The sequence below is a fragment of the Pusillimonas sp. genome, assembly GCF_029263785.1.
In the GTDB taxonomy this organism is placed as follows: Bacteria; Pseudomonadota; Gammaproteobacteria; order Burkholderiales; family Burkholderiaceae_B; genus Pusillimonas.
On the sequence record NZ_JAJUFE010000008.1, the window covers coordinates 1 to 57,671 of the forward strand.

At 57.9% G+C, this 57,671-nt stretch carries 45 protein-coding genes (1 of these 45 running past the window's edge); 14 read left to right on the forward strand and 31 right to left on the reverse strand.

All coding sequences use genetic code 11. The features are described from left to right. The 8 genes from Q1J88_RS03960 to aceE form a co-directional block, all read right to left on the reverse strand. A partial coding sequence (locus Q1J88_RS03960) for an NAD(P)-binding protein (RefSeq protein WP_301116302.1) occupies positions 1-162 on the reverse strand: 162 nt, incomplete at its 3' end. 153 nt (positions 163-315) lie between these two features. After that, entirely contained in the window at positions 316-1,803 is a 1,488-nt protein-coding gene (gene purF / locus Q1J88_RS03965; RefSeq protein ID WP_301116222.1) for an amidophosphoribosyltransferase, read from the reverse strand. A gap of 31 nt (positions 1,804-1,834) precedes the next feature. Further along, positions 1,835-2,323, reverse strand: a complete 489-nt coding sequence (locus tag Q1J88_RS03970; RefSeq protein WP_301116224.1) for a CvpA family protein — start codon at positions 2,321-2,323, stop codon at positions 1,835-1,837. Continuing rightward, positions 2,320-3,144 (reverse strand): SPOR domain-containing protein, encoded by an 825-nt coding sequence (locus Q1J88_RS03975; protein WP_301116226.1) that lies wholly within the window; start codon positions 3,142-3,144, stop codon positions 2,320-2,322. The genes Q1J88_RS03970 and Q1J88_RS03975 overlap by 4 nt, the downstream gene beginning before the upstream one ends. 48 nt (positions 3,145-3,192) lie before the next feature. Then, on the reverse strand, positions 3,193-4,494 hold the full coding sequence (folC, locus tag Q1J88_RS03980) for a bifunctional tetrahydrofolate synthase/dihydrofolate synthase (protein WP_301116228.1): 1,302 nt from the start codon (positions 4,492-4,494) through the stop codon (positions 3,193-3,195). A 136-nt stretch (positions 4,495-4,630) separates the two neighbouring features. After that, a complete protein-coding gene (lpdA, locus tag Q1J88_RS03985; protein WP_301116230.1) occupies positions 4,631-6,439 on the reverse strand; it encodes a dihydrolipoyl dehydrogenase in 1,809 nt (602 codons plus the stop codon). Between the two features lie 9 nt (positions 6,440-6,448). Further along, positions 6,449-8,161, reverse strand: coding sequence for a dihydrolipoyllysine-residue acetyltransferase (aceF, locus tag Q1J88_RS03990; protein WP_301116232.1), 1,713 nt, complete (start codon positions 8,159-8,161; stop codon positions 6,449-6,451). Between the two features lie 15 nt (positions 8,162-8,176). Continuing rightward, on the reverse strand, positions 8,177-10,888 hold the full coding sequence (gene aceE / locus Q1J88_RS03995) for a pyruvate dehydrogenase (acetyl-transferring), homodimeric type (RefSeq protein ID WP_301116234.1): 2,712 nt from the start codon (positions 10,886-10,888) through the stop codon (positions 8,177-8,179). A 300-nt stretch (positions 10,889-11,188) separates the two neighbouring features. On the opposite strand from aceE, the gene Q1J88_RS04000 reads away from it, so the two are divergent. From Q1J88_RS04000 to Q1J88_RS04020, 5 genes are all read left to right on the forward strand, one after another. After that, complete coding sequence (locus Q1J88_RS04000) at positions 11,189-12,946, forward strand: PAS domain-containing sensor histidine kinase (protein ID WP_301116236.1); 1,758 nt, start codon at positions 11,189-11,191, stop codon at positions 12,944-12,946. After that, entirely contained in the window at positions 12,943-13,569 is a 627-nt protein-coding gene (locus Q1J88_RS04005; RefSeq protein WP_301116238.1) for a response regulator transcription factor, read from the forward strand. Before Q1J88_RS04000 ends, Q1J88_RS04005 begins: the two co-directional genes overlap by 4 nt. Further along, positions 13,566-14,435, forward strand: coding sequence for a bifunctional methylenetetrahydrofolate dehydrogenase/methenyltetrahydrofolate cyclohydrolase FolD (gene folD / locus Q1J88_RS04010; protein WP_301116240.1), 870 nt, complete (start codon positions 13,566-13,568; stop codon positions 14,433-14,435). The genes Q1J88_RS04005 and folD overlap by 4 nt, the downstream gene beginning before the upstream one ends. Before the next feature lie 6 nt (positions 14,436-14,441). After that, positions 14,442-16,505, forward strand: coding sequence for a M3 family metallopeptidase (locus Q1J88_RS04015; protein ID WP_301116242.1), 2,064 nt, complete (start codon positions 14,442-14,444; stop codon positions 16,503-16,505). Between the two features lie 105 nt (positions 16,506-16,610). Further along, a complete protein-coding gene (locus Q1J88_RS04020; RefSeq protein ID WP_301116244.1) occupies positions 16,611-17,297 on the forward strand; it encodes an SCO family protein in 687 nt (228 codons plus the stop codon). Here Q1J88_RS04020 and Q1J88_RS04025 read toward each other — a convergent pair. The 11 genes from Q1J88_RS04025 to xth all read right to left on the reverse strand — a co-directional run bounded on the left by Q1J88_RS04025 (position 17,294) and on the right by xth (position 30,800). Continuing rightward, the gene (locus tag Q1J88_RS04025) at positions 17,294-18,676 is read right to left on the reverse strand and encodes a dihydrolipoyl dehydrogenase (RefSeq protein ID WP_301116247.1); all 1,383 of its coding nucleotides are present in this window, start codon (positions 18,674-18,676) and stop codon (positions 17,294-17,296) included. The genes Q1J88_RS04020 and Q1J88_RS04025 overlap by 4 nt on opposite strands. Before the next feature lie 93 nt (positions 18,677-18,769). Beyond that, positions 18,770-19,345, reverse strand: coding sequence for a nitroreductase (locus Q1J88_RS04030; protein WP_301116249.1), 576 nt, complete (start codon positions 19,343-19,345; stop codon positions 18,770-18,772). 115 nt (positions 19,346-19,460) lie between these two features. Continuing rightward, positions 19,461-20,189: a pyridoxine 5'-phosphate synthase gene (gene pdxJ / locus Q1J88_RS04035; protein WP_301116251.1), complete on the reverse strand. Its 729-nt coding sequence runs from the start codon at positions 20,187-20,189 to the stop codon at positions 19,461-19,463. Then, positions 20,186-21,673 carry an efflux transporter outer membrane subunit gene (locus Q1J88_RS04040; protein ID WP_301116253.1) on the reverse strand — a complete coding sequence of 496 codons (1,488 nt, stop codon included), beginning with the start codon at positions 21,671-21,673 and terminating at the stop codon, positions 20,186-20,188. Before Q1J88_RS04040 ends, pdxJ begins: the two co-directional genes overlap by 4 nt. Continuing rightward, positions 21,670-24,870, reverse strand: coding sequence for an efflux RND transporter permease subunit (locus Q1J88_RS04045; RefSeq protein WP_301116255.1), 3,201 nt, complete (start codon positions 24,868-24,870; stop codon positions 21,670-21,672). The genes Q1J88_RS04040 and Q1J88_RS04045 overlap by 4 nt, the downstream gene beginning before the upstream one ends. A 76-nt stretch (positions 24,871-24,946) precedes the next feature. Then, positions 24,947-26,230 carry an efflux RND transporter periplasmic adaptor subunit gene (locus Q1J88_RS04050; protein WP_301116257.1) on the reverse strand — a complete coding sequence of 428 codons (1,284 nt, stop codon included), beginning with the start codon at positions 26,228-26,230 and terminating at the stop codon, positions 24,947-24,949. 207 nt (positions 26,231-26,437) lie between these two features. After that, positions 26,438-27,232, reverse strand: coding sequence for an ABC transporter ATP-binding protein (locus tag Q1J88_RS04055; protein ID WP_301116303.1), 795 nt, complete (start codon positions 27,230-27,232; stop codon positions 26,438-26,440). Then, positions 27,232-28,122, reverse strand: a complete 891-nt coding sequence (locus Q1J88_RS04060; RefSeq protein WP_301116260.1) for an ABC transporter permease — start codon at positions 28,120-28,122, stop codon at positions 27,232-27,234. Before Q1J88_RS04060 ends, Q1J88_RS04055 begins: the two co-directional genes overlap by 1 nt. 13 nt (positions 28,123-28,135) lie before the next feature. Beyond that, entirely contained in the window at positions 28,136-29,146 is a 1,011-nt protein-coding gene (locus Q1J88_RS04065; RefSeq protein WP_301116263.1) for an ABC transporter substrate-binding protein, read from the reverse strand. 77 nt (positions 29,147-29,223) lie between these two features. Beyond that, positions 29,224-30,012: a spermidine synthase gene (locus Q1J88_RS04070; protein WP_301116266.1), complete on the reverse strand. Its 789-nt coding sequence runs from the start codon at positions 30,010-30,012 to the stop codon at positions 29,224-29,226. Next, a complete protein-coding gene (gene xth, locus Q1J88_RS04075) occupies positions 30,009-30,800 on the reverse strand; it encodes an exodeoxyribonuclease III (protein ID WP_301116268.1) in 792 nt (263 codons plus the stop codon). The genes Q1J88_RS04070 and xth overlap by 4 nt, the downstream gene beginning before the upstream one ends. Positions 30,801-30,892: 92 nt before the next feature. Here xth and Q1J88_RS04080 point away from each other — a divergent pair, with 92 nt between their 5' ends. Genes Q1J88_RS04080 through Q1J88_RS04095 form a run of 4 tightly spaced genes read left to right on the forward strand, consistent with a single transcriptional unit; the run spans position 30,893 to position 34,445 of the window. Beyond that, on the forward strand, positions 30,893-31,216 hold the full coding sequence (locus Q1J88_RS04080) for a hypothetical protein (protein WP_301116270.1): 324 nt from the start codon (positions 30,893-30,895) through the stop codon (positions 31,214-31,216). A gap of 56 nt (positions 31,217-31,272) precedes the next feature. Continuing rightward, entirely contained in the window at positions 31,273-31,908 is a 636-nt protein-coding gene (gmk, locus tag Q1J88_RS04085; RefSeq protein WP_301116273.1) for a guanylate kinase, read from the forward strand. Positions 31,909-31,940: 32 nt separating this feature from the next. Further along, the gene (gene rpoZ, locus Q1J88_RS04090; protein ID WP_301116274.1) at positions 31,941-32,147 is read left to right on the forward strand and encodes a DNA-directed RNA polymerase subunit omega; all 207 of its coding nucleotides are present in this window, start codon (positions 31,941-31,943) and stop codon (positions 32,145-32,147) included. 21 nt (positions 32,148-32,168) lie between these two features. Then, on the forward strand, positions 32,169-34,445 hold the full coding sequence (locus tag Q1J88_RS04095; protein WP_301116275.1) for a bifunctional (p)ppGpp synthetase/guanosine-3',5'-bis(diphosphate) 3'-pyrophosphohydrolase: 2,277 nt from the start codon (positions 32,169-32,171) through the stop codon (positions 34,443-34,445). A 9-nt stretch (positions 34,446-34,454) separates the two neighbouring features. On the opposite strand, the gene Q1J88_RS04100 is transcribed toward Q1J88_RS04095, so the two are convergent. Together Q1J88_RS04100 and Q1J88_RS04105 are read right to left on the reverse strand one after the other, a co-directional pair. Next, complete coding sequence (locus Q1J88_RS04100) at positions 34,455-35,312, reverse strand: peptidoglycan DD-metalloendopeptidase family protein (protein WP_301116276.1); 858 nt, start codon at positions 35,310-35,312, stop codon at positions 34,455-34,457. Continuing rightward, a complete protein-coding gene (locus Q1J88_RS04105; RefSeq protein ID WP_301116277.1) occupies positions 35,309-35,986 on the reverse strand; it encodes an ABC transporter ATP-binding protein in 678 nt (225 codons plus the stop codon). The genes Q1J88_RS04100 and Q1J88_RS04105 overlap by 4 nt, the downstream gene beginning before the upstream one ends. A 19-nt stretch (positions 35,987-36,005) precedes the next feature. Between Q1J88_RS04105 and Q1J88_RS04110 the strand changes: the two genes are divergently transcribed. Further along, positions 36,006-36,623, forward strand: coding sequence for an arylesterase (locus Q1J88_RS04110; RefSeq protein ID WP_301116278.1), 618 nt, complete (start codon positions 36,006-36,008; stop codon positions 36,621-36,623). Positions 36,624-36,683: 60 nt separating this feature from the next. Here the strand turns inward: Q1J88_RS04110 and Q1J88_RS04115 are convergent, their stop codons facing one another. Beyond that, entirely contained in the window at positions 36,684-38,651 is a 1,968-nt protein-coding gene (locus tag Q1J88_RS04115) for a SurA N-terminal domain-containing protein (protein ID WP_301116279.1), read from the reverse strand. Between the two features lie 152 nt (positions 38,652-38,803). Between Q1J88_RS04115 and ugpQ the strand changes: the two genes are divergently transcribed. Together ugpQ and rlmJ are read left to right on the forward strand one after the other, a co-directional pair. Next, a complete protein-coding gene (gene ugpQ, locus Q1J88_RS04120) occupies positions 38,804-39,544 on the forward strand; it encodes a glycerophosphodiester phosphodiesterase (protein ID WP_301116304.1) in 741 nt (246 codons plus the stop codon). Between the two features lie 8 nt (positions 39,545-39,552). Further along, positions 39,553-40,404 (forward strand): 23S rRNA (adenine(2030)-N(6))-methyltransferase RlmJ, encoded by an 852-nt coding sequence (rlmJ, locus tag Q1J88_RS04125; RefSeq protein WP_301116280.1) that lies wholly within the window; start codon positions 39,553-39,555, stop codon positions 40,402-40,404. Positions 40,405-40,443: 39 nt separating this feature from the next. Here rlmJ and Q1J88_RS04130 read toward each other — a convergent pair whose 3' ends face one another. From Q1J88_RS04130 to Q1J88_RS04150, 5 genes are all read right to left on the reverse strand, one after another. Continuing rightward, a complete protein-coding gene (locus Q1J88_RS04130) occupies positions 40,444-41,178 on the reverse strand; it encodes a pseudouridine synthase (RefSeq protein ID WP_301116281.1) in 735 nt (244 codons plus the stop codon). 21 nt (positions 41,179-41,199) lie between these two features. Next, positions 41,200-42,093, reverse strand: a complete 894-nt coding sequence (locus Q1J88_RS04135) for an amino acid ABC transporter substrate-binding protein (protein WP_301116282.1) — start codon at positions 42,091-42,093, stop codon at positions 41,200-41,202. Between the two features lie 34 nt (positions 42,094-42,127). After that, complete coding sequence (locus tag Q1J88_RS04140; RefSeq protein ID WP_301116283.1) at positions 42,128-42,466, reverse strand: P-II family nitrogen regulator; 339 nt, start codon at positions 42,464-42,466, stop codon at positions 42,128-42,130. 74 nt (positions 42,467-42,540) lie between these two features. Next, positions 42,541-44,190, reverse strand: coding sequence for an NAD+ synthase (locus tag Q1J88_RS04145; RefSeq protein WP_301116284.1), 1,650 nt, complete (start codon positions 44,188-44,190; stop codon positions 42,541-42,543). Between the two features lie 157 nt (positions 44,191-44,347). Continuing rightward, positions 44,348-45,640, reverse strand: coding sequence for a mechanosensitive ion channel domain-containing protein (locus tag Q1J88_RS04150; protein WP_301116305.1), 1,293 nt, complete (start codon positions 45,638-45,640; stop codon positions 44,348-44,350). 173 nt (positions 45,641-45,813) lie between these two features. Here Q1J88_RS04150 and argH point away from each other — a divergent pair, with 173 nt between their 5' ends. Beyond that, positions 45,814-47,241: an argininosuccinate lyase gene (gene argH / locus Q1J88_RS04155; RefSeq protein ID WP_301116285.1), complete on the forward strand. Its 1,428-nt coding sequence runs from the start codon at positions 45,814-45,816 to the stop codon at positions 47,239-47,241. Positions 47,242-47,258: 17 nt separating this feature from the next. On the opposite strand, the gene Q1J88_RS04160 is transcribed toward argH, so the two are convergent. The 3 genes from Q1J88_RS04160 to Q1J88_RS04170 form a co-directional block, all read right to left on the reverse strand. Continuing rightward, entirely contained in the window at positions 47,259-48,935 is a 1,677-nt protein-coding gene (locus Q1J88_RS04160; protein ID WP_301116286.1) for a ShlB/FhaC/HecB family hemolysin secretion/activation protein, read from the reverse strand. 1 nt (position 48,936) lies between these two features. Next, positions 48,937-52,818 carry a filamentous hemagglutinin N-terminal domain-containing protein gene (locus Q1J88_RS04165; RefSeq protein ID WP_301116287.1) on the reverse strand — a complete coding sequence of 1,294 codons (3,882 nt, stop codon included), beginning with the start codon at positions 52,816-52,818 and terminating at the stop codon, positions 48,937-48,939. 219 nt (positions 52,819-53,037) lie between these two features. Beyond that, a complete protein-coding gene (locus Q1J88_RS04170) occupies positions 53,038-53,247 on the reverse strand; it encodes a hypothetical protein (protein WP_301116288.1) in 210 nt (69 codons plus the stop codon). Between the two features lie 158 nt (positions 53,248-53,405). Here Q1J88_RS04170 and Q1J88_RS04175 point away from each other — a divergent pair, with 158 nt between their 5' ends. Next, a complete protein-coding gene (locus Q1J88_RS04175) occupies positions 53,406-57,044 on the forward strand; it encodes an AAA family ATPase (protein ID WP_301116289.1) in 3,639 nt (1,212 codons plus the stop codon). Here the strand turns inward: Q1J88_RS04175 and rlmD are convergent. After that, on the reverse strand, positions 56,986-57,671 hold the 3' portion of the coding sequence (gene rlmD / locus Q1J88_RS04180; protein ID WP_301116290.1) for a 23S rRNA (uracil(1939)-C(5))-methyltransferase RlmD. 661 nt of this gene lie beyond the right edge of the window; the window shows 686 of its 1,347 coding nt (coding positions 662-1,347); its start codon lies off the right edge, out of view; its stop codon occupies positions 56,986-56,988. The genes Q1J88_RS04175 and rlmD overlap by 59 nt on opposite strands.

A 57,671-nucleotide genomic window follows, 5' to 3' on the forward strand; every position in this document is an offset into this window, starting at 1 on the left:
CGCACGCACGGCGTTGGGAGTAAGGTTGATGTCGGCACCGACCCGCGCAAACTGGGGCGCCTGTTCAAACACGACGACGCGCTGTCCCAGCTTGTTCAGGGCAATAGCCGCCGCCAGCCCGCCAATTCCACCGCCACAGATACCAATCAAAGGTGTGCTCATCATTGTTTCCTTATGAGGATATCGCTGATATGTTTCGTTCAAATTTTAACATTAAGAACAATATTGAACATCAATGAGCGAACGGTGTCAACGAAAATCGGACAATGCACTGGAATTTCTGGCGGACGCGAGACTGCACGCCCGCCTTGAAGACTAGTCTTCGTTGGTGGCCGCGACGGTGGCGGCTGCACCCCTGGTCTGGCTCAGTCGAGCCAGGTACGCGGCGTCAATGTCGCCCGTCACGTACTCTCCATTAAAGCAAGAGGATTCGAACTGGGTCATTGCGGGATTGAGATCCCGGATGGACTGCTCGAGATCTGCCAGGCGCTGATACACCAATCCGTCGGCACCGATCTCCTGGGCCACCTGTTCGGTACTGCGGCCCGTCGCGATCAACTCGGATTGTGTCGGCATGTCGATACCGTACACATTGGGGAACCTTACCGGCGGTGCCGCCGACGCAAAATAGACCTTGTTGGCTCCTGCCTCGCGCGCCATGTCTACAATCTGCCGGCTGGTGGTGCCGCGAACGATGGAGTCGTCCACCAGCAGCACATTCTTGCCCCGAAACTCCATGTCGATTGCACTGAGCTTCTGACGCACCGACTTCTTGCGTACGGCTTGGCCGGGCATAATGAATGTGCGGCCGACATAACGATTCTTGATGAAGCCTTCTCGATAATTCAGACCCAGGTGAGCCGCGAGCTGCATCGCTGAGGGCCGCGAGGAATCAGGGATCGGCATGACAACGTCGATATCGCCAAGCCGAAGCGATTTGGCCACGTTATTGGCCAGATACTCACCCATGTTGAGCCGCGCAGAATAAATGGATACACCATCCATCAGCGAATCCGGCCGCGCAAAATACACGTACTCGAAGACGCAAGGTGTAAAAAGCGTGGATTGGGCACATTGGCGGCTGCTTACATTGCCATCAAGGTCGATCAGCAGCGCCTCACCGGGTTCGATGTCGCGCACAAACGAGTAGCCGCAGCCGGTCAAGGCCACAGACTCGGAGGCAACCATCCATTCCGTGCCCTGAGGGGTATCCAGCTTGCCCAGACACAGTGGCCTGATCCCATGCGGGTCTCGAAACGCCACCATGCCGAAGCTGGAAATCTGCGCTATGACCGCGTATGCACCACGCGCCCGTTTATGGACAGCGGCGATCGCCTGAAAGATGGAGTTTTCGTCCAGTGACACACCGCTGGCCGCCTGCTGCAGCTCATGCGCAAAAATATTGAGCAGAACTTCAGAGTCGGAGTTGGTGTTGATATGGCGGCGGTCAATCCGGAAGAGCTCTTCGCGCAGTTCGCGCCAATTGGTGAGATTCCCGTTGTGCACAAAGGTGATGCCAAACGGGGCGTTGACATAGAAGGGCTGTGCCTCGTCGACACTGTCGCTGGATCCGGCTGTAGGGTAGCGTACCTGCCCCAATCCACTGTTGCCCACCAGGCTGCGCATATTGCGTGTCCGGAAGACGTCGCGCACCAATCCGTGCGCCTTGTACATGCTAAAGAGCAGGTCGTGTTCGGTTGCGATCCCGGCAGCGTCCTGGCCGCGATGCTGCAAAAGCAGCAGACTGTCGTAAATGACCTGATTAACGGGATTGCGGCCAGCTATCCCAACGATTCCACACATTTTCAGCTTCCTGTTAAAGCTATTAAGGCAATCAGTACGGCAACCACGAGGCAAGTGAGGGAGGCAGCAGTTGCTTGATCTGCTGTATGCCTTGCTCGGCAGCACCCGACAGGCGCGCCTCACGCCACCATGGTTCTTGCGGCAGATCGGTATAGCCGGCCAGGGCAACCAGAACCAGCACGATCAACATGCCGCGCAAGAATCCGAAGATCGCTCCCATCCCGTGATCGGCAGGCGTCAGACCGGTTTTGTCGATGAGCGTGCCCAAGGTGATGTTAAGCAGCCCCACCAGAAGAAGAATGACTATGAACACGGCCGCATAAGCGGCAGCTGTACGCAGCAGGTCGTTCTCGATAAAAACATTCAGCCAGATGGAAACCCTGGGTCCCCACCAGATGGCCGCGACAAATGCGGCGGCATAGGCCACAAGTGAAAGCAGCTCTTTGACGAAACCCCGCAACAGGCCAAGAAGTGCGGATGCTCCCACAATGGCCAGCACGATGTAATCGAAGCTTGTCACTGGGTAGCAATGAAACTTGAAGTGTAGTCAAGCGAGCGCAAGCGGGTCTGGGCCGCTTGGGCGGCTTCACGCGTGGGGAACGGGCCCACCCGCAGACGATAGGTCGTTTTGCCGTCGGGATTGGCCGTCTCTACATAGGCGTTGGTAACGCCTGCAGAGACCAGGCTATCGCGACGGGCTTCTGCGTCCTTGCGCGAGGTATACGCCGCAATCTGCACGACGAAATTGCCACGCGCTGCGGCGGGTGGCGGCGAGGCAGGCTGACGCCCTTCCAGCAAGGCAATCGCAACCGAACCATCATCTGTGCGGTCATTCGACGAGCTCTTGGTTTCGCCGGAGCCAGGCTTTGGGTCGGGCTTGGGTTCGGGTTTGGGTTCGGGTTTGGGTTCGGGCTTGGTTTCGGGCCTGGGCGATTCAGTTGGCGTAGCCGCTGAAGCGTCAGAAGATGCCAGCGGAGTTGACTCGGCTGGCGTGTTTTCGGTTACAGGCAGGGCTGGAGTGTCGACGCTAAGCGTGCCGCTGGTGGCGGAAGACCCCGTGGAGTCGGCAGGCACCGGCTCGGTGATGGCGATCGAGGGATCGGGAATGGGCGGAACCGCCGGCACCACAATGGGTGTTTCGGCGGGCTGGTCTGGTTCGGAATCGATAAGTGCCGGTACGACGATGACGGCAGCCACCACCAACGCCAATGCGCCAATGAGGCGGCGCCTGGCTCGACCCCGAAGATCGTCCGCGTACGCTTCACTTGGTGACGCTGATCGACGTGTGCCGGATGTACGCGATTTGCCTGAATCAGCCTCTTTGCGAGAGAACAATCCCATTTTGAAAAGACCCTTGGCCATCACCGCGAGAGGGTGACGACAACATGGTTAGACCGTGCGCCCGAGCTTCTGAAGGATGGGCCCCACCGTCGAGAACGAGCCGAACACAAGAATTCTATCATCCTCGGATGCCCTCTCTTGTGCCTTTTCGAAGGCTTGAACCGGATTGTCAAAAGTTGTCACGGTTATGGGCTCGATTGGATTGGCCGGAAGAACTTCTCTTACGATTTCGGCTATTTCGTGGGCCGGCGCCCCGCGTGGGCCGTCGAGGGTCGCGCAATACCAATGATCAACGCGCGGTGCCAGCTTGGCCAGCACTTCTTTCGCATCCTTGTCTTTCAGCAGCCCCACCACGGCGTGAGTGTACGGGTAGTAGGCCATGCCATTCAGGTTTTGGGCCAACGCCGCCGCCGCGTGCGGATTGTGTGCGACGTCCAGCACGATGGCCGGTTTGCCGGGCAGGATCTGCATACGACCGGGCAACGACACCTGAAGCAATCCCAGCCTTACCGCCTGCTGTGGCACGACGAGCTTGTCACGCAAGGCTTCAAGTACTGCCAGCGCCGCGCTGGCATTAATGAGTTGGTTGGCGCCCCGCAAGGCCGGGTACGCCAGACCTGTGCGGCGCTGCCCTCTTCCCCCATATGCCCACTGTTGCCGATCACCCGAATAATTGAAATCTTTACCGAAACACCACAGATCGGCGCCGATGTCTTGCGCATATTGCTTGACCGACTCCGGGGGAACGGGATCGGCACAGATTGCCGGACATCCAGGACGAAATACGTGGGCCTTTTCGAAACCGATCTTTTCGCGGGTGTCACCCAGCCATTCAGTGTGATCAATGTCGATACTCGTGACAACGGAGGCATCAGCATCGACAATATTGACGGCGTCCAGACGCCCGCCAAGACCGACTTCAAGTATCGCTACGTCCAGGCGTGACGCATCGAACAGCAACAAAGCCGCCAAGGTTGCGAACTCGAAATAGCTGAGGCTGATTTCGCCACGCGTTGCCTCGATTCGCTCGAACTGCTCGATGATCTGTGCATCGTGAGCCGCCTCGCCATTGACCCGGATGCGTTCGTTGAAGTGAACCAGATGTGGCGACGTATACAGGCCGACCCGGTAGCCGGCCGACAACAAAATGGCTTCAAGCATTGCACATGTCGAGCCCTTTCCGTTAGTACCTGCCACAACGACCCGGACAAATGGAAGCTTCAAATCCAGGCGCCTGGCGACTTCACGGATTCGCTCCAGCCCCATGTCGATGGCTTTGGGATGCAAGGTTTCAAGATGAGCGAGCCATTGGTCAAGGTTGTCGCGATCGCCGGAGAATGAAGTAGCCATGATACAAACAGAGAATTGGAACAAGGTCTTGAAACGTCAAGACGGCAAAAAGCCGGCGCCCAATGGGCCGGCTGCCTGCACAAGCGGCAAACGACCCATTGTAGACGCCGGCGGCAAAGCAGCGGCGTAAGGGAAGCTATTTGCGTCGCACGGGGGGAAGATCGGTACAGACCCCTTCGAACGCCTCCGCAGCCATTCCTATGGATTCGCCCAGGGTAGGATGCGGATGGATAGTCTTGCCGATATCCACCGCGTCGGCGCACATTTCGATTGCCAGGGCGATTTCGCCAACGAGATCGCCGGCATGGGTTCCTACGATACCACCTCCGACGATGCGGTGCGTTTCAGCATCGAACAGCAGCTTGGTAAAGCCTTCGTCGCGTCCATTGGCAATAGCCCGGCCAGAAGCAGCCCAGGGGAACAAGCCTTTCTCGACCTTTATTCCCTCTGCCTTGGCTTGTTCTTCGGTCAGGCCAACCCAGGCGACTTCCGGATCGGTGTACGCCACCGAAGGAATGACACGCGCGTCGAAAAAGCTTTTCTGGCCAGCGATTACTTCGGCAGCAACATGGCCTTCGTGTACTGCCTTGTGTGCAAGCATCGGCTGGCCGACGATATCACCAATGGCGTAAATATGAGGGATGTTCGTACGCATCTGCGAGTCGACCTCGATGAAGCCCCGGTCACTGACGTGGACGCCGGCCTTGTCGGCATCAATGTTCTTGCCGTTGGGTGAGCGCCCGACCGCCTGTAGAACAAGGTCGTAGCGCTGCGGCTCTGATGGAGCGTTGTCGCCTTCGAAGCTGACCCAGATACCGTCATCCCTGGCTTCGGCTGAAACGGTTTTGGTATTGACCATGATGCGATCAAACCGCTTTTCGTTCATTTTCTGCCAGACCTTGACCAGATCACGATCGGCACCCAGCATCAGACCGCCCTGCATTTCCACGACGTCAAGGCGGGCACCCAGGGCCGAGTACACGGTTCCCATTTCAAGGCCGATGATGCCACCGCCAATAATCAGCATCTTCGACGGAATGGACTTGAGTTCAAGCGCACCGGTCGAATCGACAATGCGGTCGTCATCGGGCAGGAACGGAAGCTTTACCGACTGGCTGCCCGCGGCGATGATGGCCGACGCAAACTTTATGCTGCGGGTCGATCCGTCGTCACCCGTAACCGTGATGTGATGGGGGTCCGCGAAACGGCCTACTCCCGTCACCACGGCCACCTTGCGCATTTTTGCCATGCCCGCCAGACCGGTCGTCAGCTTGCCGATGACACTGTCCTTGTAGCCGCGCAATGCATCCAGATCAATAGAAGGAGCGCCGAACGAAATACCGTGTGCGGCCAGCGATTGCGCCGCTTCGGCAACGCCCACTGTGTGCAGCAACGCCTTCGACGGGATGCATCCGACGTTAAGGCACACACCACCCAGTGTGGAATAGCGCTCGATCAGCGCCACCTTCAGCCCAAGGTCGGCAGCCCGGAACGCGGCCGAATACCCGCCCGGCCCGGCGCCCAGCACTACGACATCCACTTCGTCGTCCGCCGGGCCAGAGTAGCTTGCCGCCTGGGCAGCCACGGCACCATCAGCCGCTGACTCGCGTTCTGGAGCGGATGTGTCTTGCTGAGCCGAAGAAGCCGACGCCGCTGCCGCCTGTGGCGCTGCGCCGTCAGTGGACGACGCTTCCGCCGCTTCGGCCTCGGAAGCCTCGATCCGTACCAAGGCGTCGCCCTGCGCGACCTTGTCTCCCACCTTGACCAAAACCTCGGCCACGACGCCGCCCTGCTCCGCCGGAATTTCCATGGAAGCCTTATCAGACTCGACGGTGACCAGGCTTTGCTCTGCCTTGATGGTGTCTCCGACTGCTACCAGCACCTCGATGACATCGACCTTGTCGAAATCGCCAATATCGGGCACTTTGAGTTCAGTTGTGCTCATGCGTGTCCCTTATAAAGCAATGCGACGAAAATCGGCCAGCAAGGAAGCCAGATATGCGTTGAACCGCGCTGCCGCCGCACCATCAATGACACGATGGTCGTACGACAACGACAGGGGAAGCATCAGACGAGGTTGAAATGCCTGGCCATCCCACACTGGCACATGAGCTGAGCGGGAAACACCCAGGATCGCCACTTCGGGAGCATTGATGATCGGTGTAAATGACGTGCCGCCAATGCCGCCCAAAGACGAAATCGAGAAGCAACCTCCCTGCATCTGCGCGGGAGAAAGCTTGCCCTCACGCGCCTTGGCCGCGAGCTCGGAGGTTTCCTTTGCCAGTTCAAGCACGCCTTTCTTGTCGGCGTCACGGATTACCGGCACCACAAGACCGTTGGGCGTGTCGGCGGCAAAACCGATGTGGTAGTACTGCTTGTAGATCAGTTCGTCACCGTCCAACGACGCATTGAACTCGGGGAACTTCTTGAGCGCGGCCACCACGGCCTTGATCAGGAAGGCCAGCATGGTGACCTTGATGCCCGACTTCTGGTTCTCGGTGTTGAGCTGCACGCGCAAGGCTTCAAGCTCGGTGATGTCCGCCTGATCGTTATTCGTAACGTGGGGAATCATTACCCAGTTGCGATGCAGATTGGCACCCGAAATCTTTTTGATGCGCGACAGCGGCTTGGCTTCGACAGGGCCAAACCTGGAGAAATCGACCTTCGGCCAGTCGATGACAGAAAGTCCACCGCCGGCTGCCGTTGCAGTAGCGCCGGACGGCGCAGCAGACAGAGCTTGCTTGACGAAGCTGCGTACATCGTCAAAGGTAATGCGGCCCTTTGGAGCGCTACCTTTGACGCGCGTCAGGTCAACGCCCAATTCGCGCGCGAATTTGCGCACCGAGGGCGATGCATAAGGCAGCTTGTTCAGCGGCAGATCCTTACCGTAATCTTGGGTTGGTGAAGTGCGCTCGACGGGCCGAGAAGCCATCTCGCCGGCTTCGCCGCTCGTGAAAGAAGCTGCAGCCGCCGCGGGTTGCGACGCCGCCGGCTCGTGGGCCTTCGGCTGTTCGGCCGATTCAGCAGGCGATTCAGTGTCTTGCCTACCAGCGGCTTCAAGAACAAGAATCTCGCTACCCTGACCCACCTTGTCGCCCACCTTGACCGACAAGCGTTTGACGACGCCGGCATGCGAGGACGGGATCTCCATGGAAGCCTTGTCGGACTCAACCGTGATCAGGCTTTGCTCTGCTTTGACGGCATCACCTTCGGACACCAGAATTTCAATGACTTCGACGTCCTTGAAATCGCCAATGTCCGGAACGACAACAGAAACAGCTTCGGCTGCTGCCGCGGCCTTTTTGCCTTCGGACGTTGCGGCCTCTGCTTTTGGCGATGAATCTGGTGTCGCGGGCCCGGACGCTGATTCGGTCTTGCCCTGTTCAGCTGCATCCTCGGGCTGTTCTGCTGTAGCGGCCGGCGCACCCGCGGCCTCTTCGAGCTCAAGTATGACAGAGCCTTCGCGCACCTTGTCTCCCACCTTTACCTTCAGGGCCTTGACGGTACCTGATGCCGGCGACGGAATTTCCATGGAGGCCTTATCGGATTCAACCGTGATCAGGCTTTGCTCGGCCTTCACGGAGTCTCCTTCAGCGACCAGCACCTCGATGACATCGACCTCGGAGAAATCGCCGATATCGGGAATCTTGATTTCTAGTTGACTCATTGCGACTGTCTCCGATCAGGCGTGATGGGGATTGGCTTTATTGGGGTTGATGCCGTACTTCTTGATCGCATCTGCCACCTTGGAGACCGGTATTGCACCCTCGTCCGCCAGCGAGCGCAGCGCGGCCAGAACAACGAAATGACGGTCTATCTCGAAGTGTTCGCGCAAGCGATAGCGGAAGTCAGAGCGGCCAAAGCCATCTGTGCCCAGTACCGCCAGACGTCTGCCTTCGGGCAGGAACGGACGGATCTGGTCACCGAACAGCTTGACATAGTCGGTGGAGACAACAATTGGACCAGCCGTGTCTTTCAGCATGCGCTTGACATAAGGCTCGGGAGCCTTGGTGTCGCCCGGATTCAACAAGCGGTAACGTTCGCAATCGAGGCCGTCACGACGCAGCTCGGTAAAGCTGGTGACGCTCCACAGGTCGGAGGAGACGCCCCAGTCTTTCTCGAGCAGGTCTTGTGCCGCCTGGACTTCGCGCAAAATGGTGCCCGATCCCATCAATTGAACATGCAGCTTGTTCTTGGCCTTGCCGGTAGAACTCAGCTTGTACATGCCCTTGAGAATGCCTTCTTCGTCACCCTTCGTCAGGCCGGGATGAGCGTAATTTTCGTTCATCACCGTGATGTAGTAGAAGACGTTTTCCTGATTCTGGATCATGCGCCGCAAGCCATCCTGAATGATCACGGCCAACTCGTGCGCGTATGTGGGATCGTAGGAAATGCAGTTGGGAATGAGCGCCGACATGATATGGCTATGGCCGTCGCCGTGCTGCAGCCCTTCGCCATTCAGTGTTGTGCGCCCGGCAGTGCCGCCCAGCAAGAAGCCGCGTGCCTGCATGTCGCCGGCGGCCCAGGCCAGATCGCCAATCCGCTGGAATCCGAACATCGAGTAATAGATGTAAAACGGAATCATGATGCGGTTGTTACTGGAGTACGACGTAGCCGCAGCAATCCAGGAGCTGAACGCACCGGCCTCGTTGATGCCCTCTTGCAGCAATTGACCGTCGCGCGACTCTTTGTAGTACATGACCTGGTCCTTGTCGACCGGTACGTACTTCTGACCTTCGGGTGCGTAAATGCCGATCTGGCGGAACAGGCCCTCCATCCCGAACGTACGGGACTCGTCAGCCAGTATCGGAACCACACGCGGGCCCAACTCTTTATCGCGCAGTATCTGGTTGATGATGCGGACGAATGCCTGTGTGGTCGAGATTTCTCGCCCCTCGGGCGTCGGCTCAAGTACCGCCTTGAATACCTCGAGATCGGGCGCCTTGAACTGTTCGTCGGACTTCGCACGACGCGAAGGCAGGTAACCACCCAGTGCTTTACGACGTTCATGCAAATACTTCATTTCCAACGAGTCGTCGGCAGGCTTGAAGTAAGGCAGCTCTTCGAGCTTGTCGTCGGGAATGGGAATATTGAAGCGGTCGCGGAACTCTCGCACCGCCTCCATGTCCAGTTTTTTCTGCTGGTGGGTGGGGTTCTTGGCCTGGCCGACATGGCCCATGCCGTAACCCTTGATGGTCTTGGCCAGAATGACCGTGGGCTGACCCTTGTGATTGACTGCCTCGTGGAAGGCAGCATAAACCTTGTGAGGGTCATGGCCGCCGCGGTTCAGGCGCCAGATGGCCTCGTCGCTCATCTTGCTGACCATTTCCAGCAACTTGGGATGCTTGCCGAAAAAGTGCTTGCGTACGTAGGCGCCGTCGTGTGCTTTGTATGCCTGGTACTCGCCGTCGACGGATTCCTCCATGATTTTACGAAGGATGCCTTCTTTGTCGCGCGCCAGAAGCGGATCCCAGTAACCCCCCCAGATCAGCTTGATGACGTTCCAGCCACTGCCACGGAAATCGCCCTCGAGCTCCTGGATGATTTTGCCGTTGCCGCGAACCGGGCCATCAAGGCGTTGCAGGTTGCAATTGACGACGAAAATCAGGTTGTCGAGCTTTTCGCGGGCGGCAAGACTGATGGCGCCCATTGATTCGGGCTCATCCATCTCGCCGTCGCCACAGAACACCCAGACCTTGCGGTTGCTGGTGTCGGCAATGCCGCGCGCATGCAGGTATTTAAGGAAACGAGCCTGATAAATGGCCATGATCGGACCCAGACCCATCGACACCGTCGGGAACTGCCAGAAGTCGGGCATCAGCTTGGGATGCGGGTAAGACGACAAGCCATTGCCGCCAACTTCCTGACGGAAATTGTCGAGCTGCTCTTCGGTAAGGCGCCCTTCAAGGTAGGCGCGTCCGTACATACCGGGAGAAGTATGACCCTGGAAGTAGACGAGGTCGCCGCCGTGGTCTTCGGTCTCGGCATGCCAGAAGTGATTCTGTCCGCAACCGATCATGGTTGCCAGGGACGCGAACGAGGCGATGTGGCCGCCCAGATCCCCACCGTCAGGCGGATTGTGCTTATTGGCCTTGACCACCATGGCCATGGCGTTCCAGCGAATATACGAGCGGATACGCTCTTCGAGCGCCAGGTTACCGGGATGAGGTGCTTCCAGGCCGGGCGGAATCGTATTGACATACGCCGTGTTGGCCGAAAATGGAATTCGTGCGCCTGACCGGCGAGCCAGGTCAATCAGCCGCTCCAGCAGAAAGTGGGCGCGCTCGGGTCCCTCGTTTTCGAGTACGGCCTCGAGCGCCTCGAGCCACTCCTGGACTTCGGGATCATCGTTGGCAACTGTTGCCAACGCACCGGCTTGATCAAGAGAGGACATGAATGTCTCCAATAAGATATTAAAAATCACGGACCAAACGGGTTGGCGCGTGGTAACACATTTGAGGCCAGCGCCGCTAAGCTGCGGCGGCCACTGTCTCGGAAACTCCTGAACACGGCGGCCGGATCAATTCATTCTAGGAAAGAGCCACAATAAGGGCAAGTAAAATTTCACTTTATGGCATTTGATTTTATAATGTGAAATATTGACGGAAAACTGAACGGTTGGAACTCGACGCAAGCAGCATAAAAAGGCTGCCGATGCCGCAGGATTCTCCTATTTGTTTAAAATAGACACACGATGGCCAGCCCTTCTCGAAAGTCTCTCATTCCGACTACGTTCTACGACCAGGCAAAAGGCGCGCGCCGCGGTCTGTACTGGTTGACGCCCGTCATCGTGCTTGTACTGTATTTGCTGGTCATGGGCGCCTTCATTTGGCTGCAACGCCTGCAAAGCGACAGCGTCATGTTCATCACCATCGATCAAGAAACGCGCCAGCAGCGTCTGATGATGGTGGTGGTTGCGCTTTCCTGCCTCATAATCCTCAGCTTACTCGCACTTTGGCGATACACGCGATTCCGTTCCCGCGCCGAGGCAGCCCTTATCGCGGAAACCGGATTCCGGCGTGCCATGGAAAACTCCATGTCTACTGGAATGCGGGTTTTCGACATGCAAGGACGCATTGCATATGTGAATCCGGCGTTCTGCCGCATGATAGGCTGGAACGAAGCCGACCTGATCGGTCGAACCACCCCATTCCCTTACTGGATACCCGGTCGCCACGCCTACCACCAGGAAACGCTCGACCTGCTGCTGTCCGGTCGCACACCCAGCAGCGGGCTGGAAGTCGAAGCGCAGCGGCGCGATGGATCCCGATTTACCGCCCGCATGTATGTGTCGCCTCTGCGCGACCCCAACGGCGAGCAGATCGGCTGGATGACCTCCATGACCGACATCACCGAGCCCAAGCGTATCCGCGAAGCCCTTACCGCCGCCCACGAACGTTTCATGACAGTGCTTGAAGGTCTGGACGACGCCATCTCGGTGGTGGCCGACACGCCCGAGGGACTCGAATTGCTGTTTGCCAACCGCACCTACCGGCGGTTCTTCGGCGCTCAATCCAATGGTCACGCCGAACTTCTGGGCGGTCGGCTTGGCCGCTTTACAGATGAAACCGTCGAAACGTTTTCGAATTCGGCTCAGCGCTGGTTCGAAGTGCATCACCGGATGCTCGCCTGGACCGACGGTCGCCGAGTTCGCCTTCAGGTTGCCCGCGACATTACAGAACGCCGTACACATGAAGAAGCCTCGCGCGTGCAGCAAGAAAAGATCCAGCTCACCAGCCGCCTCACCACCATGGGCGAGATGGCATCGTCGCTGGCGCATGAGCTCAATCAGCCACTGACTGCCATCAGCAACTACAGCATGGGCGCCGTGGCGATGCTAAAGGCCGGCAACCCCAAGCCCGAACAGTTGCTCGAGGCGCTTGAAAAAGCAGCGGCCCAGGCCGAGCGGGCAGGCAAGATCATCAGCCGGATCCGTGAGTTCGTCAAACGCAGCGAGCCGCGTCGCCAAAAGGTGCCCATTTCGCGCATATTGGACAACGCAATCGCATTTGCCGAAATTGACGCGCGCAAACGCCAGGTCGAGATCATCCGCGAACTGCCTCCCGACGACCCAACCGTCCTGGCAGACCCCATTCTGATTGAACAGGTATTGCTCAACCTTCTTAAGAACGGGGTTGAAGCGATGGAGCACAGCGATTACCGCAGCTTGCATGTTCGTGTTACCGAACAAGCACCGCTTGTCGAAATCGCCGTCATCGACCGCGGACACGGTCTGCGCGATCCGGAGCGCCTGTTCGAGCCTTTCTATAGCACCAAGTCCGAAGGTCTGGGCATGGGGCTAAACATCTGCCGGACCATCATCGAATCGCATCACGGTCGTTTATGGGCCTCAGCCAATCCGGAAGGTGGTACGATTTTTCGATTCACCCTGCCCTTCGCGGCACCGGAAGTCCCCAATCAATCAGAGAATCCCCAGGAGTTGCACGCATGACTACTACCGAAGAACCGAACACTGTTTTTATCGTTGACGACGATGAAGCGGTGCGCGATTCCTTGCGCTGGCTGCTCGAAGCCAACGGCTACCGCGTCAAGAGCTTCGGCAGTGCAGAAGACTTTCTCGAAGCCTACGACCCCGACCAGATTGGCATCCTGATCGTCGATGTGCGCATGCCCGGCATGAGCGGACTCGAGCTGCAAGAAGAGCTCATTGCCCGCAATGCACCACTGCCCATCGTGTTCATTACGGGACACGGCGATGTTCCCATGGCTGTCTCTACCATCAAGAAGGGCGCTATCGATTTTCTTGAGAAACCTTTCAACGAGACCGATCTGCGTGCCATCGTCGCACGCATGCTGCAAGAGGCCAACGAACGTGCGTCGCAAGCTCAGGCCAAACGGAACCAACAGGCAGTGCTGGGACGCCTGACCTCCCGCGAGCAGCAGGTGCTTGAACGCATTGTGGCCGGACGCCTCAACAAGCAAATCGCCGGCGACCTCAACATCAGCATAAAAACGGTAGAAGCGCACCGCGCCAACATCATGGAAAAACTCGAAGTCACTACCGTGGCCGACCTCATGAAGATCGCGCTGACGCACACCGAAGGACAAGCATGACCGCACGCATTATCGACGGCAAGGCGCTGTCTGATTCCATCAAGGCCGATGTCGCAAAACGCGCTCAGTCCCTTCGCGAACGTGGCATCGTACCTGGCCTTGCTGTCGTATTGGTCGGCGAAGATCCTGCATCGCAGGTATATGTTCGAAACAAGGCCGCCGCATGTGAAAAGGCGGGTCTTCACTCTCAGGTCATCCGGCTCGATGCCGGAATTACCCAGAAGCAATTGCTCGATGTGGTGCAGCAGCTCAATGAAGACGCTGCCGTGCACGGTATTCTGGTCCAGCTTCCGCTGCCGAAGCATCTGGACGCCGCCCAGGTCATCGAAGCAATCGCGGCCGAAAAAGACGTCGACGGATTCCATATCAGCAACGCCGGCCTGCTGATGACAGGCAGACCCCTGTTCCAGCCGTGTACTCCCTACGGCATCATGAAGATGCTGGAGTCCGAGAGTATCGACCTGTGGGGGGCAGAGGCCGTTGTGGTTGGTGCGAGCAATATCGTGGGCAAGCCCATGGCCTTGCTCATGCTTGCCAAGGGTGCAACGGTCACCCTGTGCAACTCCAAGACCCGCGACCTCGCTGCACACACGCGCAGGGCCGACGTACTGGTGGTGGCCACCGGCCGCCCCGACATGATTACCGGTGACATGATCAAGCCGGGAGCAGTTGTGATTGATGTTGGCATCAACCGCAAGGCTGATGGCAAGCTGACCGGCGATGTCGAATTCGACTCGGCTCGTAAAGTGGCGGGTGCCATCACGCCCGTACCCGGAGGCGTCGGCCCCATGACCATCGCCATGCTGCTGGTCAACACCGTAGAAGCGGCCGAGCGTGCCGCACAGGCGCATGACGCCGTTTCTTGAAGCACAATGACTCAAAACCCATTATTAGTACCCATCGATTCCCTTATTGACTACGCCGCGATCGAGCCATCGCACATCGAGCCGGCGATCAATACCCTTATTGAACAGGCGCGTGCGGCCGTCGAGCAGGCTGCCGACCCCGCACTGCCTGCCACCTGGGAGGCCATCATCGATCCCCTCGACGACGGCACAGAACCCCTGTGGCGAGCCTGGTCTGTTGCAGGTCACCTCAATGCGGTCGCAGACACTCCACCCCTGCGCGAAGCCTACAACAAATGCTTGCCCAAGGTAACCGAGTTCTCTACCTGGGTCGGGCTGCACAAGGGCCTGTACGCCCAGTACAAACGGCTGCACGGCGCACCCGGGTTCGCCCAGCTGCCACCAGTGCGCCAACGCATCATCGAACTTGCCCTGCGCGACTTCCGTCTTGGCGGTGTCGAGCTCGAAGGTCAGGCTCGCGAAGAATATGCCGAAATATCCGAGCAGCAGGCTCAGGCTTCACAACGCTTCTCGGAAAACGTTCTGGACTCGATGGACAAATGGACGCTCCACGTCGAAGATGAAGCCCGACTCGAAGGCCTGCCCGACGACGTGCGTGCTGCAGCGGCCCAACGAGCCAAAGACGCCGGTCTCGAAGGATGGGTACTCAATCTGAAGATGCCGTGTTATCTGCCGGTAATGCAGTATGCGCGCGATCGATCGCTTCGCGAAACCATGTACCGCGCCTATGGCACGTTGGCGTCAGAACACGGAGACCCGTCGCTCGACAACTCTCCGCTCATCGAGCAGTTGCTGGCACTGCGCGCACGAAAGGCCAAGCTGCTGGGCTACGCTGATTTTGCCGAGCTTCGCCTGCAGACACGCATGGCCAAAAGCGCCGGCGAAGTGCTTGAATTTCTGCGCCGGCTGGCCGCCAAGGCCAAGCCGTATGCAGAACGCGACCTTGAACAGTTGCGCGAGTTCGCACGAAACGAGTATGGCCTCGACGAGCTGCAACCTTGGGACATGCCTTTTTACTCGGAACGGCTGCGAGAATCGCGCTACGACTACTCAGAAGACGAGATCAAGCAGTATTTCACCGAGCCGCGCGTACTAAGCGGCCTGTTCCGGGTTGCCGAAAAACTGTTCGACGTACAGTTTCGCCCGGCCGGAGTATCCGCCTGGCATAAAGATGTGAAATGCTTTGAGGTTCTGGCAGACAATACCTCAATCGGGCATCTTCTTGTCGATCTTTACGCACGTCAGGGCAAGCAGGGCGGCGCCTGGGTAGATAGCGAGCGTAATCGGCGTCGCATAGGCATGCATCTGCAAAAGCCCATCGTCTATCTGACCTGCAACTTCACTGCGCCACAGAACGGCAAACCCGCACTGCTCACCCATGACGATGTAATCACACTGTTTCACGAAAGTGGGCATGCGCTACACGCCTTGCTGTCTCGCGTCGATGATCCGGGCGCTTCGGCCTTTTCCAGCGTTGAATGGGATGCCATCGAACTACCCTCGCAGTTCATGGAGAACTTTTGCTGGGAATGGTCTGTGGTGCAGTCCATGTCGGCCCATGTCGACACCGGCGAGCCACTACCTCGCAAGCTGTACGACAAGCTGGTGGCTGCACGCAACTTCCAGAGCGGCATGCAGATGGTGCGACAGATCGAATTTTCCTTGTTCGACATGGCCATTCATAACCAGGCTGGCGGTCTGTCCATCGCGCAGGTGCTGCACACACTGAACGAAGTTCGCAAAGAAGTTGCTGTGGTGTTTCCTCCCAGCTGGCATCGCTTTCCCCATAATTTCTCCCACCTGTTCGCAGGCGGATATGGAGCCGGCTACTACAGCTACAAATGGGCGGAAGTTCTTTCGGCGGATGCGTATAGCGCATTCGAGGAAGCGGCGGCTCAAAACCCCGATGGCGACACGCTGGATGCCGCCACCGGAAGGCGCTTCCGGGACGAGATTCTGGCCGTGGGCGGATCACGACCTGCAGCTGACTCATTCCGGGCGTTTCGAGGTCGTGACGCATCGTTGGACGCACTGCTGCGACATAGCGGCATGGTGGCCGAACCGGCCTGACCGCTTCCGGCGTCAATACCCGCGCTCAGGCTCGAAGGCTCCGTCTGGGGAACCTATCGAGCCTATAATCCGTCCAAGCAGGCATACCAGAAAAAGGTTTTTCGAATGTCCGGTTTTTCCATCCCAGCAGCGCTGGCCCTGGGCACTGTAATCGCTGCCCTGGCTCAGCCAGTGCTGGCCTCCCCTGCCGCCGCTACGCCAGATGCCATCCCTGCGCCGGGTGCCGCTGCGGTACAGGTCGCCACAGACACCCCGAGCACTGCAGGCAAGGCCACCACAACTTCCATTCACCGCATCCGCGGTTTCCTTCCAGATCTTCGCTTTTCCCTGATTGGCCCCAACGGCAAGACCGTCACTCACGAAACACTCAGGAACAAAGTCGTTCTTCTTTTCTTCGGCTACGCAAGCTGTCCTGACATTTGCCCGACCACGATGGCCCAACTTTCCATGGTGGTGGAAAGCCTTGGAGACCGGGCCGACGAGGTACAGATTGTCTTTATCAGCGTCGACCCTCATCGCGACACCCCGGAAATCCTTAACGCTTACGTCAGCGCCTTCAATGATCACGCTATCGGCCTGACCGGAAGCGAAAAGCAGATAGCCGACGTTGCTCGCCGATACCGTGTGGCCTATCAGATTGAAGCTCCCGCCACCGACGACCCAGATAACTACGAAGTCACCCACGCACGGGGAGTTTACATATTCGATCAAAAAGGCCGCGCCCGCTTCCTGGCTTCGGATTCCGAATCGATGGAATCCCTTGCCCAGAGCGTACGCGAACTGCTGGGTTAAAGCTGCTTCAGGGCATCGCCCAAGGCTGTGCGAACACCCTCTTCGATGGCCGGATGATAAAAAGGCATTTGTATCATCTGGCGTATCGTCAGCTCGGCCTGATGTGCCCAGGCCAGCAAATGGCCGATATGTTCAGCAGCCGGACCAACCATCTCAGCGCCCAGAAACTTGCCGCTGCCAGGTTCAGCGTACACGCGCAGCTTGCCACGATTCTGCAAGATGATGCGTGACCTTCCCTGGCTTTCAAAGTCCGCCTTTCCGATGACCACTTTTTTGGGAAGCTCTCGATAAAACGCCCCCACATGGGTAATCTGGGGCGAAGTAAACACGATTGACAATGGCGACCGACGTGTCTTGGCTTCGACGTCCGGAAACCGGGCTGCGTTCTCGCCGGCCACGTAACCATCGTCGGCCGCTTCATGCAGTAACGGACGAGTTCCGTCGACGTCCCCTGCCAGGAATATGGGGGCTCCCACCACCTGCTGCGTCGCAAAATCAAAGCGCGGTCTCCCCTTTTCATCCAGGCTTGCAGAAGTGGCATCCAGATGCAGGCCGTTCAGCGCGGGTGGCCTGCCGGCGGCCATCAGCACGTAATCGTATCTATCCGAACTTTCGACCCCCGATTTGTCCTTGAGTCGTGCTTCAACTTCGTCACCATGCCTGACCACTTCGACTACGTCGGTGCCAAGCCGCAGGTCAAACTCGGATTGGAACGCCGCCAGGGCACTGGCATTAACCACTGGGTCCGAGATGCCGCCAAGCAGTTCACTTCGCCCGACCACGACCACCCTTACACCCAGGCGAGACAAGGCCTGGCCCAGCTCCAGCCCTACGGGTCCGGAGCCCACCACCAGCACACGAGAAGGGAGGTCATCCCATGCAAAGACGTCGTCGTTGACGACAAGCCGGTCACCAAGAGACCGGTACATCTGGGGTATGAAAGGCGCTGAGCCGGTGGCTACGACCGTAGCCACGGTATTGATTCTGACGCTGTCGTTTACCTGCAGAACGGTGTCTGACGTGAATCGCGCCCATCCGCGTAACTTTTCGTCGGCTGGCATCGCGTTGACGGTCTCAAGTACAAACCCCACAAACCGGTCACGCTCGCGTTTGACGCGTTCCATGACCTGCTTTCCGTCCACCTTGATCGCGCCGTCAATACGAACTCCGAACGCTGCCGCCTGGCGTGCACCATGCGCAGCGTTAGCCGCAGCAATCAGGAGTTTGGAGGGCATGCAACCGACACGCGCGCACATGGTGCCATAAGGACCGCCTTCGATCAGCAGAACCCTGCGACCTGCGGCCTTGACTGCCCGGTAAGCAGTCAATCCAGCTGTACCTGCACCAATGATGACTACGTCAGTGTCGATTGTTTTCATTATGGCTCCGTGACATGGCCTGTTTCGCGACGTCAGCCTGGCCCATGAGCGATTCAGACTGACGTTAGCCTGGCAAGTCTCGGCGCCCGGACCTTACAGCCCCGTCCATTCCTTGACGAAGTCCCGGTAATCGGGCCGCTCGATTGGATCGGAAGGAGCAATGGGCGTGCCAATGGCAAGATAGCCCATGAAGCGGTACTCGAGGGCATCGTAATCCAGGGCGTCATGTACCTCATCGACATATGTGCCCAAGCCCGTGCTCCAGTATGCACCATAACCCAGCATATGTGCAGCATTCAGCATATTGGTTACTGCAGCACCGGTGGCAAGCAGCCGCTCGTCCTCGGGAATCTTGGTATTACTGCTGTCCATGCGACACGCCAGGGCAACCAGCAAGGGAACTTTCGAAAGCCAATCACGGGTGGACGCTTCTTTTTGTGTTGTCAGCGGCAAGCCGGCCCTTTTGATGGCTCCGATGGCAAAGTCGGCCCATCGCTGTACCGCGTCACCACGGATCAGCGTAAACCGCCATGGCCGCAGCCGCCCGTGATCCGGCGCCGACATGCCGGCTTGAAGAATCTGGGAAAGATGCTCGTCGGTGGGTCCTGGAGCCTGCACAAACTTGACTGAACGCCGGTTAAACAAATAGTCGATGGGTGGAACAGACATCGTGAATCCTTTAAGACGAGCCCAGGCGCAACGCCAGGGCGAATGAATAACTCCCCTTACGGGTAGAAATCACCCTGCCAACGCAGGATTTTGGTAATGCCTGCCAACGGCAGGATCAGTTTGGCGAGGAAGCTGCGACGAGCAGTGCCTTCATGTCCCGCACTGCTTTTTCCAGTCCGTCGAAAACCGCCTGGGAAATTATGGCATGTCCGATATTCAGCTCGGCAATTCCCGGCAAAGCCGCGATGGCAGACACGTTTTCGTAATGGAGCCCGTGACCGGCATTCACGCGCAAGCCGAGTCCTGCTCCCAGGGCGGCGCCCTGTCGTACGCGCTCGAGTTCTGTCTGCATGTCGGGGCCTGTCGCCTCTGCGTAAGCCCCGGTGTGCAGCTCGATGACGGTCGCACCCGCGCGGCCGGCCGCCTCGATCTGAGCTGGGTCGGGATCGATGAACAGGGACGCCCTGATCCCCGCATCGTGCAGGCGATTCACGGCATCGCGCACGCTGTCAAAGTGTCCCACAACATCCAGCCCGCCTTCTGTCGTCAACTCTTCGCGTCGTTCGGGAACCAGACAGACATCGTGGGGACGAGCCTTGCACGCAAGCTCCAGCATCTCGGGCGTGATTGCACACTCAAGGTTCATCCGGGTGCGCAACTTGGCTCGAATGGCCGGTACATCAGCGTCCTGAATGTGCCGCCTGTCTTCGCGCAAATGAAGTGTGATCAGGTCAGCACCCGCCTCTTCAGCAATGACTGCGGCGCGAACCGGATCGGGATACGCGGTGAGCCGTTGCTGGCGCAAGGTTGCAACGTGGTCGATATTGACGCCAAGCTCGATCATTTTTCGGCCTCGACAGACACACCGATCACGGGATTGCCCGAGACAGGTTCATCAGTATTTTCGACCCATCCCCCACCCAGTGCCTTGTACAGTTCGACACGGTTAAGCAGGGAGTTCAGGCCGGTCTGAAGAAATTGCCGCTGTGCCGAGTAAAGCCCTACTTCGGCTGTCTGCACCTGCAGGAAGCTATCGATCCCTTCCTGGTAGCGCAGCTTGGCGATCTCAAGCGTCTTGGCATTGGACTCTTCAAGCGAGCGCAGGGCATCCAGCTGGCTGGCGTAGGTAGCCTCACCCGCCAATGAATCCGCAACCTCACGGAACGCAACCTGGATGGCTTTCTCGTATTCGGCTACCGCGATGTTCTTGCGTGCCTCGGCCAGGTCCAGGTTCCCGCTTACTCCGCCGGAAAACAGCGGGATGGTGATTTGGGGTGAGTAGGTCCAGTATCTGTTGTCAGAGCTGAACAAACCGCCGAGTTGGCCACTGGCGAATCCTAGCAGTCCCGTAATGGAAATGTTCGGAAAGAATGCCGCACGCGCTGCGCCGATGTTTGCATTCGCAGCCACCAGCGCATGTTCAGCAGCAATGATGTCAGGTCGGCGGGCAAGCAGATCTGACGGCAGCCCGACCGGAATTGAGGTCAGGAGCTGATCCTTGCCAAAGGGTTGCGATGCCGGAAGGTCGACAGGAGGCTGCTCGCCCAGCAACAGAAGCAAGGCGTTCTGCGCCTGTGCTTCCAGGCGCGTGAGCTCTGCTATGTCGGCGCGAACCGTATCCAGTTGCCCCTGTGCCTGATTCAGGTCCAGTGCGCCGGCCACACCCGAATCAAAGCGGCGCTGAACGATATCAAACGAGGCCTGCCGCGCCGCCAGGGTGCGACGCGCAAGCTCAAGCTGCTGTTCGGTTGCTCGCAAGGTGAAGTACGCTTCGGCCACCTGGGCCACCAGGCTTATGTGTACCGTACGCCGGGCGGCTTCGGTTGCCAGGTACTGTTGGTATGCGGCTTCGGAAAGATTACGTATACGACCAAAGAAATCAAGTTCGAACGAGGTGATGCCCACCCCGGCCTGATACATACGTGTCACGCTTGGCGCATCGGGTCCGCCCATGCGCAGGCCTTCGGGGTTGCGAGTTACCTGGGAGAGGCCGCCGGCGCCGAATGTTGGCAATCTTTCACTTTGCTGAATGCCAAACTGGGCCCTCGCTTCCTGGACTCGCTCGATTGCAACCCGCAGGTCACGGTTATTCTCCAGCGCAATCCCGATCAGCGCCTGCAGCTGTGGGTCACGGAAAAACTCCCGCCATCCCAGGTCGGCAGACACTTCCGTGCCCTGTTGACCAGACGCCGTAGCATCTGTGTACGTTGGATACTGGCCCGGAACCGGAGCCGCCGGGCGCTCGTACTTGGGCGCCAGCGAGCATCCGGCCAGTATCAGCGCGGTCAGCGTCGGTAAGGCGGTATTACGAAAAACGCGTCGACTCATTCTTGATTCCCGTTCTTGGCAGACCCGGGCTCCGATTGGTTATCGTCAATATCATGGTGCACGGAAGTCAGTGGGCCGGCGTGCGCGCCGCTGACCTTGGGCCGGGTCTTGAACAAGCGAAGTATCACCACGAAAAAGGTTGGCACAAATACCATCGCCAAGGGGGTCGCGGCAAGCATGCCGCCCAACACGCCCAGGCCCACGGCATTCTGGCTGGCCGCACCTGCTCCGGTAGCCAGAGCCAGCGGTACCACGCCCATGATGAATGCGAAGGATGTCATGAGGATGGGGCGGAAACGCAGCCGTGCGGCCTCAACAGTTGCCTCGATGATGTTACCGCTATAGGCGTAACTGTCTTTGGCGAACTCGACAATCAGAATGGCGTTCTTGGCCGCCAGCCCGATCACTGTCACCATCCCCACCTGGAAATACACGTCGTTCGGCATTCCGAGCGCGGATATCAGCCCCACAGCGCCCAGCATGCCCAGAGGCACCATCAGCATCACCGAAAGCGGAATGGCCCAGCTTTCGTACAGTGCCGCCAACACCATGAACACTACCAGCATGGCCAGTGACAGCAGAATGACAGACTGCGCACCTGCTTGCTTCTCTTGGTATGACAGGCCGGTCCATTCATAGCCGAAGCCGTTGGGCAGCTGTGCGACCAAGGCCTCCATTTCGGCCATGGCCTCGCCAGTCGAGTAACCCGGTGCGGCGGTACCGCCAATACGGACGGATTCGTAGCTGTTGTAACGCACAACCTGGACCGGCCCTTGCGTCCACTCGGCGGTCACGAACGACGACAGGGGAACAGCTTCGCCGGCGGCATTGCGCGCCGTAAGCTTCATGAGGTCGTCAGGAGACATGCGGTGCTTCTGATCAGCCTGCACCCACACGTTCTGCATCCATCCCATATTGGGAAACTTGCCCACATAGGATGAGCCGACCGCTGTAGAGATCAGCGCAGAGGCTTCCGAGAAATCCACCCCGAGCGCAGCGGCTTTCTGCCGGTCGATCTTTACATTAAGCTGCGGACCCGGACCGAGGCCTGTCACGCGAGTATCCTGCAGCTTCGGATTCTGCATGGCTGCTTGCAACAATTGTTGCGTGGCTGCCTGCAGGGCGTCATGTCCGAGACCGCCCCGATCCTGCAATCGAAGATCGAAACCGGCGGCATTGCCCAGCGACGAAATAGCCGGAGGCACAATGGCAAAGACCATAGAGTCGGGCAAGCCGAACAACAGGTTCTGGTTCGCCTTGTCAGCTACGGCCTGGGCAGAGTTTTCGCGTCCCTTGCGCTCCGAGAAATCCTTGAGGGGTACAAAGGCAATCGCCGCGTTAAGGCCGCTACCGTTAAAACTGAAGCCCTGAACCGAGATGACGTTCTGCGTTTGCGGCTGGTTGAAGAAATATTGTTCAACCTTACGGATGGTCTCCTGCGTTCGGTTAGCGGTAGCACCCGACGGCAGTTCGATGTTCACAATTGCGTATCCCTGGTCCTCTTGGGGCAGGAACGAGGTGGGCATGCGGAAGTACAGGAAGCCCATCACCAACGCCAGCAACAGGTAGATGAACATCATGCGGCCCGTACGTTTCAGGCTCTTGCCCACCCAGCCTTCGTAGCGTCGGGTGATCCGATCGAATTTTCGGTTGAACCAGCCGAAGAAACCACGCTTTTCCTCGTGATGCCCTTTTGGAATAGGCTTGAGAATCGTGGCGCACAAGGCAGGGGTAAACGTCAATGCCAGGAACCCGGAAAACAGGATGGAAACCGCCATGGCCACCGAGAACTGGCGATAAATCACCCCGACCGAGCCGGACATGAATGCCAGCGGGAAAAACACCGTAGCCAACACCAGCGTCATGCCAACCACGGCCCCACTGATCTGGGGCATGGCCTTTTTCGTAGCCTCTTTGGGACTGATGCCCTCTTCGGCCATGATCCGTTCCACGTTCTCGACCACAACGATCGCATCGTCAACCAGGATACCAATGGCCAGCACCATGGCGAACATGGTCAGGACGTTGATCGAGAAACCGAACGCCAGCATCACGGCCAAGGCCCCCAGGATGGCGATAGGCACCACCAGCGCGGGAATCAGCGTGTACCGGACGTTCTGCAAGAACAGGAACATCACCAGGAACACCAGCACCATGGCCTCGACCAGGGTGTGCAGCACCTGTTCGATAGATGTTTCCACATACGGGGTGGTGTCATATGGAATGGAGTATTCCATATTGGGCGGGAAGAACTTCGAGAGTTCTTCCATTTGCCTCTTGACGCCCTCAGCGGTCGTCAGGGCGTTGGCGTTGGGCGTCAGGGAAATGGCAAAAGCGGCTGTCGTCTTGCCATTGAGCCATGCGCCAAACTGATAGGTGTCCGAGCCGACCTCAACTCGCGCTACGTCCTTGATTCGCACGGCCGAGCCGTCCACATTTGCCCGCAGGACAATGTTTTCGAAATCCTGAACGCTGGAAAGTTCGCCATTGAGCAGTATCGGCGCGGCGACGCGCTGATCGCTGGGATTGGGTGGCGATCCCAGGATACCGCCCGAGATCAGCTTGTTCTGATTGGCGATGGCGGCATTGACCTGCGCCATGCTCAGGTTGTAACCGGTGAGCTTGTCGGGGTCGACCCACACCCGCATCGCTCGTGGCGCGGCAAACAACTGGAACTTTCCGACCCCGGGAACCCGGGCGATGGTGTTCTGAACGTTGCGGGTAATGTAATCGGCCAGAGCCGTCTGATCCATCGACCCGTCAGTCGAAGTAATGGTGACGACCAGCAAGAAGTTCGGATTGGCCTGCTCTACCTTCAGACCCTGCTGCATCACGGCGGCCGGAAGGCTGGCGCTGACATTCGAGATACGATTTTGCACGTCCACCTGGGCCATGTCCGGGTCCGTGCCCGGCGCAAAGGTTGCCGTGATCTCGGCGCGTCCATACGAGTCACTGATCGACTCGTAATAAAGCAGACCCTTGGCACCGTTAAGTTCATTCTCGATCAGACTGGCGACCGACTGCGCCACGTCCTTAGCCGATGCGCCGGGATAGGTCGCATTGATCGTAATGGAAGGTGGAGCCACTTCGGGGTACTGCGACACCGGCATATTGGGGATTGCCAGCAGGCCGGCCAAAGTGATGGCCAATGCCACCACCCAGGCAAAAATCGGTCTCTCAATAAAAAACTGTGGCATGTGTGCTCACTTTAAAAGCTTGGATGTCGCGGGCCGGCCAGGGCCCGCATAGACAGTTTCTATCTGCGTTCCGGCATCACGAGCCAGAGCCCGGAGCCTGGCCGGGTTCGGCGGCGTCGCCTTGCCGCGCAGCACCCTGGCCCGATTGGCCCCCCTCAGCACCGCCAGCGCCTTGGGCGGGGGGCTGTTGCGGCTGTCCTTGGCCAGGTTTGGCGCCAGGCTGCCAGGGTATGGGCTGGACAGGTACGCCAGGTCGAATCTTCTGGAAGCCCTCGACAACAACAACATCACCCGCAGAGAGGCCCGAAGTGATCATCCACTTGCCGTCAATTGCCGGGCCAGTGGTAACCGGCGTGGCATGTACCTGGCCGTCCTTGACCAGCATGAGGGCACCTTTGCCGTCGGCGGTGCGCTGCAGCGCCTGCTGGGGCACCATCAAGGCTTTCTCGTCCACACCCTGCGCCAGCAGGACCCGAACGTACATGCCGGGAAGCAGGATTTCATCAGGGTTGGGAAATTCGGCCCGCATATTGACCTGACCGGTAGTCGGGTCGACGGAGACACCGGAAAACAGCAGTTTTCCGGAATGGTCGTACACGCTGCCGTCTTCGAGAATTACGGTGGCCTTTGCTGCCTCTTCACCGGCGCGTTCAAGGGTGCCATCGGCCAGCGCCTTGCGAAGCTGGGCCAGTTCAGCCGTTGGACGGGTAATGTCGACGTAGACCCGGTCGAGCTGCTGGACAGTGGCCATCTGGGTAGCGTTGGCACTGCTGACAAGAGCACCTTCCGTCACCATGGCGGCTCCGATACGTCCATCGATAGGCGAAGTGACCTTGGTGTAACCCAGGTTGATCTCCGCGGCCTGGAGCGCGGCCTTGGCTGCTGCGATTGCCGCTTCGCCCTGAGCCGCGGCAGCGACGGCGTTGTCATACTCCTGACGGCTTACCGCGTTGGCATCGATCAGCTTGCTGTAACGCCTTGCCAGGGTACGCGCAGCCTGCGCATCCGCTTCTGCCTGTTTCAGCTGTGCGGCCGCCTGGGCACGAGCAGCCTCGTAAGGAGCGGGATCAATCGTGAACAACAATTCACCGGCCTTGACATCACTGCCTTGAACAAAATTGATTTCTTCCACTATGCCCGTAACACGTGCACGGATCTGCGCATTCTTGATGGCATCGACACGCCCCGGCAAGTCGACGACGACTTCGGTACGTGCAGGTTCGACGGTAATCACGCTGACCGGCACTTTCATATCACCATGCGGACCCTGGGCTTCCTTACCGCAAGCCGCAAGCAGCACTAACGACGAAAGCAAAAACACTCGGGCCTGCTGCCGGGCGGGCAGACGAAAAATGCGCATCAATGGCTCCTGGGGAAACAGCGCCGGGGTGTAACGCCCGGCGACGGCTCTGTAATTTTTGGCAAACGACGAGTATAAAACGAAACTCGATCTCATTAAACGAAGAAATAATTTCAGATTTATGATTGCATACGCCGGATCTTATGGTTGTTGTTGATCCGACCTGTGCAGCCAGGCGGCGCAATCCTGCTGGCTGCCCGACTGGTCTCACCCTAACAGCAGGGCGTCATCCGAGACTGTTTCTCCACGTACGCGCTCAAACATCTTGAGCAAATGTGGCACGTCGAGCCTGCGCCGCTCTTCGCCTGACACATCAAGGACAACCTGTCCCTGATGCAGCATGATGGTCCTGTCGCCGGTTTCGAGCGCCTGCTGCATGCTATGTGTAACCATCAGGGTAGTCAATTGACGTTCTGCCACGATGCGTCGCGTGATATCTAGAACAAACGCGGCAATCCGCGGGTCGAGGGCCGCAGTGTGCTCATCGAGCAACAATATGCGGGACGGCCGCAGCGCTGCCATCAACAGGCTGACGGCTTGACGCTGTCCCCCCGAAAGCAGGCCAATGCGGTCGCCCAGACGACTCTCAAGTCCAAGTCCCAACTTGGCCAACCGCTCGGCACACTCGGTGCGAAGTTGAGGTGCCAGAGCCCGTTTCAGGCCCCGGCGCTCACCGCGATTGGCTGCCAGGGCAAGGTTCTCTTCAATGGTCAGGTCTTCGCACGTACCCAACAAAGGGTCCTGAAATACCCGCGCCACCATGCCGGCCCTATCCCAAACCGGCATCCGATTGAGTTCGACATCGTCAATGCGCAGGGAACCCCGGTCGAGCTGAACTTCTCCCGAGATGGCATTTAGCAGCGTGGATTTGCCTGCCCCGTTGGAACCGATGACGGTCACGAATTGCCCCGTAGGTATTTCGAGTGACAGCCCGCGTAACGCCCGGGTCTCGATCGGTGTCCCTGCATTGAACGTGATGTGCAGATCTTGTGCTATTAACATCATGGCCTCTTGCGGTCGCGAATGCGCTGGCGCAGCAAGGGCACGACCAGAAAGATGGTGACCAGCACCGCTGTAATGAGGTTCAGGTCTTGCGCGTGCAGTCCGATGAAATCGGCGTTCAGCGCAAGCGCCACAAAAATTCTGTACAGGACGGCGCCAACGATTGCTGCCGCTGTCATGAAGACCAGCCTGCGCGAATTCGTAAGACTTTCACCCACGATCACCGCGGCAAGGCCGATGACAATGGTTCCAATGCCCATGGAGATGTCCGCCACCCCCTGGGATTGAGCAAATAGTGCCCCACCCAGGGCACACAAGGCGTTTGAAAGAGCCAGACCGATCAGCACCATGGCACCTGTCGCGACACCCTGCGCCCGTGCCATTCTGGGATTGGAGCCAGTCGCGCGCAGTGCCAGCCCCGAATGCGTACCCAAATACCAGTCCAGTGCAAACTTTACGAGCGCCACCAGAGCGAGAATCAGCAGTGGCCGCAAAATATAGTCGGGCAGGTTGTCGCTCATGAACACCGAAAAAACGGTGGGTTCAGTTATGAGCGGGACGTTCGGCCGTCCCATGATGCGCAGGTTGATTGAATACAGCGCGATCATCATCAGGATGCTTGCAAGCAGATCCATGATCTTTAGCCGCACATTCAGCCAGCCGGTAATGGCGCCGGCAAGCGCGCCGGCAATTGTCGCCACAAGTGTGGCGGCGAACGCATTCCACCCCATCACGATCAGGGTAGCCGCCACCGCCGCCCCCAAGGGGAAACTTCCGTCCACGGTAAGGTCGGGGAAACGCAGGATGCGAAAAGAGATCAGCACGCCCAAGGCAACCAGCCCGTATATCAGGCCGATTTCAAGCGCACCCCACAACGCGTACCAGGACATGAGGGTTTCCGGCTTATTCGATGATGTGAGCGGCCGAATTGCGCAGCTCTTCAGACAACGTTACGCCCTGCTTGCGGGCCGCAACCGCATTAAGGTGCAGGGCAAGTTTGTCGCTTGTTTCGGAGGCGATTTCGCCCGGGTTTTCTCCCTTGAGGATTCGTATGACAATTCGCCCTGCCTGACGGCCCATTTCATAGTAATCGAGCCCGAGCGCTCCGATGGCCCCACGCTCGACACTGGCAGTGTCAGAGGCAATCAGCGGAATGCGTGCGTCGTTGCCGACTTTGGCCAGCGATTCGTATGCAGAGACCACATTGTTGTCGGTGCTGGTGTAAATGACATCAACCTTGCCCACCAGGCTGCGCGCGGCTGCTCCGACATCCACGGTGCGCGGCGCGCTTGCCTCGACCAATGTCATGCCCATGCCAGGAAGCAGGCTACGCAGTTGCTCGACCACAGAAACCGAATTGGCCTCACCCGGGTTGTAAACCATTCCCACTTTGCGGGCATCGGGAACAATCTGTTTGATGAGTTCGACCTGCCGCTCGAGCTCCAGGCTGTCTGAAACCCCTGTCACGTTGGTTCCCGAGGGCTCGAACGAAGGCACGAGCTGGGCGCCGACCGGATCAGTCACCGCGGCATACACCACCGGTATGCTCTTGGTGGCGGCCACCACCGCCTGTGCCGAGGGTGTTGCAATGGCAACGATGACGTCAGGCTTGTCGCCAACATATTTGCGTGCGATCTGTGTCGCAATGGCGGTGTTGCCCTGGGCCGTCTGAAACTGCCACTCAAGCCCTTTGTCTTCGGTGTAACCGGCTTCGGCCAGGGCATCCTTGACGCCATCCTTGATGGCATCCAGTGCGGGGTGCTCCACAATGCTTGTCACGGCAACCGACTGGGCATGTACGGGGGGCGACGTGACCGAGGCAAGCACCACTGCAGCCACCACTGCTGTCGCCACCTGGTGAACCCTGCTTTTTGCGCCAATACGGGCAATCAACGAAGGAAACGTCCACTTCATTACAAACCTCTGCTCATTGATTCTTGTTTGATATACAGGTGGAAACTCCGCGGCCGTTTCCGTCAGTTCCTGCAACTTTAACTCAGCCCGCCAGGGTTTTGCCATGCCTCGGTTCGCAGTTGTTCCAACACGTGACGTGCCCAGCGTATCGCCGGCAATCCCGTGTCCTTTTCGACCTGCGCCGCCCGATCCAGAAGCTCCGCAGTCGTGGACTGCAGGACCGGCCCCCGAAAGGCAAGGACGACCCGGTTGCCCGCATCACTTTCAGGCAATTCAATAACCGGCCCGCCAAACGCCTGCCTGATGCTGTCAAGATTGCGCGGAAAGCTTTCGTGATTGCCGAACAGATTTACGGTCATGACTCCGCCATCAGGGCTCAAGGCACGCTGGCAGCCCTGATAAAACTCTACCGATTCGCGCACCGGCCCTTGGGCCTGCGAATCGTAAAGGTCGACCATCAGTGCTACGTAACGTCCAATATTATGGGGTTTCTCTACCCACACGGCCGCATCAACATGGTCAATATACGAGCGGTCATTGCGTGGCAAGCGAAAATACGCGTGACACATGGCGGTAACGGCGGGGTTCCACTCGGCTGTCTCAACATTGACCGGCGTGTGCTTCAGGGTAAACCGCAGCAAGGCACCCGCGCCCAGGCCAAGAATACCGACAGAATCCGTTTTGCGCGGCTCGATGAACAACAGCCAGGCCATCATCTGCCGGGTGTAGGCCAACACCAGTTCGCTGGGCTTGCGTACGCGCATGGCACCCTGGATCCACTCGGTACCCAAGTGCAGGTACCGGATCCCCCCCTCTTCCGACATGGTCGGCACTTCATCCGGCCAATGCTCGTCGTACGCACTCATGAGCCGGACGAGAAGTCGAATGTAGCGACCACAGGCGTGTGGTCAGAGGGCTGTTCGTTTCGCCGCGGGTCTTTGTCGATGTAACAGCCTGTGCAATAAGGCCGGAGCACTTCGGAAATAAGGATGTGGTCAATGCGCAAGCCGGCGTTGCGGCGAAACGCCATTCTTCGATAATCCCACCAGCTGAAGGACTTTTCCTCTTGATCAAACTCCCGAAATGAATCGATCAGGCCCAGGTCCAGCAGCGCCTGGAAGGCGGCACGCTCGGCGTCCGACACCAGGACATCGCCCTCCCACTTGGCCGGATCATGGACGTCTTCATCCTTGGGAGCAACGTTATAGTCGCCCAGCACGGCCATGCGCGGATACCGCTCAAGCTCGCGCTCAAGCCAGTCACGGAAGGCGGCGAACCACCGCAGCTTGTATTCGTACTTGTCGCTGCCCACCGACTGGCCGTTTGGACAGTATGCACTGATCACGCGTATGTCGCCGACAGGGCTGGGCAAGGTGGTGGCGATGACGCGCTGTTGCAGGTCGTCGAACCCGGGAATATTGCATTGCTCGTCTGTTCCGGCGTTCTTGGAAATGACCGCCACACCGTTGTATGTTTTTTGACCCGCCCAACAGGCCGTGTAACCAATTTCGGTGAACGCCTCAAGAGGAAACATGTCCTGTGCAAGCTTGAGCTCCTGCAAGCATAAGGCATCCACGGGGTTGTCGTTGAGCCAGTCCAGTACCTGAGGCAACCGCACTTTAAGCGAATTGATGTTCCAAGTGGCTAGTTTCATGGGGCGATTCAAAATAAAGGATTCGTAAGCGCAAAGCGGCGGAAAAGCCAATTAGCGTATCATGTGCGTCAAGATAAGTATTACCGCAACTCATGAAAGCCATCAGCCGTGTCGCACAGACACTCGACCAAGGCGTCGTTCTAGACGTAACCATCGAAGATCTGACCTGTCAGGCCTATGTCGTCGTCAGTTCACCCGATCTTGAGCGCGTCGCAGATTTTGTTCCCGCCAGCCGGTTCGAAGCGGAAGGAGACGTCCATGTGACAGCCGTTTCCACTGCCGCTGACGCCCGCCAACAGGTTGAAGATCTGGCCTTCAACATGAACATTGGAGACACCGCTGTGTTCCTGTGCCTTGACGACGCAGCCTACCAGGCCACGATTGAAGAGCTTGGCCAGAGCCAGGCGGCACATTGAACTACTTCGCCGGTATCTGCTAAGCTTTTTGTCTTTTTTTCTCCGGGTACAACGCAATGTCGCGATTTTCTGGCAACATTTTCATGGTAGTCGCCCCCAGTGGGGCGGGCAAATCCAGCCTTGTCAACGCACTGCTGGAAAAAGACCGCGACGTCACGCTTTCCATCTCATGCACCACCCGCGCCCCTCGTAGCGGCGAAAAGCCCGATGAACACTACCGTTTCGTAACCGTAGAAGAGTTCATGGAGCTGCGCGACAATGGCGGCCTGCTTGAATGGGCCGAAGTACACGGCAACTTTTACGGCACGCCCCGCGATGGAATCGAATCCTTCATCGAGGAGGGCCGCGATGTGCTTCTCGAAATTGACTGGCAAGGCGCGCGACAGATTCGAAGGCACTTCCCGCAGGCGGTAGGCATTTTCATCCTGCCCCCATCCATTGAAGCGCTCGAAGCCCGTCTGCGTGGCCGAGGCCAGGATGCACCTCACGTGATTGCCCAGCGTTTGCTGGCAGCAGGCAGCGAAATGTCGCACGCTTCCGAGTGCCAATATGTTATTATTAATCAAGAATTTAGCGTCGCTTTAGAGCAGTTGGCGCAAATTGTTTCGGCCACCCGTTTGCGTTACGCTACGCAAGCTGCGCGCAACGCCGAGCTTTTCAGCCAGTTGGGCATCAGCAAGACGCCCAACTGAACCTTGTTATTTTCCTTAGGACGTAACCTTATATGGCACGCATTACTGTCGAAGACTGCCTCGAAAAAATCGATAACCGCTTCGATCTGACCCTGGCGGCAACCTATCGCGCCCGCGAACTCGCGCAGGGTCACGAACCCCGCGTCGATCCCGACAAGGACAAGCCCACGGTTATTGCCCTGCGCGAAATTGCTGCCGGCCTGACAGGTCTCGAGATGCTGCGCAAGGTTCCGACCTAACCTGAAATTTGTGATGGATGTATGGCATTTTCGACTCTTCGCGGTGCTTCTTCGGGCCTTTTAGCTGTACTCAAGAAGGGCCCCCGGCTGCGCAAGCGTCGCAAGGCTAAAAATGCATCCACCGCGCCGGCGGTGGCAGAATCAACGCCAAACACCATCGCCTCGCTGGCGCCCCTTACCAAGGTTATCAGCCAGTACCTCGACCCCAAGGACGTTGAACGCGTCAAAGAAGCGTACCGCTTTTCCGACCAGGCCCATCTGGGTCAATTTCGGGCCAGTGGCGAGCCCTACATTTCACACCCCATTGCGGTAACCGAAATCTGCGCCGGCTGGAAACTCGACGCCGACTCGCTGATGGCCGCCCTGCTGCACGACGTCATCGAAGACCAGGACGTCACCAAGTCTGAACTCGCCGAACGCTTCGGCCCCGACGTTGCCGAATTGGTCGATGGCCTTACCAAGCTGGATCGCCTCGAATTCGCAACCAAGGCCGAGCAACAGGCCGAAAGCTTTCGCAAGATGCTGCTTGCCATGGCTCGCGATGTGCGGGTCATTCTCATCAAGCTGGCCGACAGACTGCACAATATGCGAACCCTGGGTGCAATGGCACCCGAAAAACGACGTCGCATCGCTCGCGAGACCCTCGAGGTCTATTCACCGATCGCGCATCGGCTTGGCCTGAACTCCCTTTTCCGCGAGCTTCAAGACCTCTGTTTCCAGGCCATTCATCCAAACCGCTATCGGGTACTGCACAAGGCGATGATGGCAGCGCGCGGCAACCGGCGCGAGGTGCTGGGAAAAATCACCGAAGCGGTCAAGGTCGCCCTGCCGGCGGCGGGTATCGAGGCCGAAGTATCCGGACGCGAAAAATCGCTGTACAGCATCTATACCAAGATGATCGAGCAAAAAAAATCGTTCTCGGATGTGCTCGACATCTATGGTTTTCGCGTCATTGTTCATACTCTTCCTGAGTGCTATCTGGCGCTGGGTACGCTGCACCAGATGTATCGTCCCGTGCCGGGGAAGTTCAAGGATTACATCGCCATCCCCAAGCTCAATGGCTACCAGTCATTGCACACGACACTTGTGGGCCCGTACGGAACACCGGTCGAGTTCCAGTTTCGCACCCGCGACATGGACCATGTGGCCGAAGAAGGTGTTGCATCTCATTGGCTCTATAAGGATGACGACACCACGCTGAACGACCTTCAAAAACGTACCCATCAATGGTTGCAATCCCTGCTCGATATCCAGAGCCAGACAGGCGACTCCGGCGAGTTTCTCGAGCATGTAAAGGTCGACCTTTTCCCCGATGCCGTGTACGTGTTCACGCCTCAGGGCAAGATTCTGTCCTTGCCGCGCGGCGCCACTCCGGTCGATTTCGCGTATGCCATTCATACCGACATCGGTAATCACGCCATTGCATCAAAAATAAACGGCGAATATTCGCCGCTTCGTACCGAGTTGCGTAGCGGGGATTCTGTCGAAATCATCACCTCGCCATCTTCGCGCCCAAGCGCACAATGGCTCAACTATGTACGTACGGGTCGCGCCCGGTCCGAAATCCGACACTACCTGCGTACGGTCAAATATGAAGAGTCAGTAGCTTTCGGGCAGCGGCTGCTGAACCAGGCGTTTGACCAGCTTCAGCTACCTCACCCTGCAGACGACGACCCTGAATGGGAAAAACTCGCCAAGGGGTCCGGTGCCAGTTCCCGCGAAGAAATCCTGGCCGACATTGGCTTGGGCAAGCGTCTGGCGGCCGTCGTCGCGCGTCGCTTCGCGCCGGAAAACGCGATTCTTGCCACTACTGCCGCCGCAGTCGACGAGCTCACGGCTACAGCGAACACTCCCATTCTCATTCAGGGCAACGAGGGGCAAGCGGTACAACTGGCGCCATGTTGCGGGCCTCTTCCCGGCGATGCCATCATCGGTGGGATCCGGCTTGGACACGGGCTGGTCGTGCACATGGCCGAATGTGCCGTCGCGCAGCGTCAGCGTGCCAAAGAGCCAGAGCGCTGGATTCCGGTTGCCTGGGACACCAACACGGCGCGGCACCTTTCAACCCGCCTTGATATCACGGTCATCAACGAAAAGGGCGTGCTGGGACGCCTGGCTGCTGAAATTACCGATGCAGACTCCAACATCCTGCACCTGACCATGCATGATGACGAAACGTCCTCTACCACGGTGTTGCATGTCACCGTTCAGGTCGACGGGCGCAAGCATCTGGCTCAGGTCATACGTTCGATCCGTCACGTACCCCAGGTTCAGAAAATCGTCCGCGTCAAAGGCTGACGCCGTCGTTCACGGAGTGAACGCACCGATAAAAACAGCGGGGTCCACCCGATTCCCGTTCAGACTTACATTCCAGTGCAAATGAGGCCCGGTGGCACGTCCCGTGGCGCCAACCTTGCCAATGACCTGCCCCCTTTTCACTTTCTGACCCACCTGGACGTCGGCGGCGGACAAATGGCAGTACATCGTGACAAGCCCCTGACCATGATCCAGAAAGATGGTCTTCCCGTTGAAGAAGTAATCGTCAACAATGGTGACCACACCATCAGCGGGTGCCTTCACGGGAGTGCCATGCGGGACGGCAAAATCGAGACCTGAGTGCGGGTTTCGTTCCTGGCCATTGAAAAAGCGGCGCAAGCCGAAGGGGCTGGAAAGGCGTCCGCCTTCAACGGGACGGTCAAGCATTACATTACTGGGCAGATCGGGACGATAACTGTCGTAGGCTGCTATCTGCGCCTTGTACTCTCGTTCAAAACGGGCGAGCTGTTCGGGATCCGGATCGACATGTCGCTGATTCCTGAGCTTGATGTGCTGTTCTTTGTACTGTTTGGGTTCAACCTGAAAGTCAACGCTGAACTCCCTGCCCCCAGCCACGACGTTGATGGTTTTTCGCCCCGGTGACGTTTTGAGATCGATACCGGTCACCGCTATCCACGTGCCGTCGCTATCCTGCATGACCAGCAAAGGCTTATTGCCGTACAGGGCTGTGGGCGCGCGCTCGAAATCTCCGAGAGCCACCACGGCCACGCCACCGGGTACGGGCTTGTTGAGCGAGCGTGCAACATACCCCTGCGCCCACACCGCTTGGCTGAAAAAAAGAATCAGAACTGGCAACGCGTTGGCCCACCGAACAAGAGCCCGATTCATGCCTGCGCCTCCAGGCGGCCACCGTGTAGACGAAGCTGACGTTGACAGCGATTGGCGAGCTCAGGATCGTGAGTGACCAGGACCAGGGTGCTTTGCTTCTCGGACAGTAACGCGAACAGCAACTCACTGATGATCGCGCCATTGTGTTCGTCCAGGCTACCCGTGGGCTCGTCCGCAAACAGCAAGCTGGGTTCCACGACAAAGGCGCGCGCCAGTGAGACTCGCTGCTGTTCGCCGCCCGAAAGGGTTCGTGGATAATGGTGCAGGCGTGTGGCCAGGCCAACTCTGTCCAGGACTTCGGTCGCCGCTTTTACTGCAGGCCTGCCCGCCAGCTCGAGTGGCAACATGACATTCTCGAGTGCAGTAAGATGAGGCAGCAGCTGAAAGGACTGAAAGACAAATCCCACATGTGCGGCTCGAAGCGCAGCACGGCCTTCTTCATCCAAAGAAAACAGATCGTGCCCCAACAGGCTGATTTGCCCTGATGTGGGAACATCCAGGCCGGCCATCAATCCAAGAAGTGTAGATTTCCCCGAGCCAGAGCTTCCCGTAATGGCAATGGCCTCTCCTTTTTGCACATCAAAACTGACGTCGGCCAGAATATCGATAGTACCGGCCGAATCAACGACCTGCTTACCCAGATTACTTACTTTTATCGAATGGACCTGACTCATGCCTGCCTGTTGGAGAATATTGTTTGCAAGTGTTTTGGCGTTTTGCTTTGGTGTGGCCCATGGGCAAGCCACTGAAAGCAGCAACCCTACCATTTTAGTCCTTGGCGACAGCCTCTCGGCGGAATACGGAATCCGCAGGGACTCTGGTTGGGTCAAGATTATCCAGCAGCGGCTGGCAAACGACGGCCTGACTTATCAACTGCAAAATGCCAGTATAAGCGGAGACACAACCAGCGGCGGGCTCAGCCGCTTGCCGGCGGCGCTTGAGCATCACAAGCCGGAAATTGTCATCATCGAGCTTGGCAGTAACGACGCACTGCGGGGTTTGTCTTTGGACATGAGTCGAAACAACCTGGCCCGCATGATCACGATGGCCAAGGACTCCGGAGCTCGGGTTCTGCTTGTGGGGATGCAGATTCCCCCCAATTATGGTCGTCCTTATTCCGAGCGATTCAGAACCATGTTCATCGAACTGGCGGAAGAACAGGGCACCGAACTTGTCCCTTTTCTTCTGGAGGGAGTCGCGCTGGACAAGTCGCTTTTCCTGGACGACGGCCTGCATCCGAACGAAAATGCGCAGCCGATAATTGCGGACAATGTATGGGCCGTTTTAAAGCCGATGTTGAGTTCTGACTGAAAACCAGACCACCAGGTGCAGAGGCGCCGACGATTAATTTCGGCCGGCGCCTACGGCGTACTAGCCTTGTTGGCCTTCGGGCTTGAGAGCCTCTTCGGCGTCTGGAAGCATGCGCACCTTGGCCGCTTCACGCATGGCCCGAAGGACGGCAGCCTGTTCGGCCGCGCCCAGAGCCTGGCTGATTTGGGCTGTCAACGAGGCATTGAGCGTTGGGTCATCCTTGCCGGCCTCAGCTGCCTCGACCCGGACAAGCACATAGCCCTGGCCGCCTTCAACCCCTACGTACACAGGGAGCGCGTGTGCGTCAGCCGCAAACGCAGCATCCAGCACGGGCTTGCTTAGCCCCTGGGTGTCTATGCGGCTGATGGTCTGTGCAGTGCCAAAACCTTCGGGCGCTTCGGCACCGTTATTGGCCTGAAGCTCGGCCAGCAAAGCCTCGCCGGCCTTGCGGGCGGCATCACGAGAACGCTCCGCCAGGAGCCTTTCGCGAATGAAGTCCTGGGCCTTTTCGAGGGGCAGGACATGTGCAGGCGTGATGTCGTCAATGCGGACGACAACCAGCACTCCGGGAGAGATTTCAATGACGCCGGAATTGTGCCTGTCGGTATAGGTCTGGCCCGAGAACAGCGCGCGGCGGACACGTGCATCATTAAGGATCTGTGCATCGGGACTTTGAGACGCAGGGTTCTCTGCGGAAAGGTCGGCCGCATCCAGCAAGCCGTCGCGGGCGATGCCGTTGGCCTGGCGGACTTGAAGGCCCAGAGCCTGAGCGGCAGGCTGCAAGCTGGTCTGGTCGTCGTAAACCAGATCAGTCAGCTTGGTCGCCATCTCGGCGTAGCGGTCTGCCGCGAGCTGGCGTCGGATTTCGCTTTGCACCTTGGCCTTTGCCTGCTCGAAGGTTTCACCGGTTTCAGGCTGAACGTCTTCTGCCAGAAAGACGTGATACCCGTCGGGGCCCTCGACCACACCCGAGGTCTGGCCTTTTTCCAGTGAGAACACGGCCTCCTCAAGTGCCTCGGGCCACGATCCCTTGGTGATCCAGCCCAGACGGCCACCCTCGTTGGCCGTGCCGGCATCGTCAGACTCTGTCTTGGCCAACTCGGCAAACCTGGTGGGATCGGCCTTGGCTTTTTCGGCCACCGCTTCGGCTTTCTTGCGTGCCTCGGCGCGCTGCGCATCAGAAGCCCCGGATGGAACGTCAAACAGGATATGGCTGACCTGAACACGGGCCGGCATCACGTAACGCGATTTGTTCTGCTCGTAGTAGGCGAGCATTTCTGACTCGCTGACTTCGGGCACTCCTTGCATGGCAGCAGCCTCGTCCAGCAAGAGGTAGCTGGCCGATACGTATTCCGGCACCTGAAGCTGATCCGGATTGGCTTTGTACCACGCCTTGATATCGGCATCGGTAATCTGGATGTCATCCTGGTAGTCGGCTGCGTCGAATGCGCGCAGCCGTACGGTACGCTGCGAGGTAAGGGCCTGGGCCACAGCCTGTGAGACCGATGCCGGGACTCTTGCGGTGGCTCCTATCGGACCCAGCACGCGCTGCAGAGCCAGCTCGGCTCGCTGACCCTGCTCGAACTCACGGCTGCTTATGCCCATGGCCGCCAGCACCTCGTTGTATCGCTGGGGAGAGAAACGACCGTCGACCTGCAGTTCGGGAATGGACGCAATGGCCTCGCGAAGCATGGCGTCCGAAACGCTGAAACGCTCTTTGGTCGCCTCATCGATAATCAGTCGGCGTTCGATCAGGGATTCCAGCAATGCCGAGCGTGCCTGGGGGGTATCGAGTATGGCCGGATCAAACGCGCCGCCGGCATTCGCCTGAAGGCGTTGCAGCTGATTCCGACGTGCCTCGTCGAACTCCTGTTGAGTTATGGCTGAGTCGCCAATTTGCACCAGGTCGTGGTCACCGGACATATAAGTGGTGTACCCACTTACGCCTATCAGGGCGAACGACGGCAGAATCAATATCAGCAGGACCAGTTGCATCAGGCGCTGATGCGTACGGATAAACTCGAACATGAAGGGACTCGCAGACCTCTGCTAACGGGGCAAGTGCACCGTAGCGGCTTATATTTACGATTTATGATTGCCCGACGGGTATGGCGTCGCCGACCCGCATACGATACCGGCCTAAGCCGAAGCTTTGCAGTTTACCACCGGACGCTACGATGATGCGGCTATATCCAAACATAATCGGCCACAGAGGTGCGGGGCGGCTGGCGCCGGAAAATACGCTGGCCGCCATGCGCGTTGCGGCTCGCTACGGCATCGAGATGGTGGAGTACGACGTCGCGCTGAGCCGTGACGGCATTCCAATACTATTGCACGATCAGAACATAGCTCGTACGTCGACGGGGTCGGGCAATGCAGACGACATGACCCTGGCCGAGCTGGCCCGATTCGACTTCGGCTCCTGGCACTCATCCGAATACGCCGGAGAGCCAATCGCTACCTTGTATTCCATCGCAGCCTTTACTCGACAGAACAACATTCGCAGCAATATCGAAATAAAGCCGCAGCCGGGCCGTGAAGCTCTGACTGGCAAGGTGGTGGCCTCAACTGCCGCATTGCTTTGGCAAAACGCTCCCTCACCTGTGTTGTCGTCTTTTTCGGAAATTGCCCTGGAGGCGGCGATGGCTTCGGCACCGGAGCTGCCCCGAGCCTTGCTGCTGGAAGGACCGTTGAATCCGGACTGGCAAGAGCGTGCGGATACGCTGGGCTGCGTGGCCCTGCATTTGCAGCAAGAGCATATTGACCGGGCTACGATCAAAGTAGTGCGTGACAAAGGCTATAGAATAGCGGCATGGACCGTCAACGATGTCGCAAGGGCCCGTGAACTTCTGCGATGGGGGTGCGACGGTCTGTTCACAGACGCCATCCATGCGCTTCCCCCAGCCCTCAGACTCTTATAGGTCACTTCTTGTTTAGCTACCGACACGCCTTCCATGCGGGCAATCACGCGGACGTGCTGAAGCACGCCGTGCTTGTTCAGATACTTGACCACTTCAACCAGAAAGACAATCCCTACTGGGTGATCGACACTCACGCCGGCGCCGGCATATACGATCTGACCAGCGAATGGGCACAGCAGAATGGTGAATTCGTCGATGGCCTGGACCGATTATTGGGCCCGGATGACAAACCCCGGCTAATCAAACGCTACCTCGAAGAGGTGCAACACTTTAATCCTGATGGCGTAGCAAACTACTATCCGGGATCGCCGTGGCTGGCGCTTCGGGCATTACGTGAAAAGGACAGGTTGCGCCTGTTTGAGATGCACCCGTCTGAAATCGAGGTACTGAAGCACAATCTTTCGCAACAGGACAAGAAAGCGATACGCCAGACCATAGTTTACGAGGCCGATGGCTTCAGCAACCTCAAGTCCTTGCTCCCACCGCCCACGCGGCGAGGAATCATCGTTATTGATCCCTCGTATGAGAACAAAAGCGATTACCGCAAAGTGATGCAAATGCTCGATGATGGATTGAAGCGCTTCGCGACGGGTTGCTACGCCGTTTGGTATCCGCTGGTGCAACGGCGCGAGGCACTTGATCTGGTTCGTACACTCGAGCGCTTGAAGGTGCAATGGACGCACGCCTCATTAAAAGTTCGCAAGCCGGCCAAAGAGGGGTTCGGCCTGCACGGAAGCGGCATGTTCGTCATCAATCCGCCGTATACCCTTCATGAGCAGCTTGAATCCGCCCTGCCATGGCTGACAAAGAAGCTGGCGCAGGATGACACGGCAGCGTATTCACTCAAGCGTTCCGGCTGACCTGGCTTGGCGCCGTGCCTGCACGCCAAGACCACATGCCTAGATAAACCGCTCGCCTTCGCGCAAATAACGCCATTTCCCTGGTGGCAGATCGCCCAGCACGATTCGTCCCATGCGCACACGCTTGAGACCCACCACCTTGAGCCCGACCATTTCGCACATGCGGCGTATCTGCCGCTTTTTACCTTCACGCAAGATAAACCGCAGCTGGTCGTCATTCTGCCACTCGACATGAGCCGGCTTGAGAGGCTCACCGTCAAGACTCAGCCCGTGATTGAGGAGCTTGAGACCATTGGCGGCAATACGGCCTTCGACACGCACCAGGTATTCCTTGTCAATGTCCGAGTGCTCATCAATAAGCTGGCGGGCAATCCGCCCGTCTTGTGTCAGAACAAGCAAGCCCTGCGAATCGATGTCGAGCCGTCCGGCTGGAGCCAGGCCACGCAAGTGCGCCGGATCAAACGAAAACGGCGAGCGCGAGGGATTATGCAGGGTACGTGCGGTAATGAGAGACACAGCGGGCCGGTATCCCCGCTCGGCCTGGGCCGATACATAGCCAACCGGCTTGTTCAGCAAAATGGTAACGCGCGACCCCTGCCGCCGCTGCGCCTGTTTATCGAGCGTGATCTTTTGGTTGGGATAGGCCTTGCTGCCCAGTTCCGACACCACGACGCCGTCAACCCGGACCCAACCGCGCTCGATGTACGCGTCGGCCTCACGCCGCGAACACATGCCGCGCTCGGCCATCAGCTTCGAGATTCTAATTTTTTCCATGGAAAGACAGCGTCGCTTACCTTATTGATAACTTTTGGGATCAGGTGAATCGGTGGGATTCGCCAGCACCCGCTTCAGTTCGGCCGACATCGGCCAGTTGAGATTGATATTTCGCGGTGGTATCGGCTGTGTGAACCATTTGTTGTACAACTGCTCGATTCGGCCGTCTTTCATCATGGCAATGACTGCCTCATCAACGGCTTCCTTGAAGGCGGTGTCACCTTTGGGAAGAATCATGCCGTAAGGTTCTACCGTATAGGCTTTCTCGCTGATCATCCAGTCGTCAGGGTTGCGCGAGTTGGCCACCAGGCCGGCCAACAAGATATCGTCCATGAAGAACGCCACGGCCCTGCCGCTGTTGACGGTAAGAAACGCTTCCGAATGGTCCTTGGCATTCATGATTCTCATGCCGAGCTTTTCCTGGGCGTTGACCTCGGTGAGCCAGCGCAGATTGCTCGTTCCTGCCGTCGAGATGACTGTTGCGCCCTTGAAGTCGGACAGGTCATGAACGTTCGACTTCTTGAGCGCCGCAAAACGGGTGGACGTGACGAAAGTCGTGGGCGCAAAGCTGACCTGCTGCTGACGCTGTTCGTTATTGGTCGCCGAACCACAACTGATATCGACCGTGCCATTGGCCACGAGAGGTATCCGCGTCGAGGAGGTTACCGATACCTCTTTGACCTTTAGTTGTTCAAGGCCCAACTTGTTCTTGAGGGCTTCGACCACGCCATAGCAGATGTCGATGGAATACCCCACCGGCTTTTGAGTGTCGTCCAGGTAAGAAAAAGGTATGGATGATTCACGCACGCCCAGCGTGATCTGTTGCGTATCACGAATCTTGTCGAGCCGGCTTTGGGCCTGGCCTGCAACAGGCGCCACCAAAAGGGTAGCAAGCAACACGGTCAAAAACTTCATTCTGTCTCCTTCTGGATAGCCGGTATCAATGACGCTAGAGCGCCTCGTTGCCGCATTCTCCAGTACGAATGCGAATTGCCTGCTCGACAGGCATGACAAAGATCTTGCCGTCCCCGATCTTTCCGGTACGTGCCGCCTTTACGATGGCTTCAATGGCGGCCTCAACCATCTCGGCGGGCACGACCACCTCGACACGAATTTTTGGCAAAAAATCAACAACGTATTCAGCGCCGCGATACAGTTCGGTATGGCCTTTCTGTCGGCCAAAGCCCTTGACTTCCGTGACGGTAAGGCCGCTGACGCCGATCTCGGCGAGGGCTTCCCGAACTTCGTCGAGTTTGAAGGGCTTGATGATCGCCGCAATCAGCTTCATGTGTGGAGCTCCGTAAGTATGGGTCGATTTGATCGGGGATTCGGTTCAGGCTGAATCCATACGCATAGCAGGCATCAGTCACGATAGCCGTTGGCAATAGGCATCCGCCAGTCCCGACCAAACGCGCGCGAGGTAATTTTGGGCCCGACAGCACCTTGCCGACGCTTGTACTCGTTGATGCGAATCAGCCGTGCCACCTTGGCCACGGTTTCCCGATCGTAACCTGCCTGAACAATTTGCTCGACCGATTCGTTCCGCTCGACGTAGTGTTCAATAATGCCGTCCAGCACATCGTACGGCGGAAGACTGTCCTGGTCAGTTTGATCCGGGCGCAGCTCGGCAGATGGCGGACGAACGATAATACGCTCGGGGATGACGGCAGAGCGCTCGTTGCGCCATCGCGCCAGCGCGTACACCATGGTCTTGGGCACATCCTTGAGCAAGGCAAAGCCGCCTGCCATGTCGCCATACAGTGTGCAGTATCCGGTAGCCAGTTCAGACTTGTTTCCGGTAGTGACCACCAGGCTGCCGAACTTGTTGGACAAGGCCATCAACAATGTTCCACGTATGCGTGCCTGAATATTTTCTTCGGTCGCATCAGGCTCGAATCCCGCAAACAGCGGCGCCAGCGCCTGATCAAAACCGTCTGCCAGGGGACCGATTACGATTTCGTCGTACTGGACACCCAGGTTCCGGGCCATCTGCCTTGCATCCTGCAATGAAATGTCGGCGGTATAACGAGACGGCATCATGACGGTGCGCACGTTCTGGGCACCCAGCGCATCTACCGCGACTGCCAGCACCAATGCCGAATCCATGCCACCCGACAGACCAAGTACCACCCTGGAAAAGCCGGACTTGGCCATGTAGTCGGAAAGGGCAAGCTTGAGCGCTTCGTAGACCTGTTCGAGGGTGTCCGGCCATTCTTGCGGCAGGCCACGCAAAGTACCGCCTTCGACGGACAATTGTGCATGCACCGGCGCACCGCTCTGGTCAAGTTCAACAACACCGAACGCCTCCTGGAACACCGGGAAGCGCGCGAATACATCGCCATCGCTGTTCAATACAAAGGAAGCGCCGTCAAACACGAGCTCGTCCTGCCCGCCCACCTTGTTGACATACAGGGTCGTGAGCCCACGAACGTTGGCTCCCACCTGGTCAAGGCGTAGCTGCTGCTTCCGGGTACTGTAAGGCGAAGCGTTCAGGACCAGCAGCACCTGGGCGCCATGCTGGGCAGCCATGGCGGGACTGCTGGCAAGCCAGGCATCTTCACAGATGTTCAAACCGAAACGCAGGCCCTTGACCTCGAACACGACAGGCTCCTGGCCGGGCGAAAAGTATCGCATTTCGTCGAACACGCCGTAGTCGGGGAGTTCGTGCTTGCAATAACACGCCAGAACACGACCTTCGGCAACCACAGATGCAACGTTGTACAGCTTGCCGTCAATCTTGCTGACGTGGCCCACAACGACCCTCATTCTGGGATCAATGGCATTCAACTGCGCACGGAGCTCCTGGAAGGCCTGATCATGCCGGCGAAGGAACTCATCACGCAGAAACAGGTCTTCGGCGGGGTACCCCGTGAGTGTCAGTTCCGGCGTAACGAGGATGTCCAAGCCCTGCTGACTGGCCCAGCGTGCGCTTTCTATGATTTTGGCAGCATTCGCCTTCAGGTCACCCACGCGAGAGTTGATCTGAGCAAGGCCGACTTTTACAACCGTCATGGAAATTGCCTGTATCACTTCCGTTGAAAACAAAATTATCGCACGAGCGGATGCGCGGTTTTCTGGAGGCTCGCCGGGAGGAAATGTCGCAGCCTGGCGTCGACCGACCATTCACAACCCAGCCCGAGCCGGCCGAACAGGCTCGCACCCACCAGGGTCAGCGAGAGTAATTCGGCAACGCCCGAGCCTGCCCGGGCCCACCCACCTCGCCGCCTCGCAGACCGTAGACAAAATCCGCCCCGGACGGCGCCTGGTACAACTGGAGTGAAAGTTCGGGCAATATCGCAATCAGATGGTCGAACACATCTCCCTGGATGCGCTCATATTCCACCCAGGCAGTATTGGCGGAGAAACAGTACACCTCGACTGGAATCCCCTCTGAACCGGGCTCCATCATCCGCACTATCATCAGCATGTCTTGCCGCAGTTCCTTATGCTGCTTCAGATAAGCCAGCGCATAAGCCCTGAACGTACCCAGGTTGGTCAGCCGGCGACGGTTAACCTCTTCAGCGGCCAGCTCTCCCAATGAGCGGTTGGTTTCAATAAGCTCTGCTTCCTTGCCGGCCAGATAGTCCTTCAAGAGATGGAACCGCGATAAATCGCGTATTTCGTCCTCGGTCAGGAAACGCACCGTGGCCGCATTGATGCGCAAAGTACGCTTGATCCGCCTGCCGCCAGACTCAAACATATGACGCCAGTTCCGGTAACTTTCCGAGAAAAGCTTGTACGTCGGAATGGTAGTGACCGTTTTATCCCAGTTCTGAACCTTGACGGTGTGCAAGGCGATATCAATGACAAAACCGTCGGCATTGGCCTGCGGCATCTCGATCCAGTCGCCGATGCGCAGCATATCGTTGGTGGTCATCTGCGTGCTGGCCACCAGCGACAGCAAGGTGTCCTTGAAAACCAGCAGAAGTACCGCCGACAGTGCACCCAGACCGGACAGCATCAGCAAGGGCGAACGGTCGATAAGCAGCGAAAACACCAGGATGACGCAGATACCCCACAGGATGATCTTCGCCAGTTCGAGATACCCTTTTATAGACCTCGTCTGGGCACGCGTCGTAGCCTCGTAGGTGTCCAGCCAGGCCTTGAGCAAGCCGTTGATGGCTATGAAAAAGAAGACCAGACAGACCGCCTGCAAAAATCGCGATACCGGCCCGACATACCTTTCCGTGATGGGCAGCAAGGTAACGTTAATGGTTAGTACCAGCAGCGGTACCAGATAACCCACATGCCGGAACACGCGACGCCGGTGCAGGGCTTCAGACCAGTCTTCGCGACCAATGGCCGTCAGCATGCGTCGTGCAACAGACACAACGACCCTGCGCGTCAACCACGCCGCCAGCAGTACAAGGGCCAGAAGGACGACAAGCCCGATCACTACCTGAGCGAGGATGGAATCAGGGATATGGTTGCCGAGCCAGTTGTCGCCCAGCCAGGCTGCCATCAGATTGTTTTTTTCAATTGCCAGTTCCATGAGTTGTCTTGCCTTTTTGAGTCGCACCCTCGATATTGATGGCATCGACTCCGTGTAGCGTTTCGTGCAGTTCGAAAAGGCTAATACAATACCTTATTCGCGTGTACATCCTGTCACTTGCGCCTGTTTTATAATCCGGCCCTATGTCCAAAGATACCCCCTCCTCCGGGCAAGACCAATTTGCCAACAAAGCACAGGCTTGGTCTGCGCGCTTCTCCGAACCCGTTTCAGATCTCGTCAAGCGATACACCGCCTCGGTCAATTTCGACCAGCGATTGGCTGCGGTTGACATCCAGGGCTCTCTGGCTCATGCCGACATGCTCGCTTCCATCGGCATCATCAGCCAGCAAGACTACAGCGACATCCAGCGGGGCATGGCGCAAATCCTGCAAGAAATTGAACAGGGCGCGTTCGAGTGGTCAATAGACCTCGAAGACGTGCACCTCAATATCGAAAAGCGCCTGGTGGAGCTTATCGGCGATGCGGGCAAACGCTTGCATACCGGCCGGTCACGGAACGATCAGGTTGCAACCGATATCCGCTTGTGGCTGCGTGCCGAAATTGACACCAGCATCGACCTGCTGCGCCAGCTTCGTCGCAATCTGGCCGAGCTGGCCTTGCAGCACGCCGACACGATCATCCCTGGTTTCACCCATCTTCAGGTGGCGCAGCCGGTAACGTTCGGCCATCATCTGCTAGCGTATGCCGAGATGTTCGAGCGCGACGCACAACGCCTTGCGGATTGCCGCAAGCGCGTGAATCGCCTGCCCTTGGGTGCTGCCGCGCTGGCCGGCACATCGTACCCCATCGACCGCGACCGAGTAGCCAAAAGCCTGGGCTTCGACGGAGTGTGCCGCAATTCACTCGACGCGGTGTCCGACCGCGACTTCGCCATCGAGTTTTGTGCAGCGGCAGCGCTGATCATGACCCACATCTCGCGCCTATCCGAAGAACTTGTCCTGTGGATGAGCCCACGTGTAGGGTTTATTGATCTGGCAGATCGCTTCTGCACGGGCAGCTCGATCATGCCTCAAAAGAAGAACCCCGACGTACCCGAGCTGGCTCGGGGCAAGACCGGACGGGTCAACGGGCACCTGATCGCCCTGCTTACGCTCATGAAGGGTCAGCCCCTGGCCTACCACAAGGACAATCAAGAAGACAAAGAAGGCTTGTTCGATTCCGCCGACACCATCCGGGACACCCTGACCATCTTCGTGGACATGGTCAGCGGCATTCGGGTAAAGCCTGAAGCAATGCGTGCGGCGGCCCTGCAAGGCTTCGCCACGGCTACAGATCTGGCCGACTATCTGGTTAAAAAGGGCGTACCCTTTCGCGACGCCCATGAAACTGTCGCTCACGCAGTGCGAACTTGCGAAGAGAAAGGCTGCGACCTGGCCGATCTGCCTCTCGAAGATCTTCGCGCATTCCATGCCTCGATCGAATCAGACGTTTTCGATGTATTGACCCTCGAAGGTTCAGTGGCCGCACGCAATCACATAGGGGGTACCGCTCCTGAACGCGTGCGTCTCGAGGCACAACGCGTGCTCGACGAAACCTCTGCCGTCAACTAGAGGTTCTCTGCCGTTAGCTAGAAGCTCTTGGTCAGCTGCATCCAGAAACGCGGCTTTTTATCGGTGTCGCTGCGCGACCCGGACGAAAGCCGCCATGCGGCCACGGCATTGAACTGCCATCCGTACTGAGCCCAACCCAAGGTCAGGCCAGTTGCGCCAAGACTGCGGCGATTATCGGCGCTTGACCACGGGTTCTTGTTGATGGTGACCTGTCCGTGATCGACGAACACACCCGTATGCCAGGGCGGCGCCCACGAATAACGAAGCTCCATGCTGCCCAGCCAGCCCTGGTCGCCGCTGGCCTCGCCTTGGGGGTAGCCACGAACAGCATAGGCCCCACCGATACCCATTTTTTCAGACGAGTCCAGGTTCTTATTGGCCCATTGACCCTGCAGTCGTGAATAGAGACTGAATTTTCCGCCCAAGCGCTGCAAGCGCAGTAGCGAAGCTGTCAGCTTATGGAAATTGCCGGATGTCCGCGCTGTCAGATCATCAATTGCCTGATCGATTGCGCCATTCAGGCTCAAACGCCCGGCGCTGTATGCAAGTGCAAAGGATGTTATTCCTCCACCGCCGATTGTGTCGCGAACATTCCCGGTTAACGAAGCCGTCCATACCCGCGAGTGCTTCAAGGTGTCGAAGCCAAACAGATCGATCTTGTCTTGCAGGCGCTTGTAGTCGAACTGGAGCTGACCGTACAGGTTGAGGTCCCGGCTTCGGATCAGGGGCTGAACCACGTATCCGCTGACGATGCCCGCGCGGCCATAGGCATCCAGGGGCTCGAAATCCCGGGCCAGTTCATAATACATATTCGAGAACGCGGCGCCCACACGTGTCGACCAGGGGCCCACAGGCAACTGATAGGCCACACGATAATAGGTTTGACGTTCGTTGGTGCCCATAAGCCGCAGTGAGGCAGCATCGCCCAGACCCAGCGGGTTATTGAGGTTCAGGGTTCCTCCAAGCCTCCACTGACCGGTATACCTGCTGCCGTAGTTATCCAGTTCGGCTACACCGCTTACCAATTGCCCCGGCTTTACACTGACGTGCAGGTTCGATGCACCGACACTGGCCCCCGGACTTAAAGTGGCATCTACTGACACACCCGGCAGATCAGAGACCAGCAACAGACTGCGCTCGAGTGTGTGGGCGTGCACCGGATCGCCGGCCTTGAGATCATCCAGAGGGGACAGCGCCCAGCCTTTCATTGTCGCCTGATCGTCGACAAGCACCTCGCCATAGCGGCCTTCGAGAATGGCAATGCGAACCTCTCCTTGCCGGATCTCTTGCGGTGGCAGGTAGGCACGCGCCAGCACATGTCCGTGCTGGCGGTAATAGGCAGTGATCCTGGCGACGCCGGTCTCCAGATCGGCAAGTGTGACCTCTCGTCCCTTCAGATGATCCAGAAGTGGCAACAACTCCTCTTCTGCAATTGCGGTATTGCCTTCCAGGACAAAGCTCTTTACAAACAGGGTGGCTGCTCCGTCGCTACGGTGCGGAGTTTCGGCTTCAGGCACATCCAACGGGACCTCAGGCTGGGTGGGCAGATCAAGCGGCTGCGACTCAAGTTCGCGCATGGACTGGCCGGCATCCGGGGTACCCAGCACTGACTGAGCATACGCCTGCTGCGCACACGGCAATGAAATCGCCAGCAACAACCCTGACAGCATCCGATAACCACTGACCCACTGCATATCAGATTTCCTCGGGCATGCGAAGCCCACCATTTTCTATAAGGTATATGGAAGAGCCTGCCGAACTGGCGTCGTCGTAATCCTTGTCAAAGGCTGCGGGACCCTGCGGAGTGTTGTGTGCTGAAAATACCGCCGCACGGTAGGGCCCGCCCAACTGACTGAACTCGTCAGCGGGATCAAGCACCACCAGTTGGCCCTCGACAAAACTGAGCGCATAGTTGCCACCCGCAGTCAAGGTACCTCGACGAATGGCGTAACTGCCGGGCAGCTCTCCGGCGTCCCGATTCAGAAGCCCTGTGAGCTGATCAGTGCCCACCAGCTGACCATCGATAAGCCGCCACGTAAGCGCGGGGTCCGATTGCCCCATATATTTGCGCAGGTCGTCGGCAGCTACGGTAATCTCACGGGGATGGATGACGCCAATGTCGCCAACAGGCGTATTGAGCCGATAGCCGTATACCTTTGCCCCACCCGCGACTTCATGTGCGGCCCACTGCAGCCCCTCTACGGTTACTGTCTTGGCCTGGCCCGCGTTCGGATCACTGTAGCGACCTGTTCCACCAGACAGAAGGACGTGGTCTCCTTGCTGGACCCCATGCAGCTCAAAGTTATCGACACTTACCGAAGCCCGGTTTGTACCGTCATAAACCTTGGAGATGTCGCCTTTCAGACGGACGTCAAGTACAGGCGAAAATGCGTACAGCACTCCGTTACCCTCTCCCAATACAACAGAGCCGTAAATGGCATCGTATTGCTTGAAATCGTAGGTCAGTCCGTCCAGCCAGTCGCTAGCAGGCTCATTGGACCAGATGCGCCAGTTTCCCTGGTTGATATCAAACACATTGGCGCCAAACGTATTGATAAAGGACTCTGCCGCGACCAGGTCGATATCGCCTTTGCCGTCAATGCGGAACGTGCCGGTGCCGGACAAAGGGTCTCCATCGTGATCCAGCACTTCGATCAAGGCGAGGGTACCGGTGGAACGGATGGCAATGTTTCCATCACCTGAAATCCATGCTTGGCCCAATGCCAGATCGCCGTTGTTGGAGAAAGCAATATCCCCATTGGCAAATGCATGCATTGCAGCGACGCTATGGGCGCCTTTATCCAGTGATACTGAGCCATCCACGCTGGCAACGTTGAGCCTCGTAGCGGTAATGCCACTACCTGCCGTCGAAACGACATCACCCTCTGCAACGAGTGCAATTTCTTCGGCAGATAGCCTTCCGTTGAGCAAGATGTTCCGATCACTGCTTATATCGATGGCTCCGTTGTCGCTTTGCGCAACGATGTCACCATTGATCTCTAAACCACCATCATCGCCGACGCAATTGCATACGCTCAAACTGATGATTACGTCATCGCCCCGGGCCATGACGGTGTCGTTCACGATAAGGCTCGACCCACTCAGTGTCACGCCGCCCGTACCGTCAAGCGTCAAGGCGTTATTCACCTGCATATCGTTGGCAAACGCCTGGATCAACCCGGTCTGGCCCGATACATCGACTGCGCCGTTGATCTGCAGCTTGTCTGCGGCGAACAGAACGGCGCCAGCTTCATCACTTTGTACGGCAAGTGACGCATCAAGCTGCATAGCGTTTCCTACAAACCGAGCGCTGGTTTGGCCGGCTGTCATTGAAACATTCCCGGCGATGGCCAGCGTTCCATTGTGTGATGCAGCCAAAGCTGCTGAATTGTCGAAAACCTCATCAATAGGGTCGCCCACATCCAGGCAGGACGAATAGCCACATGCAGTGACCAACAGTCCGACTGAATCTCCGGCCAGATTGATTTCGGCAGTTTCTTCGACGAACACGTTCGCGCCCAACAACAAGACGCTTGCGCCGCTCGCACTATCCATGGATAAAGCGCCGCCCAGCACGAGGTCGCCGGCCCTCAGGTCGGGATCCGTACCCGGATCGATCGGGGCATCGCCACGCTGCACATCGCTACAGTCGGCGAATCCGCAGGCAAGCAGCGAAATCGCTGAAGACCCCTCACCCCTTACCTCGACGACAGACCCCTGTGCAGTATCGATAAGGCCGCCTGCGAGCCCGATCAGGCCATCACCGTCTATCGAGATTTTTCCTGCCGTATAAATGCCGCCCTGGGCGCCGATGATTATGGTGCCTTCATTACCGCGAATGGAAACTTCATCGTTTACGATGACAGTACCGCAATCGGCCCCACACGCCGTCAGTGAAATGCTGGCTTCATCGCCCTCGATATGAACACGTGCATTACGTGAGGCGTTTCCCACGTTGATATGACTGCCGCCCATACGGATTTCGGATTCGCTTCCGGTGATGCGAACTTCATCACGAACCAGGATTTCGCCTTCGGCATTCAGATCCAGCAAGGCGGATGGGCCCGTGACGTATATGGGAGCATCGATCGTGATGTTGCCCCCCCCTTCGCTCCCTTGCCCCGCCTCGAAGCTAACCTCTGCTTCATGGGCGGCGACCCTAATTTCCGAGTTCACTTCGATGTGTCGGCCCGCCTCGACAAGAAGGGCGGCTTTATCCCCCTGTATATTGACGAGTTCGTTCACCAACACATCGCGTCCTGCCTTCAAGGCAAGGCCTCCACCCCCGGACGCCGTAATGGACTCGCTGACGTTGATATCGTTATGTGCATTCAGCGAGAGCGTATGGACCGAGTTCCAGCTAACTGCGGCGTTTACGTAAATATTGCCCGGTTCATCTCCCGCATCTGCCGTCGCGATAACGACGTTGGTGCCGTCAAGCATTGTTCCAAGAAGCGAGGCACTGATTCTGGTGCAGTCCGGATCATCAACGCAGCCATCATCACCCGAATCAATGGTGAAATCCCGGGGATCTATCAGCCATGTGCCTGTCTTGCCGTTGGGCGCGAGCGTGAAAATGCTTACACCTTCGTCAATCTGAACCACATTGCCCGACGTCTCGATAAACCCGCCGTCGCCACCGTCAGGCGCACTGGCGTCAAGCGTCCCGCCGACCTGTACGGTTCCACCTGATAAATCACCTAGCAGCACGATCTTCCCGGCACGGTTCTCCAGGGTGCGCGCCTCTATGACGCCCGTATTGTTTACAACAGTTTTCAGCAAGGCATCGGACGCATGGGCGGTCATCAGCACCTGTCCGCCGTCGGCCTGGATAAGGTTTCCGTTTTCGGCCAGCGCATCCTTGGCGGCGGCGTCGATTTGCACTTTCAGCAGACCATCACCGGCGAAATCGAGGGTTGCTGCACTTCCGGCGGCGAGGGCGACTGTCCCCAGCCTGGCCTGGATGACCCCCTGGTTCTGCACCTGCCCCCCCAGCAGTGCCACGGCTCCACCGTCAGCTGCGGTGATGGTTCCCCGGTTCAGCACCGCAGCGGCTATACCGTTCGGATCCCTGCTTCGAAATTGGTAGTTACCGGCCATGAAGTCGGCAGGAGCGATGTCCAATGTGGATGCGACCAGCGCGCCTACGTTAACGTGGGCATCCTGGCCAAACAAGATGCCATTCGGGTTCACCAGAAAGACTTGACCATTGGCCTGCAACTGGCCCAGGATCTGGCTCGGATCCTGACCCAAGACTCGGTTCAGTGCCACAGAGTCGGCTGTGGGCTGCATGAACCGGACGGTATTTCCGGCGCCAATATTGAACTGCTGCCAATCTATGGCCAGGCGTGAGCTGGACTGCTCCACGGCCAGTGTGCCGTCCTGCGGTGTACCGATAGCCCCGGTCCCACTTACTATTTGCCCGCCTGTGGGCAAACTTTGTGCCTTGACAGCTGCTGTCAGGGCCATGCCTGCAAACAGCGTCAATGCAAGCCAATGTGATCGTTTTCTACCTGCCGGGTATCCGCGATTCATCTTTTTCTCGAGAAAAATCTCTCGCAGCGGGAACTCAGGCATGGTCGATGCAAAGTCGCGCCGGAAAGTTTGATGCAAACAGCGAAACCGAATCCAGCGATTGCTACCAAGCCTGACACGTATCGTAATGTTTGGTCTTATTTTATTTATTATTGAAGACAAAACATAGATTAATTAATTTTGATACAAAAAAACCCTGCCAGCGAGGGTGCCGGCGAGGGTTCTGATGGTGTAACTGTATGTCGCGTGAACTGCGCGACATCAGTTCGGAGTTTCAGACCCCGCCACTGAGCTCTCCAGGTACGAGGCGACTTCGCCCCGGTCTATCGCAATACGTAGCCGGCGCGCAGAATCCACCACGAGCTCGACTGCCTGGTCGAGCGAACGCACAGCGTACAGCTCATCCAACAGCGAGGCGTCCTGGGCAGTGATGTGATGCAGGGTTTCGATGGTGTGGGACGAAATATTCATGGCTTCTCGTGTACTAAAGTTGATTTGCGACCGTGCGAGATAGACGTTTTCTGGCTGGCCGGGACGTCTTTCGCGCGTTATGCTTGGTTAAGAAGTTCACAGGAAACTTACAGTTCGACTGATTTGATCAAAGCAGCGTAAGCCACGCGTAAGCCACAATGCAGCCTAATGATCCCTCCTATCAGGCCGGTCCGCCAATCTCCATTCAGTTGCTCGGAGAAGCTCGCCTCATGCGGGCCGGCGCCCCCTGGCAAGGCAAGCGCTATGACAAGGTCATTGCCTTGCTGGCCTACCTCATCCTGGAGGGGGAACGCAGTCATTCGCGCGAACAGCTGGCCGCCCTGCTATGGCCGTCCCTGACTGCCGACGCTGCACGCACCAACCTGCGGCAAAGTCTTTACTACCTGCGCCAGTTCTTTTCGTCCCACGCTGACGCACTTCTTCATGCTGATCGCGATTCCGCCCGCTTCGTTCATGTCCCCGAAGTATGTTCTGTCGATGTAAAGGTGCTCACCGAGCAGTTCCCCACCTGCCCGGATTGCCCGACAGCTCCAATGTCTCCGCCTTGCGATCGCTGCCTTGGGCGTCTGAAGAATCGTGCTGATGCTTACCAAGGAGAATTGCTGGCCGGCATCGAACTTGCCGATGCTCCCGACTTCGATGTTTGGCTCGACGCTCAGCGGCAAAGCCTGCTGGGACGCGCATTTTCCTACTCGGAGCGTTTACGCAACGCCTATGAGGCACTTGGACGTCTGGGTCCGGCCATCGCGTACGCGCAACGCTGCGTACGGTTAGAGCCCTGGAATGAAGCGGGGCACCGTGAGCACATGCGCCTGTTGGCAATTGCGGGGCAACACGGCACCGCCGAAACGCTATACGACGCCTACCGTGACAATCTGGCCAGAGACCTCAACGTCGAACCCGAACAAACGACGCATTCGCTTTTTGAGCATATTCATAAAAGAGAAATCGAGCCTCGCGAAGAAATCTCACCCGTTACCCCCTCCCCGGTGCCGGTCGCCGATGTGTCCATGGGGCGCCGCCAGGCAACAATCCTCTGCTGTCATATCGATCAACCTACTGATACCTACGCCGACGCCCCAGAACTTCTGGCCCAGGCGCGTTCACTATGCGCAACGATATTGCGACGCCATGCCGGCCATCTTAGCCTGGGTCAAGGTGGATTTCTTTACGCCTATATAGGCTATCCGCAGGCCTCCGAACACGCCGGCGAACTGGCAGTTCAGGCATCACTTGAATTGCAAAGGCACTTCGTAGGCCGCTATCGGTTTCGCGCCGGCATCCATACCGGAATCATATTGGCGGGTTTTGACCCAGCGTTGCCTGACATAGTTGGCGATGTCACTGCCACAGCATGGCGTCTTTGCACCCGGCTGCAAAAAAGCGGTATCGCCCTCAGTGAAACAACCCGCGCCTTGCTGCCGAGCAAGTTCGACCTCGAAGCGCTCAAACCGGTTTCGATACCCGGCAACAGCGGCGTTGCAAGCTCTTCAGTGCCGGTTTTCAAGCTTTCAACACCAGTATCCTCGACGGTCCGAAATGTCGCATCGCCGAGTCCCGCAACAGAATTGATCGGGCGGAAGGCGGAATTGCGCCGGTTAAAAGAATTGTGGGAGCGCGCTTGCGCAAGCCATCCGCAGTTTCTGGTGATTAGCGGCGAACCGGGAATGGGCAAGACCCATCTTGCTGACGCCCTGCGCCGCTGGGTAGAGACAAGCCCAGCGGTAATACGACACCTGCATTGCTATCCCGAGCACCAGCATTCCCCGCTATATCCGGTTATTGGCCTGCTACGTTCGGTCATGGACATCTCGGTCGATGCCACGCTCGCCGAACAACAACATGCGCTTATCCATTATCTCGAGCAACACCACCCCGCTATTGCCAAACAAGCCGCTCCGCTGTTGATGTCCATGCTTTCGATAGCAACCGAGGATTCTCCCGTACTCTCGCCGCGCCAACGAAAACTCCAAACCCTGGACATGCTGCTGATCATGCTGGACAGCATGGCCCTGAGGCATCCCCTGTTGTTGCTGATTGAAGATGCGCAATGGCTGGACGTCACCAGCCTCGACCTGCTTGAGCGCCTGGTACACAGGAACGACAAACTGGCGTTATTTACTCTGGTAACGGCACGCCCGGAGTTCAATCCTTCGTGGCTCGACCAGAGTGCCGTCCTGAAGCTGGCACCATTAAAGGACGAACACATCGCGAGGCTTGTACGAGCCAGCGAAGCGGGCCTCTCTCGTGAAGCCGTTGACCAGATCGTGCGTCGCGCCGATGGGATTCCTCTTTACGCGGAGCAGATGGCACGATACAGCCGAGAATCTGCAGACGAGATCCCATTGACTCTGCACTACCTTCTGTTGGCCCGACTTGACACCGTTCCACACGCGCGACGCCTTCTGCAGCTCGCCGCGACCCTTGGACGTACATTCGATAAAACGCTGCTCCAGCGAATCAGCGGACTTGCAACCAAAGAACTGGACGACGCCCTGAACGAACTGATTGCCGCGCGACTGATTGCAGCGCTTCCGTCAGGCGACATGTATCAGTTCCATCACGCCCTGATTCAGGAAGCTGCCTACAAGACTCAGATCGCCCCCGACCTGCGGGCGGCTCACCTCAAGGTCGCTCGCGCATTTGAGCTTCATTACGCCCAGCGAGCGGCTCAGCAACCGGGCGAAATGGCGCGCCATTACACCTTGGGTGGTGACACTCGCGCCGCGTTGCCCTGGCGCCTTCTGGCTGGGCGCCGGGCGCTGCGGGTCTGTGCCGGCACCGAGGCGGTCGACGAACTTCAGGCAGGGCTGGCACTCGTGCCGCACTTACCGAAAAGTGCCGACAAACGAAACCTGGAGCTTGAACTGCTGCTCACCCTGGGTCGGGCTTTACTTTTGTTGCGTGGTTATGGTTCAGAAGAAGCCGTTGAAGTCTACGATCGCGCCATGGATCTGTGCCACGAAAATGTACCGATTCACCAGCGGTTCGAGATCATATGGGGCCTCTGGATGGTATCCAGCTCACGAAAGGGGTCGAGCTTTAAAAAATCGTGGGAGCTCACCGAGCGATTGATGCATCTGGCCCAGGAAAGTGCTGATCCCTACCTGCTGGCACAGGCATACTCCGCAGCGACAAACATCTCTCTCTGGACCGATCGCCTTGAAGACGCATGCCGGTTTGCCCAGGCAGCACTTAACCAACCCATCGGCAATGCACGCGACGCATCAGAGGGCCTGGATCCTCGGGTGACCAGTCTGGCGCACCTTTCCTGGGCCTTATGGCGCTTGGGACGCAACGAAAAGGCTCTTGCAGCCAGCAGAAAATCCCTGTATTTGGCCCGGGCCTCTGACAACCCTGATACGCTGTGCTTTGCGCTTGCCTTCGCGGCAATGCTCCATCGCTTCCAGCGCAATATTCCCCGAGCCATGCAATACGTGAATGAACTGCGGCGCGAGTCCTCGCGACACACCATCGCCATCTGGAAAGGTGTTGCCGACATGCTGCTGGCGTGGAAGCAGGCGTATGATCGCAATCCGTCCGGCATTACCCGCCTCAATTCCAGCCTGCACGCCATTCAAAAAGTCATGCCAGGCGTTGCCGTCATGTTCTTTCACACGCTGGCCGAAGCCTATGGCTTGCTCGGACGCCGAGCAGAACAATTGCGCACGGTAAACAAAGGCCTGAAAGTCGCTCGCCAGGTAGACGAAGCGTTCTTCAGTTCTCTTTTGCTGGAGATGCGCCGGGAGCGTCTGGCCCATCAAACACAGCAATAGATTCCACATGGCCGGTGTGTGGAAACATATTGATCACTCCTGCGGCGCTCAGGCGATAACCACCTTCGCGGACCAGTATGCCGGCATCGCGCGCCAATGTTGCCGGGTTACACGAAACATAGACGAGCCTTACCGGCCGTTCGTAAGGTGCCATTGCCGCCAAGGCCCGTGAAACCGCCTCGGCGCCTTCTCGTGGCGGATCGATCAGCATGCGGTCAAAGCGCCCCAAGCTTCGCAGCCAGTCCTCATCCACCTCGAACAGGTTCAGGACAGAGAACGTGGCCCGATCTGCCAGACCATTTTGTGCCGCCGCTTCGGTAGCCCTGTCCACCAAGGCTTGGCTTCCTTCCACGCCCACCACCTCCCGAACGCGGGTTGCCAGTGGCAACGTGAAATTACCAAGCCCACAGAAAAGATCGGCCACGCGCTCATGTGGTTGAAGTTCAAGCAAGCCCAGCGCTCGGGAGATCAGCATCCGGTTGACCTGACTGTTCACCTGCGTGAAATCAGTGGGTCGAAACGCCATTCGCAAGCCAAACTCGGGCAAATGGTAGGCCAGACGTTCATCGTCCAATCGCTCCAGAGGGTGGACGGTATCTATGCCTTTAGGCTGCAGCCACCACATCA

Bases quoted from the DNA above. Each gene is read 5' to 3' on its own strand.
- argH (WP_301116285.1), top strand. From the start codon at position 45,814: ATGTCCAAAGATACCCCCTCCTCCGGGCAAGACCAATTTGCCAACAAA.
- Q1J88_RS04060 (WP_301116260.1), bottom strand. From the start codon at position 28,122: ATGTCCTGGTACGCGTTGTGGGGTGCGCTTGAAATCGGCCTGATATAC.
- Q1J88_RS04160 (WP_301116286.1), bottom strand. From the start codon at position 48,935: ATGCAGTGGGTCAGTGGTTATCGGATGCTGTCAGGGTTGTTGCTGGCG.
- purF (WP_301116222.1), bottom strand. From the start codon at position 1,803: ATGTGTGGAATCGTTGGGATAGCTGGCCGCAATCCCGTTAATCAGGTC.
- Q1J88_RS04130 (WP_301116281.1), bottom strand. From the start codon at position 41,178: ATGGAAAAAATTAGAATCTCGAAGCTGATGGCCGAGCGCGGCATGTGT.
- ugpQ (WP_301116304.1), top strand. From the start codon at position 38,804: ATGCGGCTATATCCAAACATAATCGGCCACAGAGGTGCGGGGCGGCTG.
- Q1J88_RS04140 (WP_301116283.1), bottom strand. From the start codon at position 42,466: ATGAAGCTGATTGCGGCGATCATCAAGCCCTTCAAACTCGACGAAGTT.
- folD (WP_301116240.1), top strand. From the start codon at position 13,566: ATGACCGCACGCATTATCGACGGCAAGGCGCTGTCTGATTCCATCAAG.
- Q1J88_RS04000 (WP_301116236.1), top strand. From the start codon at position 11,189: ATGGCCAGCCCTTCTCGAAAGTCTCTCATTCCGACTACGTTCTACGAC.
- Q1J88_RS04055 (WP_301116303.1), bottom strand. From the start codon at position 27,232: ATGTTAATAGCACAAGATCTGCACATCACGTTCAATGCAGGGACACCG.
- folC (WP_301116228.1), bottom strand. From the start codon at position 4,494: ATGGCTACTTCATTCTCCGGCGATCGCGACAACCTTGACCAATGGCTC.
- Q1J88_RS04070 (WP_301116266.1), bottom strand. From the start codon at position 30,012: ATGAGTGCGTACGACGAGCATTGGCCGGATGAAGTGCCGACCATGTCG.
- Q1J88_RS04025 (WP_301116247.1), bottom strand. From the start codon at position 18,676: ATGAAAACAATCGACACTGACGTAGTCATCATTGGTGCAGGTACAGCT.
- Q1J88_RS04080 (WP_301116270.1), top strand. From the start codon at position 30,893: ATGAAAGCCATCAGCCGTGTCGCACAGACACTCGACCAAGGCGTCGTT.
- Q1J88_RS04100 (WP_301116276.1), bottom strand. From the start codon at position 35,312: ATGAATCGGGCTCTTGTTCGGTGGGCCAACGCGTTGCCAGTTCTGATT.
- pdxJ (WP_301116251.1), bottom strand. From the start codon at position 20,189: ATGATCGAGCTTGGCGTCAATATCGACCACGTTGCAACCTTGCGCCAG.
- Q1J88_RS04170 (WP_301116288.1), bottom strand. From the start codon at position 53,247: ATGAATATTTCGTCCCACACCATCGAAACCCTGCATCACATCACTGCC.
- Q1J88_RS04165 (WP_301116287.1), bottom strand. From the start codon at position 52,818: ATGCCTGAGTTCCCGCTGCGAGAGATTTTTCTCGAGAAAAAGATGAAT.
- Q1J88_RS04015 (WP_301116242.1), top strand. From the start codon at position 14,442: ATGACTCAAAACCCATTATTAGTACCCATCGATTCCCTTATTGACTAC.
- Q1J88_RS04095 (WP_301116275.1), top strand. From the start codon at position 32,169: ATGGCATTTTCGACTCTTCGCGGTGCTTCTTCGGGCCTTTTAGCTGTA.
- Q1J88_RS04150 (WP_301116305.1), bottom strand. From the start codon at position 45,640: ATGGCAGCCTGGCTGGGCGACAACTGGCTCGGCAACCATATCCCTGAT.
- Q1J88_RS04135 (WP_301116282.1), bottom strand. From the start codon at position 42,093: ATGAAGTTTTTGACCGTGTTGCTTGCTACCCTTTTGGTGGCGCCTGTT.
- Q1J88_RS04115 (WP_301116279.1), bottom strand. From the start codon at position 38,651: ATGTTCGAGTTTATCCGTACGCATCAGCGCCTGATGCAACTGGTCCTG.
- Q1J88_RS04040 (WP_301116253.1), bottom strand. From the start codon at position 21,673: ATGAGTCGACGCGTTTTTCGTAATACCGCCTTACCGACGCTGACCGCG.
- Q1J88_RS04030 (WP_301116249.1), bottom strand. From the start codon at position 19,345: ATGTCTGTTCCACCCATCGACTATTTGTTTAACCGGCGTTCAGTCAAG.
- rpoZ (WP_301116274.1), top strand. From the start codon at position 31,941: ATGGCACGCATTACTGTCGAAGACTGCCTCGAAAAAATCGATAACCGC.
- Q1J88_RS04065 (WP_301116263.1), bottom strand. From the start codon at position 29,146: ATGAAGTGGACGTTTCCTTCGTTGATTGCCCGTATTGGCGCAAAAAGC.
- Q1J88_RS04175 (WP_301116289.1), top strand. From the start codon at position 53,406: ATGCAGCCTAATGATCCCTCCTATCAGGCCGGTCCGCCAATCTCCATT.
- xth (WP_301116268.1), bottom strand. From the start codon at position 30,800: ATGAAACTAGCCACTTGGAACATCAATTCGCTTAAAGTGCGGTTGCCT.
- Q1J88_RS04145 (WP_301116284.1), bottom strand. From the start codon at position 44,190: ATGACGGTTGTAAAAGTCGGCCTTGCTCAGATCAACTCTCGCGTGGGT.
- aceF (WP_301116232.1), bottom strand. From the start codon at position 8,161: ATGAGTCAACTAGAAATCAAGATTCCCGATATCGGCGATTTCTCCGAG.
- Q1J88_RS04045 (WP_301116255.1), bottom strand. From the start codon at position 24,870: ATGCCACAGTTTTTTATTGAGAGACCGATTTTTGCCTGGGTGGTGGCA.
- Q1J88_RS04105 (WP_301116277.1), bottom strand. From the start codon at position 35,986: ATGAGTCAGGTCCATTCGATAAAAGTAAGTAATCTGGGTAAGCAGGTC.
- Q1J88_RS03975 (WP_301116226.1), bottom strand. From the start codon at position 3,144: ATGGGATTGTTCTCTCGCAAAGAGGCTGATTCAGGCAAATCGCGTACA.
- Q1J88_RS04020 (WP_301116244.1), top strand. From the start codon at position 16,611: ATGTCCGGTTTTTCCATCCCAGCAGCGCTGGCCCTGGGCACTGTAATC.
- Q1J88_RS04005 (WP_301116238.1), top strand. From the start codon at position 12,943: ATGACTACTACCGAAGAACCGAACACTGTTTTTATCGTTGACGACGAT.
- gmk (WP_301116273.1), top strand. From the start codon at position 31,273: ATGTCGCGATTTTCTGGCAACATTTTCATGGTAGTCGCCCCCAGTGGG.
- lpdA (WP_301116230.1), bottom strand. From the start codon at position 6,439: ATGAGCACAACTGAACTCAAAGTGCCCGATATTGGCGATTTCGACAAG.
- Q1J88_RS04050 (WP_301116257.1), bottom strand. From the start codon at position 26,230: ATGCGCATTTTTCGTCTGCCCGCCCGGCAGCAGGCCCGAGTGTTTTTG.
- aceE (WP_301116234.1), bottom strand. From the start codon at position 10,888: ATGTCCTCTCTTGATCAAGCCGGTGCGTTGGCAACAGTTGCCAACGAT.